Raw genomic sequence first — 55631 nt, forward strand, 5'->3', positions numbered from 1 at the left:
TGGAAGCGGTACAGGGTGGTGTGCATAGCGCTCACATCATCGACGGTCGCGTGCCCAACGCGGTGCTGTTGGAGATCTTCACCGACATCGGCGTCGGCACCCTCATTACCAACCGCAAGTAAACGCCGACTCATAACAAAGAAGCCCGGCCTTCCGTGGGGAGAGCTGGGCTTCTTTTTGCGAGCCGCCTATTGGGACTGGCCGAGCAACTCGGCGACTCGTTCACGCTCTTTGCCGAAACTGACTTCGGCTTTGTTGCGGGCCTGCTTGTAGCGCTCGATATCGCGCCGCAGGCTGGCCTGTTCCTTATTGAGGTTGTGGATCTGCGTCAGCAGCTGTTGGGGTACCTGGCGGCCGGCACGCTCATGGCTCGCCGCCTGACTTTGCAGATTGGCTTGCTGGGTGCGCAGCGCCTGCAAATTGCCGCGCGTGATGCCGATTACGCTATCCAGCTCTGACAGCTTTCTCGCCTGGGCTCGCTCGACATCCTTGACGCTGGCATACAGACGCAGCAGCTGCGCATCCGACCCGGCGCGGGCCTTGGCTTCGAGCAAACGTTGACGCTCTTCGGGCGTCGGCGCGGGCGGCACCACTCGAGTGACCCGCCCCTGGTCGTTGAGCACTTCATAGCCTTTGCCGATATGCTGGGGCGGGACGCCGTGACGATCGAGCACGACCACGCCCTTGTCATCGACATAGCGATACAGGTCAGCATGGGCAGCCGCTGCACCCAACAAGCCACACAGCAAAAGTACCCTGCTCCCTATTTGCATCTTTAGCCTCTTCCGTATTCGACGCGCTCGGTACAGCCACTCGAAACGCCCATGTTTTTATGTTCGGACAGCGCCCAGCTTATACAACCAGCCAGACTTGAACAGCAATAAGCACACCAACAAGGGGATCAAGAAGTACAGAAACATCACGGCAGCGACCCGTGCGGCGGCACCAACTGTCAACAACGCTCAGCAAAAAAAATCATTGGGTAGCTTAAACGTCCACGCCACCCAGACTCAAAGCACTGCAGAGGGGCCACGGTTTATGCAAATGAAGGTGGTCCTTATTCGTCAGTTGCTGACACAAAACAGGACGTCCGACTCAAGGATCTCGGCTGAGAATGGACTATGCGGCGGCTCTGCCGCTGCCAACTACTCAACCGCTCAAATCCCGTATTGATCCCGGTAAGCCTCAACCGCTGGCAAGTACCGTTTGAGTTGTTCATCTTGAGCCAAGAACTCCAGCACTTGCGCGAGCGAAACAATGCTCACTACAGGCATGCCATAGTCGCGCTCCACTTCCTGAATGGCCGACAACTGGCCCTGGCCGCGCTCCTGCCGGTTGAGCGCAATGAGGACACCGGCGGCCTCAGCACCTTCCGCACGAATGATTTGCATCACTTCGCGAATCGCGGTTCCGGCGGTAATGACGTCATCGACGATCAGCACGCGCCCGGTGAGCGGCGATCCCACTAACGTACCGCCTTCACCGTGATCCTTGGCTTCCTTACGATTGAAGCACCACGGCAAGTCGCGTTGGTGGTGCTCGGCCAGCGAGATCGCTGTCGCCGCAGCCAGGGGAATTCCCTTGTAGGCAGGGCCGAAGATCACATCGAAATCGATACCGCTATCGACGACGGCGGCCGCGTAAAAGCGACCTAGTTGGGCCAGCGCCGATCCAGTATTGAACAAGCCGGCATTGAAGAAATAAGGGCTGGTGCGCCCGGATTTCAGGGTGAACTCACCGAAGCGCAGAACCCCGCGCTCGATGGCGAAGCGAATGAACTCGCGCTGGTACGCCTGCATGAAGAATATTCCCGGAAGACACTGATTTAGCTAATTGCAAAGAGCTTGGGTTATCATACACGCACGTGTTTTTAGGGGCCATTTATGCGGATCATCAGCGTCAACGTGAATGGCATTCAAGCGGCGGCACAGCGGGGTCTTCTCAGCTGGCTGCAAGCGCAGAATGCCGACGTCATCTGCCTGCAGGATACCCGCGCCTCCGTAGTAGAACTCGATGATCCGGCCTATCAGCTCGACGGCTATTTCCTCTATACAGTCGACGCTGAGATTCCGGAGCAGGGCGGTGTTGCGTTGTACTCCAGATTGCAGCCGAAGGCCGTGATCATGGGCCTCGGCTTCGAGACCGCCGACCGCTACGGCCGCTATCTGCAGGCCGATTTCGACAAGGTCAGCATTGCTACCCTGCTACTGCCTACCGGCCGCGGCAGCGACGAGGAGCTGAACCAGAAATTCAAGTTCATGGACGATTTCGCTCACTACCTCGATAAGCAGCGTCGCAAACGTCGTGAATATCTCTATTGCGGCTCGCTGTATGTCGCGCATCAGAAACTGGACGTGAAGAACTGGCGCGACTGCCAGCAAGCCACCGGCTTCCTGCCGCCGGAGCGCGCCTGGCTCGACGAAATATTCGGCAACATGGGCTATGTCGATGCACTGCGTGAAGTGAGCCGAGAAGGGGATCTTTACAGCTGGTGGCCGGATACTGAGCAGGCGCAGATGCTCAACTTGGGCTGGCGCTTCGACTATCAGATCCTCACCTCGGGCATGCGCCGCTTTGTACGCAACGCGCGCCTTCCCCGTCAGCCACGATTCTCGCAGCATGCCCCGCTGGTAGTGGACTACGACTGGACACTTAGTCTTTAAGCTGGAAGCTGGAATCCAATCAAGTAGAGGCTGAGAGCCTGCCAGGCTCCTGCTTTTACTTAAAGTTTGTAGCTTGCCGCTACCTGACAATCCGCCAACAGAATGGATAGCGATAGGGCTTGCCTTCGTTAGCGCGAATGCCGGCAATCACTACGAGCACCAGCGCTACCACACTGATCAGCGCCATCAATGGAAAGCCGATCAGAACCCACGCCAGCACCCCACAGATCATCAGCAGAATGCTGAACGTGATCTGAAAGTTGAGCGCCTCCTTGCCCTGCTCGTCGACGAAGGGATCCATATCTTTTTTCAGCTGCCAGACGATCAGCGGCCCCAGCACGTTGCCGATCATCGGCACCAGAAACCAGAAGAACGCCGAGTAGTGACAGAACATTGCCCATTGCCGCGCTTGCGGCGAAGGCTGGGGTACGAGCTCCTGGTCAGACATGGCGTTCTCCTCTGGATCAATCGGCCAGCGCGGCTTTCTGCAGCGCGAACAATTCCTGCATGCCGCTCTGCGCCAGCGCGAGCATGGCGTTGAGCTCTTCCGGCTGGAACGGTGCGCCTTCGGCGGTGCCCTGTACCTCGATGAAACCACCTGCGTCGGTCATGACCACGTTGAGGTCGGTTTCGGCTGCCGAGTCTTCCAGATAGTCCAGATCGAGCACCGGCTCACCCTGATACATACCCACTGAAACTGCGGCGACCATCTGCTTGAGCGGATCACCACCCTTCAATCCACCGCGCTTCTTGAGCAACTTCAAGGCATCGACCAGCGCCACCATCGCACCGGTAATCGAAGCAGTGCGAGTACCACCATCGGCCTGAATCACATCGCAATCGATATAGATGGTGTTTTCGCCCAGCTTGCTCATGTCCAGCGCCGCGCGTAGCGAGCGCCCGATCAACCGTTGAATCTCGAGGGTGCGCCCGCCCTGCTTGCCTCGGCTGGCTTCACGCTGGTTACGCTCGCCAGTGGCGCGCGGCAGCATGCCGTATTCGGCGGTCAGCCAACCCTGGCCCTGCCCCTTGAGAAAACGCGGTACGCCATTTTCGATGCTGGCGGTGCAGATCACTTTGGTATCACCGAACTCCACCAGCACCGAGCCCTCGGCATGCTTGGTGTAGTTGCGGGTGATGCGGATAGAACGCAGCTGATCGGCGGCGCGGCCACTGGGACGCTTCATGGGTATTTCCTACTTCATCGATTCTGGTGCCGGCATTATAGGAGGCTTTGGTGCAGAATTACGCGCCCGGCCTGCCGATCGGCAAAAGCACCAGAGGCTAACGGCTATACGACAAGCACAGGGCGGCAACCATTGCGTTGCTTCTCATCGTCCAGCCTCAAACGCCTTTTTGATTTACAATCCGTCGCCTTTCGCCATCGCACCGAGGGGTTACCCAATGATTCACAGCATGACCGCCTTCGCACGGGCCGAGCAGGCCAGCGACCACGGCACCCTCAGCTGGGAAATCCGTTCGGTGAACCACCGCTATCTGGAGCCGCATCTGCGCCTACCCGAAGCCTTCCGCGACCTTGAGGGCGCTGTCCGAGAAGCGCTACGCAAGGGCCTGTCGCGCGGCAAGGTCGAATGCACACTGCGCTTTACCGAGGACGCCGCTGGCCGCTCGATGCAGGTAGACAATCAGCGGGCCAGCCAGCTGATTGCCGCAGCGGAAAGCGTCGCCGCATTGATCAAGCAACCAGCGCCACTCAATCCATTGGAAATACTGGCCTGGCCGGGCGTACTGGTGGGTGACGCGGCCGATCCCCAGGCGCTCAACAGCGCGGCCTTACAGCTGTTTCACCGGACACTGGGGGAGCTGAAGGATGGCCGCCAGCGCGAGGGCGAAGAGCTGGCTCGCCTGATCAACGAGCGCCTCGATGCGATCACCGAGGAAACCGCCACGCTGCGTTTTCAGGTCCCGCAGATGCTCGCTGCCCAGCGGCAGAAGGTGCTGGACCGCTGCGCCGAAATGCGCGTCGACCTGGATCCGCAACGTCTCGAACAGGAGATGGTAATGCTGGCGCAGAAGAGCGACGTCGCCGAGGAGCTGGACCGCCTGACGACTCACGTCAGCGAGGTGCGCCGGGTACTGAAGTCCGGCGGCGCCGCCGGTCGGCGTCTGGATTTCCTCATGCAGGAACTCAATCGTGAAGCCAATACACTCGGATCCAAAGCATTTGACACTCGTAGCACCCAGGCGGCGGTAAGCCTCAAGGTGCTCATCGAACAGATGCGTGAACAGGTCCAGAACATCGAATAGCAACGCCGCTTGGCGCTGCACGGCGGGCCGGCCTCGGGCTGCCGTTGCCAAGCCTACATTCAGTAACCGTTCAGAGAATCACATGTCAGCCTCCACCGGTACGCTCTATATCGTTTCCGCCCCTTCCGGCGCCGGCAAGACCAGCCTGGTCAAGGCCCTGCTCGATGCGCAGCCGCAGACTCGAGTCTCTGTCTCGCATACGACCCGCCCCATGCGCCCGGGCGAGGTGGATGGGATCAACTATCACTTCGTCAGCCGCGAAGAATTCCTCGAGCGGCTGGAGCACGACGAATTCCTTGAACACGCCGAGGTATTTGGCAACCTCTACGGCACATCGCAGCGCTGGCTCGAACAGACCCTGAAAGAAGGCTATGACCTGATTCTGGAAATCGACTGGCAGGGCGCCCAGCAAGTCCGCCGGCTGATGCCGCAGGCCAAGTCCATCTTCATTCTGCCGCCCACCCAGGAAGCGCTGCGTCAGCGCCTGACCAACCGGGGCCAGGACAGCGACGAGGTGATCCAGAAGCGCATGCGCGAGGCGGTCAGCGAAATGACTCATTACATCGAATACGACTATCTGGTGATCAACGACGACTTCGCCCACGCCCTGATCGACCTGCAAGCGATTTTCCGCGCCAATCAGCTGCTGCAAACCGCTCAGCAACAGCGGTTCGATGGACTGCTCAAGCAGTTGCTGACTTAGCTGCAAGCTGATCAGTGTCGCGGCCTACTCCGAGCCCCCGAGCGTGGCTTTTTTCTTCACTCGCAGCTTGAGGCCTGAAGCTTGCCGCTGCTTTTCACTTTTTACCGCTTCCCTATTGGCTGGTGATTTTTTAGACTATTCCGTCCGCTCGCCCATTCGGGCATGCTTTACCGCTATTGATGAGGAACACCATGGCCCGCGTTACCGTTGAAGACTGTCTGGACAACGTAGATAACCGCTTCGAGCTGGTCATGCTCGCCACCAAGCGCTCGCGTCAGCTGGCCACAGGCGGCAAAGAGCCCAAGGTAGCCTGGGAAAATGACAAGCCGACCGTAGTTGCGTTGCGCGAAATCGCATCCGGTCTGGTGGATTATGACGTGATCGCACAAGACGACATCGTCGACGACGAGCCGCTATTCGTACAGTACGAGGAAGAGCCCAACGAGGCCCTTTAACTAAATGCCAGGTCGAGGTCGAACCGCAGATACAGCGCCCCGCCGGCAAGGAGCAACGCCTTGCCAGCCATAGACGCCCTTGCCGATCGCCTATCGACCTACCTCGGCGCAGACCAGGTAAACCTGGTGCGCCGTGCCTATTTCTATGCTGAGCAGGCCCATGATGGCCAGCGTCGGCGCAGCGGTGAAGCCTACGTCACCCATCCCCTCGCGGTAGCCAACATCCTCGCCGACATGCACATGGATCATCAGAGCCTGATGGCCGCGATGCTGCATGACGTCATCGAGGACACCGGCATCGCCAAGGAAGCGCTCACCGCGCAGTTCGGCGAGACCGTCGCCGAACTGGTCGACGGAGTCAGCAAGCTGACCCAGATGAAGTTCGAAACCAAGGCCGAAGCCCAGGCGGAGAACTTTCAGAAAATGGCCATGGCCATGGCACGCGACATCCGCGTGATCCTGGTCAAGCTCGCCGACCGCCTGCATAACATGCGCACACTTGAAGTGCTGGCCGGCGAAAAGCGCCGTCGCATCGCCAAAGAAACCCTGGAAATTTACGCGCCCATCGCCAATCGCCTGGGCATGCATGCGATGCGCGTGGAGTTCGAGGATCTCGGCTTCAAGGCCATGCACCCGATGCGTTCGGAACGCATCCGCGCTGCGGTCCGTCGCGCCCGCGGCAACCGTAACGAAATCGTCGAAAAAATCGAACAGTCACTGATTCACTGCCTTGAGCGCGAAAGCCTCGAAGGCGAGGTGGTGGGCCGCGAGAAACATCTGTTCAGCATCTACAAAAAGATGCGCGGCAAGCGCAAGGCGTTCAACGAGATCATGGACGTCTACGCTTTCCGCATCGTGGTCGACAAGGTTGACACCTGCTACCGCGTGCTCGGCGCGGTGCACAGCCTTTACAAGCCACTCCCCGGTCGCTTCAAGGACTACATCGCGATTCCCAAGGCGAATGGCTATCAGTCCCTGCACACCACCCTGTTCGGCATGCACGGCGTGCCCATCGAGATCCAGATTCGCACCCGCGAAATGGAAGAGATGGCCAATAACGGCATCGCAGCCCACTGGCTGTATAAATCCGATGACGAAGAAGCCTCCAAAGGCACCCATGCCCGCGCGCGGCAGTGGGTCAAAGGCGTGCTGGAACTACAAGAGCGCGCCGGTAATTCGCTGGAATTCATCGAGAGCGTCAAAATCGACCTGTTTCCGGACGAGGTCTACGTCTTTACGCCCAAGGGCAGCATCATGGAGCTGCCCAAAGGCTCGACCGCGGTGGACTTCGCTTATGCGGTGCATACCGACGTCGGCAATACCTGCATTGCCTGCCGCGTCAACCGGCGTCTGGCGCCGCTGTCGCAGGCACTGGAAAGCGGCAGCACTGTTGAAATCGTCACGGCGCCTGGAGCGCGACCGAATCCCGCCTGGCTTAATTTCGTGGTCACCGGCAAGGCGCGAACGCATATTCGCCACGCGCTGAAACTGCAACGCCGCTCGGAGTCGATCAACCTTGGCGAGCGCCTGTTGAATAAGGTGCTCACCGGCTTCGAAACCAGCCTGGAAAAGGTCTCCCAGGAACGCATCAGGGCGGTGCTCAACGAATACCACATGGAGGTCGTCGAAGACCTGCTTGAAGACATCGGCCTGGGCAACCGCATGGCTTACGTGATCGCGCGACGCCTGCTAGCCAGCGAAGGCGAACAGGCGCCAAGCGCCGAGGGGCCGCTAGCCATTCGTGGCACCGAGGGCCTGGTGCTCAACTACGCTAAATGTTGCACGCCGATTCCGGGCGATCCGATCGTTGGCCATCTTTCCGCCGGCAAGGGCGTGGTGGTGCATCTGGACACCTGCCGGAACATCAGCGAAGTCCGCCAAAACCCGGATAAATGCATCCAGCTGTCCTGGTCCAAAGACGTTACCGGGGAGTTCAACGTCGAGCTGCGAGTCGAATTGGAGCATCAGCGCGGCCTGATTGCCCTGCTCGCTGGCAGCGTCAACGCTGCCGATGGCAACATCGAGAAGATCGGCATGGACGAGCGTGACGGTCGCATCAGTGTCGTTCAACTAGTGGTCAGCGTGCATGATCGCGTGCACCTGGCTCGCGTAATCAAGAAGCTGCGCGCGATCAAGGGCGTCATGCGGATCACGCGGGTAAAAGCATAACGTCGACGGACGCGCTTGAAGGCTAGAAGCGTAACTGCAAAAAGACTCTAGGCTGTTTCGTTCGACCTCACAGCGGCCCTTCCGCCCTTTCAACCAAGGAATTCTCATGTCCAAAACCGTGATCCATAGCGACAAAGCGCCCGCAGCCATTGGCACCTATTCCCAAGCGATCAAGGCCGGAAACACCGTCTACATGTCCGGACAGATCCCCCTCGATCCTAAGACTATGGAGCTGGTAGAAGGCTTCGAAGCGCAGACCGTACAGGTGTTCGAGAACCTCAAGGCCGTTGCCGAAGCCGCTGGTGGTTCGCTGAAAGACATCGTCAAACTGAACATCTTTCTCACTGACCTGGGCAACTTCGCTACGGTCAACGAAGTCATGAGCCGCTATTTCCAGCAGCCCTACCCCGCCCGCGCCGCCATCGGTATCGCCGCGCTGCCAAAGGCGGCACAGGTGGAAATGGACGCCATCATGGTGCTCGACTAAGCCGCGACAGCCCAGCCTGACCGCCACCCGACCGGTTGCAGGGAGCGCGACTGATGACCGTATCCGGCCACCTAGCATCGCGACTGCTGCTGGTTTGCGCGGGCTTGCTGGCGGCCTGCGCACTCTATCTCGCCGAACCGACACTGCTACAGACGCTGCGCAACAGCCTCTTCGACCAGTATCAACGCTGGCAGCCACGCGCCGAGCCGGCCGAGACCAAAGTGTTGCTGGTGGATATCGACGAGAGCAGCCTCGCACGCCTTGGCCAGTGGCCCTGGCCACGAAACCTCATGGCGCAGCTGCTGGACCGACTGCGTGAGGCCGGCGCCGCCGTTGTGGTTTTCGATGTACTGTTCGCCGAACCGGACCGCAGCTCCCCAGCGCAGCTGCGCAACCGACTTCCCTCGGAACTGGCGGCCCAACTGAAAGGGCTACCCGACCATGACCAGCTGTTCGCCGATGCCCTCGAGCGCCAGCCCAGCGTCCTCGGTTTCGCCGCCACACGTGCGGCCAGCCAAACCGCACCGCTGAGCCGCTTCGCCGTGCGCATGAGGGCCGATGCCGGCACGCCCAGGTTTCCCGCCTATGCCGGCACCGCGAGCGCATTACCTGAGCTGGAAAACGCCGCCAAGGGCAGTGGCGCGATGACCTTTCAACCTGACAGCGATGGCGTGGTGCGACGCGTACCCCTGATGATACGAAGCGACGGACAGTTGCTGCCTTCCCTGGCAGCCGAAGCCATACGGGTGTATTTGAAGCAGAATCTCTACCGCATCGACGCCAACGAGCACGGCGACATCATTCAGGTCCACATCGGGCCGGAAAGCCTGCCGACCAGCCGTAGCGGAGAGCTCTGGGTCCATTATCGCGAGGACATGAGCACGCAAAGCCTGCCCGCATGGCAAGTGCTTCAGGGCAGGCCCGATGCCAGATTGCAGGACGCTATCGTCCTGGTTGGCAGCTCGGCGCAGGGGCTGCAGGACCTTCGTTTCAGTCCGCTCGGCAGGATGATTCCCGGCGTGCAAGTCCATGCGCAGGCCATCGAGCAGGCGCTCTACGGCAAACCACTGCAGCGCCCATACTGGGCCACCCCGTTAGAAGCCCTGACGCTGCTGCTCGCCGCGCTGCTGCTCTGCGGGCTGACGCTCACCACCGGCGCCCTTACCGGCGCGCTGGCTTGCGCAGCCTTGCTGGCCGTGCTCAACCTTGGCGCCTGGTGGGCGTACTCCAGGCATGGGCTGTTGTTCGACCCACTCAGTCCATCCCTGGGCCTGGCGCTCAGCTACCTCGGCGCCAGTATTGCTCGGCATCGGGCCAGCGAGAGGCAACAGCGCTGGGTTCGTGCCGCCTTTTCCCGCTACATTTCTCCGAATCTGGTCGAACACCTGGTCCGCCATCCCGCGCAGTTGCGGTTGGGGGGCGAGCGCAGGCATTGCAGTTTCGTCTTCACCGATCTCACCGGCTCCACCGCGCTGATGGACGAGCAATCGCCGGAACGGCTAGTAAGCATGCTCAACGAATACCTGGAAGGCATCATTCAGATCGCCTTTCGTCATGAAGGAACGCTGGAGCGCATCATGGGCGATGGCCTGGCCATCCTCTTCTCCGCGCCGCTGGTGCAAACCGATCATCAGACCCGCGCCCTCGCCTGTGCGCTGGAAATTCGCCAGTTCACCCGCCAGCATGCGGCCAACCAGCAGGCCGCCGGTGTCCCGCTTGGGTGCACCCGTATCGGTGTGCACAGCGGCGAAGCCGTAGTAGGCAATTTCGGCGGCTCGACATTGTTCGACTATCGCGCGCTGGGCGACGCAGTGAATATCGCGGCGAGGCTGGAAGGGTTGAACCGCTATCTGGGTACCGATCTTTGCGTATCGGAGGCAATCCGCGCGGCCAATCCGAACGTGCCGATGCGCACGATCGGCGACGTCGTGCTCAAGGGCAAGCAGCAGCCAATCCGCCTCTACGAGCCTTGCGAAATGGATATAGATAACGCCTACGACGCCGCCTATGCCCTGCTCGCGGCCGAGCATCCAAATGCCGTCGAGGCATTCAGCGCGCTGCACGCCCAGCGGCCGGACGATGCGCTAATCAGCTATCAGCTGCAGCGTTTACTCAACGGCCAGCGCGGCGAGCGGATCGTAATGACGGAGAAGTGAAGCGGCTCAGCGCACGCTGACCTCGACCCGGCGGTTGCGCGGCTCGGATACACCGTCGGACGTCTTGATCAGCAGGTTGCGTTCGCCGTGTGAGGATACGGTCAGATCGATCATCTCGATCGCCCGACTTCTCAGCATATCGGCGATCGCCTGGGCTCTGATCAAGCCCAGTTGCTCGTTCCAACCTGGACCGCTGAGCGTATCGGTATGCCCGATGACAGAGACGGCCGACGGACCACGCAGACGGATCGCCTCGACGACCTGTTCGATGGCCCGCTGCGACTCCTCCGTCAGCTCGGCGCTGCCGAGCTTGAAATACAGCTGAAAGCGCTGAGGCAGCGATGGCTGGGCGGCCAGTGCCGCGGAGAAGTCATGGGCGATGCGCAGCTCGCCGACATGGAACGGGCCCGAGCCGAGCGCTCTGGTACCGATGGCCAGACCCTGTTGCTTGCGGTCAAGCCGCGTCTGGCCCTTGGCATCTTCAATTATCACCGCACCGGTGGTGCCGTCCGGGCTCTCCAGCAGCACCACGTAGTCACCCGTCACGCATCCTGACAGCAGCAGGGCTAAACACAACAGCGCGCATGTATTTCGCAGCATCCGCCTCACTCGCCGACCTTCACCAGGAAATGCGTACCGCGCACGCCGATGGTGCCGGTGGGGGTTTTCAGCTCGACCGCCTCGGGCTTGAGCTTGGCGATGACGCCGGAGATGAAGTTCAACGTACCGCGGCTGATGCGTGCACTCAGCCGAAGTTCTTCGCGCGCGGGTTCGAATTGATATTCGTCGAGGGTGAACTCGCTGTTAGGACCGAAGGACATCACCGTGTTATCGCTGAGGGTGACGCCCATCGAGCCTTGCGCTCCGGTTCGTAGAATCGCGCCGAGCACTACTGCCTGGCCGGCGCGGGCATCGATGGTCTGTCCACGGCTGGTGACGGTCGCCGCACCCTGCACTTTCATGATGTAGCCAACCGGCTCGGCAAGCGCTTGCGCCTGGCTCATCACAGGCAAAGCCAATACACCGGCGATAAGCAAAGGCCGGACGCGTTTAAGCGCAGCAAGGGCGTTCCCGTACATCATCGTTCCCATTCTCCGTCGCAGGTCGTTGCCGTTTCGATCGCCGTCCGAAGCTAGCGCTCAGGTCGACAGGCCGACTACTTCCTGTCGTGCCCCGTCAGGCTTCGCCGCAGAATGCAGGATGACCTTCGGCAAATACAAGTTCGGCTACGAGACCTGCGCCTCAGAGCGGCCACTTGGTCGCGGCCGTCCCGCTGACGGACCGGTTGATGTCGACCATCTAGAAGCGAACGATTCAGTTGACTGCGCGTACGCCGCGGTCCCAGAGCGCCTGATCGTTGAGCTGGCGAGTATCGACATAGCGCGGCACACCGCTGATCTCTTCGAGTTCGGTCATGCCAGCGAGCTGGTTGACGATGCGATAACGCTTGCCAGCGGCCTTGTCTTGCAAAGGGTAAAGCGCCGCGATCTGCTGCGCCAATTCGGTAAGGGTGGACATGGTGCGGGTGCTGCTCTGGATGCGAAGGGCAGGCTATTTACTACGGATCAAGAATAATTTCGCGCGATGGCCGACGCCTAGCAGGCCATTCATCGGAACGCCCTGTTTTCACCTCAATTTATGGCACAGGCGGGCTTTTATCGCCGCTGCGCAACGGCCGGAGCTGCCGGCCGTCCCTCGCCAAAACCGTGCGTGACGATCCCGCCTTCCGAGTTGTTCCACTTGTTCTAAGCGCGCCATCAACTGCTGCGCCGCCTTGGGACGGTCGCGGCGAGCACGCACCATCGGCGAGCGTACAACGTGTACACGCGACGATAATCAAACCATTTATATCCTAGAAAAAACTTATTAAATAACAGATAGATACGATAAATCCGGCACGTTCTGGCACACCCAGTGCAACTTCAAACACAGGCGTTATGCCCTGTTAGTACAAGTTGCTCAACCGCCAAGGTGAAGACAATGGACAACCGGAACAGCCTGCTTGCAACCTCGTTTCTCGGATCGCTCATGGTGTTGAGCGGCCCTGCGGCAGCGGAGACCATCCGCGTCGGCATTGGCCACCAGAGCATGGTTACCAACACCGTCTCCGGCGGCGTCGTGCTGGAAAAGCTCGGCCTGCTGGACCAGCACTTGCCCAAGACTGGCAAATACAAGGATACGGACTACCAGATCGAATTTCGCGACTACGATTCCGGCCCGCCGATCACCAATCAGATGCTTGCCGGCAAGCTCGACTTCGGCGTCATGGGTGACTATCCGCTGATCGTCAACGGTGCCAAATTTCAGCAAACCGGCAAACAGCAGACCCGCTTCATCGCCGTGACCGGCTACAACCTCAAGGGCACCGGCAACGGCATCGTGGTGCCGGCGGCATCCTCCGTGCAGAGCCTTCAGGACCTAGCCGGCAAAAGCCTGTCCACACCCGTTGGCAGTGCGGCCTGGGGCATGACGCTCAAGGTACTTCGCGACGCCGGCCTGTCGGACAAGGTTACTCTGGTCAATCAGTCGCCACCCGTAGGTGCAGCCAACATCGCGGCCGGCAAGATCGACGCGCATGCCGATTTCTGCCCTTGGTCGGAAATCATGGAGTTCCGCGGTACTGGCCGGAAAATCTATGACGGCAGCGAGGCCGGGATTCCCACCTTCCACGGCATCGTGGTGCGCGAGGAATTCGCCAAGCAATACCCCGAAGTCGTCGAAGGCGTGCTCAAGGCCACTATCGCCGCGCAGAAATGGATCAGCGAAGACCCGATGCGCGCCGCCACCCAGGTGGCCGAGTGGACCGGTGTCGACAAGGAAGTGCTCTACCTCTACTTCAGCGACGGCGGCATCTCGACCATGGAAGCGAGCATCAAGCCGCAATGGGTCGATGCCATGAAGTACGACCATGGCCTGCTGCAAAAGGAAATGCAGATTCCCGACCTCGATTTCGCCGCGTGGATCGATGACTCCTACCTGAAGAAAGCCTACGCCGCGTCGAACCTCGACTACGACTCGATGGTGCAAAGCGTGGTCAGTCCCGCTCCGCGGGCGCCTGGTCGCAAGCCCGCGGAAATCTGGTTCGCTGAGAAAGGCATCGTTGCCTACGACGACACCGCCGCGATGCTCGCCGCCGAAGAAGCGGCCAAGGCCGACGGCGCGGCCATCAACGCCACCTACGTCTACGACAACCTCACCGGCCTGAAGCTGTTCGGCAAGTCCGCCTACCTGATCAAGGACCCGAGCGGTGAGGTGCTCGCCTTCATGAAGAAAAGCGACTCCGAGCGACATATCGCCGAAAGCAGCGGCGTGCCGCTGACCGCCGCGCAACCGGTCGCGATGTTGCCCTGATCCGCTCGTATGCGCCGCAGAGCGCACATCAAACCTGAGCCGAGGAGCGTAGCCATGAGTGTCAAACCGAACCCCGTGTTCGATTCAGCCACGGCGGTATCCGCAGCGATCGCGGCGCCTGCGCTGGAAGTTGCAGCAGCGCCCAGCCCGTCCGCTGCACCGAGCGCATCCGCCGCTGGCGTGCCGCGCCGGCGCCTGCCGAATATGACCGGGCGCTATCTGGTGCGCATCGCCGCGCTGCTGATGGCGCTGGTGGTCTGGCATTTCGCCGCCAGCAATGGCTTCAACTTCTTCATCAACTTCGAGAACGTGCCGACCCCGCTGCTGGTAGGCGAGGCGCTGGTCGCTCAGCTATCCAGCTCGGAGTTCTACCTGCACATTGCCCATAGCATGGAGCGAATCGCCATTGCCTACGCCTACGCCGTGGTGCTGGGCGTGCTGACCGGCGTGATGATGGGCCGCTCGCGTTGGGCCGAAGACATCATCCTGCCGTACATCGAGCTGTTCCGGCCGATTCCGGCAGTGGCGTGGATTCCGCTGGCGATCCTGATGCTGCCCACCGAGCAGTCGAGCATCGTCTTCATCACCTTTCTCGGCGCCTTCTTCCCCATCGTGCTGAATACCGTGCACGGCGTGGAGCAGACGCCGGACGTATTGGTCCGCGCCGCCCGCAGCCTGGGCGCCAGCAAGAAGGCCATCCTCTGGCACGTGGTGATTCCCGGTGCGATGCCAAGCATCGTCGCCGGGTTGGCGATCGGCATGGGCGTGGCCTGGTTCTCGCTGCTGGCCGGCGAAATCATCAGCGGCCAGTACGGCATCGGCTACTTCACCTGGACCAGCTACACCCTGGTCAAGTACCCGGAAATCATCATCGGCATGTTGACCATCGGTGGCCTCGGCACCCTGTGCACCCTGCTCGTGCGCAAGGCCTGCAACCCGCTGCTGCACTGGCAGGCCAAAGGAGGCCGGCCATGAACAGCGCCGTACAGGACAACCGCCTCGCCGTGCTCGACCACAGCCGCCTGCGGGCCAAAACCAACGCCAAGGGCGACGGGCGCGGCCACATCAGCGTGCGCAACCTGCACATCGAGTTCGACCACAACGGCGGCAAGCGCGCCGCTGTTCAAGATGCTCAGCTGGAGATCCGCCCCGGCGAGTTCGTCTGCCTGCTCGGGCCGTCCGGCTGCGGCAAGTCGACCCTGCTCAACGCCATGGCCGGTTTCGTCCATCCGACTCGCGGCGAGCTGAGCATCGACGGCAAAAGCGTCGATGCTCCGAGTCCGGATCGCGGCATGGTGTTCCAGCAGCACTCGCTGTTTCCCTGGAAGACCGTGCGCGACAACGTCGCCTTCGGCCCGCTGATGGCCGGCGCGTCGCGCAACGAGGCGTGCAGCGTGGCGCGTACCTTTCTCTCGCTGGTCGGTCTTGCCGCCTTCGATGATGCCTACCCCGGCACGCTGTCCGGCGGCATGCAGCAGCGCGTCGGCATCGCCCGCGCGCTGGCCAACTACCCAAGCGTGCTGCTGATGGACGAGCCCTTCGGCGCGCTGGATGCGCAGACGCGAATCATGATGCAGGAGAACCTGCTGGAGATCTGGCGCGAGTTCAAGAACACCGTTGTGTTCGTCACTCACGATATAGATGAGGCCGTGTTTCTCTCCGATCGCATCGTGGTGATGAGCGCCAGCCCCGGCCGGATCATCGCCGACATCAAGGTCTCGCTGCCCCGGCCGCGCGAGCAGAGTCTGCTCACCAGCGCCGAGTTCATGGACTACAAGCGCCAGTGCCTCGACCTGATCCGGCAGGAAACCCTGCGCGCCTTCCAGCAGCAGAACGGGGGCTGAGCCATGCGTGAAATCCGCCGCTTCTCGCCCCCGCTCGACATGACCTGTCATGACAGGCTGGAGCTCACCCAATGAAAGGCACCCAATCACTCGCCCCCGGCCAGTCGCCACTGCCGCTGTACGTGCAGATTCGCGACGACCTGCGGCGCAAGATTCTCGAAGGCAGCTACGTCGTGCATGAACGCCTGCCCTCGGAAAACGAGCTGATGAACGCCTTTGGCGTCAGCCGCATCACCATTCGTCAGGCGCTGCGCGACCTGCACAACGAAGGGCTAGTGTTCAGCGCACAAGGCAAGGGCACCTACGTCAGCAAGCCCAAGGCCGTGCAAAACGTTCAGCGTTTGCAGGGGTTCGGCGAGGCCATGGCCGCACAGGGCTACGAAGCCACGGCGCGGCTGTTGTCGATTCAAGAGCGCAAACCGCCCAAGGCCGTCATCGCCGCGCTGCATCTGCTGGCGGGCGAAGAGGTGGTCGAGGTCAAGCGCGTGCGCTACCTCAACCGCGACGCCGTCTGCGTCGAGAACAGCTATTTCCCCCTCGACATCGGCCGGCGGCTGTTCGGCCTGGACCTGTCCGGCGACATCTTTCCGCTGCTGGAAAACGCCTTCGGCATCGCCCTCGGGCGCGCCGACATCAGCCTCGACGCCACCCTGGCCGACGAGGAACACCAGCACTACCTGGCCCTCAAGCCGGGCGAACCCATCCTGCGCGTCGAGCGGCTGACCCACGACCGCACCGGCCGCCCCATCGACTTCGAATACCTCTGCTACCGCGGCGACGCATTCAAATACCAGTTCCGAGTGGATCGGAAATAGGAGGCAACATGACCACTATCAACGGCATCCCAGTCATCGACACCGACGTGCTGGTCATCGGCGGCGGCACCGCCGGCCCGATGGCCGCCGTGACCGTCAAGGAGCAGGACCCGAACCTCAAGGTGATCCTGCTGGAGAAGGCCAACGTGAAGCGCTCCGGCGCGATTTCGATGGGCATGGACGGCCTCAACAATGCCGTGGTCCCCGGCCACGCCACGCCCGAGCAGTACGTCAAGGAAATCACCATCGCCAATGACGGCATCGTCCACCAGCCGGCCTTGATGGCCTACGCGACTCGCTCGTTTTCGATGATCGAAAAGCTCGACTCCTGGGGCGTGCATTTCCAGAAGGACGAAACCGGCGATTACGACATGAAGAAGGTGCACCACCTGGGCACTTACGTGCTGCCGATGCCCGAAGGCCATAACGTCAAGAAGATCCTCTACCGCCGCCTGCGCCGCGTGCGCGTGGAGATCGAGAACCGCTTCCAGGCCACCCGCCTGCTGAAGGATCCGGACGGCAACATCGCCGGCATGATCGGGGTGAACACCCGCACCGCCGAGCCGATCATCATCCGCGCCAAGGCGGTGATCATGGCCACCGGCGCCGCCGGGCGTATCGGCCTGCCGAACTCCGGCTACCTGTTCGGCACCTACGAAAATCCGGCCAACTGCGGCGACGGCCATGCCATGGCTTACCACGTCGGCGCCGACCTGGTGAATCTGGAGTGCTTCCAGGTCAATCCGTTGCTCAAGGACTACAACGGCCCGGCCTGCGCCTACGTCACCGGTCCGCTCGGCGGCTTCACTGCCAACGCCTACGGCGAGCGCTTCATCGAGTGCGATTACTGGTCCGGACAGATGATGCTGGAGTTCTTCAAGGAGCTGGAATCCGGCACGGGACCTGTGTTCCTCAAGCTCGATCACCTGGCCGAGGAAACCATCCAGGAAATCGAAACCGTCCTGCACACCAACGAGCGTCCGACCCGCGGCCGTTTCCACGAAGGTCGCCACATCGACTATCGCCAGCGCATGGTGGAAATGCACATCTCCGAGATCGGCTTCTGCTCCGGTCATTCCGCTTCCGGCGTGTGGACCGACGAAACCGGTGCCACCACCGTGCCCGGTCTCTACGGCGCCGGCGACATGGCCTCGGTGGCGCACAACTACATGCTCGGCGCCTTCGTTTATGGACAGATCTGCGGCGAAAGCGCGGCGACGTTCGTCAAGGAGCGCAGCGAGCCCGTGCTCGACGAAGCCTTCATCGCCGCCGAGCTGGCGCGCATCCAGGCGCCGCTCCTGGTCAAGGACGGCATTCCACCCGAGCAGATGGAATACAAAGTGCGCCGCCTGGTGAACGACTACCTGCAGCCGCCGAAAGTGACCAAGAAGATGGAGATTGGCCTGGAGCGCATCCTCGCCGTGCGCGAAGACGTGCCGAAGCTCGCCGCCGCCGATCCCCATGAACTGCTCCGGGCGCTGGAAGTGCAATCGATCATCGACTGCGCCGAGATGGCCGCCCGCGCCTCGCTGTACCGCACCGAATCGCGCTGGGGCCTGTACCACTACCGCGTCGACTTCCCCGAGCAGGACAACGCCGAGTGGTTCTACCACAGCCGCCTGTTCAAGGACGCCAACGGCCAGATGGCCCACGGTAAGCGCCCGGTCGCCGACTACGTCGTCCCGCTGGGCGAAGAGAAGGACGCCTACAGCAAGCTGCGGGTGAAAAAGGCCGCCAATGCCTGATACCCGTAAGGCCGTATTCACTCGGCCGCAACCTGATGCCAAACGGGCGAATGAATTCGCCCCTACAGCGAAGCGGGTCGCCCCGAACCCGCTCGACTGGAACCGAGGAGATACACCATGCCCGTAGCCAACCACCGCTCTGCCGTCCCGGTCGTCGTGGATGAAGAGAAATGCATCGCCGAGAAGGGCTGCCGCGTCTGCATCGACGTCTGCCCGCTGGACGTCCTGTGGATCAACCCGGACACCGGCAAGGCGCACATGAAATACGACGAGTGCTGGTACTGCATGCCCTGCGAGACCGACTGCCCGACCGATGCGGTCAAGGTGAACATTCCCTACCTGCTGCGCTGAGGAGCCGCTGATGAAGACCTATGACGATCCGATGCTGCAGGAAATTGCTGAAAACCTGGCGTCTGAAGACCCCGGCATCCGTCGCGTTGCCGTACTTGAGCTGGTCGATTGCGGCGAGCCGGAAGCCGCCGAATTGCTGATCCTCGCACTCAATGACCCCGACCCCGCGGTGCGTCAGGAAGCGGCCAAGGTGGTCGATGAGTTCGACGCGGTGGACATCGCCGACGCGCTGATCGCTGCCCTGCAGGACAGCAACGAGGTGGTGCGCAACGCTGCTGCCCACGCGTTGGCTGATCTGAAAGACCCGGCCGCCGCCATGCCGCTGCTCGAAGCGCTGGAGGGCACGGACGACCCCTTCGTCGTCGCCGGCATCCTGCGGGCAGTGAAACCGCTGCGCAATCCGGCCGCGCAGGCGCCGGCACTACGGCGCATACAGGCAACCGATGCCGGCGTACGTCGCGAGGCAGTAGCGGTGCTCGGTTGGCTCAAGCAGACCGAAAACCTACCCGCGTTGATGGAGCGCGCCGGGCACGACGAGGACGCCGAAGTCCGCCGCGCCGCCACCGGCGCCCTGGTATACGCCACGCCCGAACAGGTCGGCCCGACACTGGTCGGCCTGCTACATGACGAGCACTGGCAGGTGCGCGTCGAAGCGGCGGTCAGCATCGGCAAGCTCAATTACCAGGCGGCGCTGCAGCCGCTGGTCGATGCCACACACGACAGCTTCTGGCAGGTCCGTGAAAAAGCGGTGGACGCCCTCGGCAAGCTCGGCTCCGTCGGCGCCATCCCGGCGCTCGGCATCTGTGCCCGCGACCCGATGAGCAACCTGCGCAAGGCCGCCATCGGTGCCCTCGGCGCGATCGGCCACAGCGACGGCCGCCCGTTCGTCGAAGCCGCCATGGACGACCCGGACCCGGACGTACGCAAGCTGGCGCGCTGGGCCATGTCGAAACTCGACGCCGCCGCCTGAGATCAGCGCTGTGCTTCCGCCCCCTCTCCCCTCTGGGAGAGGGGCTGGGGTGAGGGGCAAGACGCACCAGAGGAGCCAAGAACAAGACGTAGGGCGACGAGCAATTCGCCGATCGGTATTGCCGCCAAGCACATTCGGCGGGCTGAAGCCCGCCCTACAGATTTGGCGCGTTAAGCGATTTACAGACTCGACGCGACGGTGCGGGGCTCCGCAAAAAGGCCGCCCCTGCACCGCCGTCGAGATCCGCGCCGCTCCTGCCCCCTCTCCCCTCCGGGGAGAGGGCTGGGGTGAGGGGCCGGCCGCAACAGAGGAGTGTATGAGATGACCTATGTCGTTACTGAAAACTGCATCCGCTGCAAGTACACCGACTGCGTCGAAGTCTGCCCGGCGGACTGCTTCCACGAGGGGCCGAACTTTCTGGTGATCAACCCCGAGACCTGCATCGACTGCAGCCTCTGCGCACCGGAATGCCCAGCCGACGCGATCTTCGCCGACAACGCGCTGCCGGCCGATCAGAGCCATTTCATCGAGCTCAACGCCGAGCTGGCCGAAGTCTGGCCGGTGATCACCCAGACCAACAGCCCGCTCGCCGAAGCCGACACCTGGGTCGATCAGGGCGACAAGCTGCAGTTTCTGGAGCGCTGAGCTGTGCCCGAACTTGTCATGACGAGTTGGTTTCGCTGTGTCCTGCTGGCGTTGGTAATCGGCAGCGCCGCGCTGATCGGCAGCGCCCGGCCGGTGGAAGACCAGAGCCGCTCTGTCAGAGCCCCGGAAACCCCTGCCCTGATGATGCCGGACGGGTATCCGCCGCGCCTGTTACGCACTTTTTCCAAGATTGCTTGAGGAATTGCCCATGACCACCCAGACCCTGATCGCCCCACCCACGGAAATCCGCCTGCGCAAGGCGCAAAAGATGCTCGAAGTGCTCTGGTCCGACGGCGTGCGCAGCCAGCTCAGCTGCCTGGCGCTGCGCAAGTCCTGCGCCTGCTCGATGTGCGCCCAGGCGCAGCAACGCGGCATGCTGACACTCATCGATGCCGACGTCGGCGTCGATCGGCTGGAGGTGTCCGGCGTCAGCGGCGTGCAATTTCACTTCAGCGACGGCCATTACCGTGGCCTGTATCCTTGGGCCTATCTGCGTGAACTGGGCGAGCGCCTGCAATGAACACGCGCGCCCAGCAACTGCTCGCGCCGCCCTTCGCCGTCGTCTGTCGGCTGTATCCCGGCGCGGCGCTGTGCATGGTGCTGGCCCTGGCCGGCAGCTTTCTGGCCGAACACTACGGCGCGCCCGCGCTCATGCTGGTGCTGCTGCTGGGGTTCGGTTTCGCCAATCAGGCCGCCGATGCGCGCATGCAGGCTGGCGTGACGTTCTGTAGCCGGCAGATCCTGCGCATCGGCGTGGCCTTGCTCGGCGCACGGATCGGAGTCGAGCAACTGCTGACCGTTGGCAGTCTGCCGCTGCTGATGGTGGCGACCAGCGTGCCGCTGACCATCGGCGCCGCGTTACTGCTTGGCCGCTGGCTGGGCCTGCCGACCCTGCACAGCCTGGTCGCCGGCGTGGCGGTGGCGATCTGCGGTGTATCGGCGGCAATCGCGGTGGCGGCGGTGATTCCCGCTGGCCGGCTGGAGGATCGACGGCTGCTCGGTGTGGTGGTCGGCGTCACCGCGCTGGGCACCTTGTCGATGCTCGTCTACCCGCCTTTGCTCGCCACCCTGGGCTATGGCGACGTCGAAAGCGGCCTGCTGCTCGGCGCCAGCATCCACGACGTCGCCCAGGCCGCCGGCGCTGGCTACCTGGTGTCGGAGACAGCCGGCGATGTCGCCACCCTGACCAAGCTGTTGCGCGTCGCCCTGCTGGCTCCGCTGGTGCTGCTGCTTGGCTGGCTACTACGCCGCGGCGATTCCGGCCGCGCCGAATTCCCTCTGTTTCTGCTCGGTTTTCTCGCCCTGTTCGGACTTAACAGCCTCGGCTGGTTGCCGACCGGTTTGCGCGAAGGGCTCGTCGCTGCATCCAATGCGTGCCTGCTGGTTACCATGGCGGCGCTCGGCATGCGCACCACTTTGAGCGAGCTTTTCGCCCAAGGCTGGCGACCGATGCTGCTGCTCGTGGTGCTCAGCGTCGGCCTGCTGTTGAGTGCGATGACGATGATGGCGCTGGCTTCGCCCTGACGATTTTTCCTGCCTCGTTTCCCATTGACTGTTGGAGGTTTTGCCATGGCTGCAATCGGTACCGAAAGCGTTCTCAGCGTTCGTCACTGGAACGACACCCTGTTCAGCTTCACCACCACCCGCGATCCGGGCCTGCGCTTCGAGAACGGTCACTTCGTGATGATCGGCCTCGGCGTCGAGGGCAAGCCGCTGATGCGTGCCTATAGCATCGTCAGCGCGAACCACGACGAGCACCTGGAATTTCTCAGCATCAAGGTGCCGGACGGCCCGCTCACCTCGCGCCTGCAGCATCTCAAGGAAGGTGACCCGATCCTGGTCAGCCGCAAGCCGGTCGGCACGCTGGTCATGCACGACCTGCGGCCCGGCAAACACCTCTATCTGTTCGGCACCGGCACCGGCCTCGCGCCGTTCATGAGCATCGTTCGCGACCCGGAAGCCTACGAGCGCTTCGACAAAATCGTACTGGTGCATTGCGTGCGTGAGGTCAGTGAACTGGCCTACCACGACTACTTGACTCACGAGCTGCCAGAGCACGAATTCCTCGGTGAAGAGGTGCGCGACAAGCTCATTTACTACCCCACCGTCACCCGCGAGCCGTTCCGCAATCAGGGCCGCATCACCACGCTGGTGGAAACCGGCCAGCTCGCCGCCGACATCGGCCTGCCGCCGCTGAACAAGCACAGCGACCGCGTGATGCTCTGCGGCAGCCCGGCGATGCTCGACGCGCTGACCGGCATGCTCGACGAGATGGGTTTCGAAGCGTCGGCGCAGCAGGGCGAACCCGGCGACTACGTGATCGAACGTGCTTTCGTCGAGAAATGAAACTGAGACGGGCCTGTAGGAGCGAGCTTGCTCGCGAAGCTTTTGCGTGGCCTGGGGTCCGCGAGCAAAGCCTCGGCGTTCCCCTCGCTCCTACAAAAGCCATTCAATTTAGCCCTGGAGCACGCCATGACCCTTCACCGCTTTGCGACACCCAGCATCGGTCTGACACAGCAGGCCGAACAAGCCCTGTCACAGTGGGTCGAACCCTGCCTCAGTTGTGACCTTATCAGTGCCGGAGCCGTACGCGAGCTGCGCAGCGACGGTACGCACCTGCATCTGCGTCTTGAGCTGAGCTTTCCAGCAGAAGGCTACCGCGAGTCACTGAGCCGGGCGCTGAAGGCCCTGCTTCTGGCCCATACCAATGCGGCTTCGGTGAAGATCGAGATCGACTGGACCGTCACTGCCGCGCCGGTCACGGCCCAGGCAGTGCCTGGCGTGAAACATTTGATCGCGGTCGCCTCGGGCAAAGGCGGCGTGGGCAAGTCCACCACCGCGACGAATATCGCACTAGCCCTGGCCGCCGATGGCGCGAGGGTCGGCATGCTCGATGCTGATCTCTACGGTCCCAGCCAGCCGCGCCTATTGGGCCTTTCCGGTATGCCGGAAAGCCGCGACGGCAAGCTGGAACCGATGCTCGGCCACGGACTGCAATGCATGTCCATCGGCTTTCTCGTGGATGAAGAAGCACCGGTGATCTGGCGCGGCCCGATGATCACCCAGGCGCTGACCCGGCTGCTGCAAGAAACCCACTGGCAGGAGCTCGACTACCTGATCGTCGATCTGCCGCCTGGCACTGGGGATATCCATCTGACCCTGGCGCAGAAGATGCCGGTCTCCGCCGCGCTGATCGTCACCACACCGCAAGATCTCGCCCTGCTCGATGCGCGTAAGGGCCTGCGCATGTTCGAGAAGGTCAACGTGCCAGTGCTCGGCATCATCGAGAACATGAGCCTGCACGTCTGCAGTCAGTGCGGGCATGAGGAGCACATCTTCGGCAGCGGCGGCGCGCGACGTATGGCTGAGCAGTACGGCAGCGAGTTGCTTGGCGAGCTGCCACTGGACATGCGCATTCGCATCGGCGCCGATGACGGCCTTCCCGTTCTTGTCAGCGACCCCCACGGTAGCCTGGCGCAGGCCTACCTGAACATCGCCCGACGGGCCGCTGCTAGGCTGTCCCTGCGCAGCAGAGAAACACAGGCATCGCTGCCAAATGTGATCGAGGCCTGACCAACCGGCGGGCCAGCTAAGCGCACCCCGCCGGGTGATTTGTCGTATCCGGATAAGCTGCCAGTCAGAGAGGTAAATGCTCGCAAGACGTCACTTTCGAGCAGATTAGCGAGGCCGATGAGGGTGGTGCAGTGCGGCTATTATCAGCGCGGGCAGATCATGTTCACCGTGGCGCTGCTGAAGAGACCCCGCAACCCGACGGCAGGGCCATTGTTCAGGGATTGGCTGGCAATCACTGTCGCCAGTGCACCGCCGACGCGGTGCCAATCAAGCTAGCTGTGCGCGGCGTAATGCTGACGAGCCGCTTGCGTCTATCTAACTCAGTTATCCATGTAGCGCTGCGTAGCCTTTTGCAGCAGTCCCTCTTGCTTCATCTGATCCAAGGTGCGCTGGAGTTTCTGCACTACTTCGTCGGGTGTCTCTTTATTCAGCGCCAGGTAAAGATCGACCCTGTTCAGGGTCAACGCAACCTCCAGAGAACCGATCCCAGCTTGTATCGCTTCGTAATCGCCGGACGGATTGGTTGTCGCCCATAAGTCGAATTTGCCAGCCTTGAGTTTTTCCGGCGTATTGATCAAGGACTTGTGAAGCTCAAATCCGCGATTGATCAAGTATCGACTGCCTACGCTGCCGTCCTTCGAGCCGATGCGGTACTGCTTCGCGTCGTCAAGACTGGCAAGCTGAATAGGGCTTCCAGGCATCTTCAACAGCACGATCTGAATCTCGCTCAACGGGCCAACCCATTTGTATTTGGGTTCGCGCTCCGGCGTGCGGCTAAGGGAAAACACGGCGAAACCAGGCTTTTGCTCGGCTAATTTCTGCAAGCGGTTCCATGGAAAACGAAGCGTCATTTCATAGTCGATACCTGCCCGTTTGAAGAGTTCGGCCACGACATCTGCATCGATGCCGTCAATCGACTCCTCTCGCGCGAAGTTTTTACCGTCAATGGCCATGCTGAACGGTGGAAAGTTCTGCGTTAGCAGGTTGATTTTTACGTCGTCGCTGTTGGCGAAAGCGGAAGGTAAAAACGCGAACAATAAAGTCACGAAAGCGAAGCTAAGTTTTTTATTTTTTATATGCATTTCTAATCCCTAGTTTTCGATTCGAAGCCCCTTTGAATCCAAGCCGTCACCCTTTGGCGCAGCAATCCAGACAAATCCGGCGCGATTAAATGGGCTCCTGCATCACCAATGCGTGTTAGCTGAACCAGCGGGCCGACTTTAGGCTGGAATGGCCCGAGCCTGCACTTGATAAATAAGAGCGCTTGAACTTAGGTCCCATAAAAAGCTTCATCGCACCTCATCCAAACATTGCCTTGAACGATAAGCAGCCAGGTATCGTCGCGTTGGGGATAGAAACGGTTTTTTATTTCGATCCCATTTCCTCATTCGGTATCAATGGACTCGTTTCGGCCTCCGCAGCGCCAAATCGACCGTTTCCCCTAAAGCCAGCGCATCAATCGGCGACCCGACTGATACGCTCCGGCTTTCTCAAAGAGTGCCGTGAACATTTAGTTCTACGAGCAAACGGTCATTCGTCGTAAATCCAGGCGCCATTCGTCGCGTTGCCCCGCGCATGGTGGCACTTGCCGTATGCTCGCCGGCTATCGGAACCGAACAATCCGAACCGCAGTCCGGCATATAAATCGCATCCAACTAGCCCGTACTGCCCAACGCCATGCGATTGGCGTCGCGGGTCTCCCGCGTACAACAGTGGTCCGCCCTTGGGCGGTTGTTTGTCGAAACATCGGGCTTCCCGATTGGATTGTGAAATGAAAAAACCACGTCTGCTACAAGGCCGCCGCGGCCCTGTGCTCTCCGTTTTCATGTCGTTGCTGATCGCCGCTTGTGTGGCCTTCTGGCACTTTCAACCCGCCGCTCCGGCCACCCCTGCGACAGGTGCGGCTGCCAGCATGCTCGAAGCCCTGCAGGATTCAACCGATCCCTGGCAAGCCAACCGCCGCGATCTGTCCGTGCTGATGGGCGATTTGCGTGTCGCGGCTATCGCCAGCGCCGCGCTAGGCAAGGACGCGGTCTATATCAGCCGGCACGATGGCCTGCGCTATTGGGTGCCGGACCAGTCTGGGCGTGTCGCCCAGCTGCTGCTCGATCAATACGCCAGTAGCGAAGGCCAGCTGTTCCCGCTGACGTTGTTCGATACCGACGGCGAGGCGCCCTGGTACAAAGTTCTGGTGCCCTATGCACCTTTCATTCTTCTATTGGTCGGCGCACTCGGCTATCTGGCGATCAAAAGCCAGGCCTTCCGCGTACAGCGCAAGGGCAGCGGCATCAGCTTTGCCGACGTCATCGGCGCCAGCGAAGCCAAGCAGGCGCTCAGCGACGTCACCGATTATCTGCGCGACCCCGCTGCCTACGCTGCGCTGGGCGCGCGTCCGCCAAAAGGCGTTTTGCTGACCGGCGAGCCTGGTACCGGCAAGACCCAACTGGCAAAGGCACTGGCGACCGAGTCCAACGCCAGCTTCATTCAGGTGACCGGCAGCGACTTCTCGTCGATGTACTTCGGTGTTGGCATTCAGAAGGTCAAGGCGCTGTTCCGCACTGCGCGCAAGCAGGCGCCATGCATCATCTTCATCGACGAGATCGACGGCATCGGCAAGCGCGCCGAGCAGCAGCGCTCCAGCGACGCCGAGAGCAACCGCATCATCAACCAGTTCCTCGCCGAGATGGACGGCTTCGATGGCGCCAGCGGCGTGCTGGTGCTGGGCGCGACCAACTTCCCCAACTCGCTGGACCCAGCGTTGGTGCGCGAGGGGCGCTTCGACCGCTCCATCGCGGTCGGCCTGCCGGGCCTGAACGACCGCGAGGCGCTGTTCCGTCTCTACGCAGACAAGATCCGCGCCGAGCAGGAACTGGATTTCGCTCAATTGGCACGCAACACCGTCGGCCTGACGCCGGCCGCCATCGCCTATATCGTCAACCATGCCGCCCTGCTCGCCGCACGTGGCGCGGCGACGGCGGTGACCATGGCGCACTTCGTCGACGCCGTGGAAACCTGCCGCATAGGCGAACAGCCATCGGGCGTGACGCCGATGTCGCCGAGCGATCGCAAACGCATCGCCGTGCACGAAGCCGGCCACGCGCTGGTCGCCGCAGCGCTGAAGGTGGGTCGGGTGGAAAAGGTCACCATCCTGCCGCGCGGCCAGGCACTAGGCGTGACGCTGGTGACACCAGTGGAAGACAAGCGCCTGCATATGGAATCCGAACTGCGCAACCGTATCCAGATGCTGTTGGCCGGGCGTGGTGCCGAGCAGCTGTATTTCCACGAGGTGTCGTCCGGAGCCGGCCAGGATCTGCAAGAAGCTTCGAAGATCGCCCTGTCGATGGTCGGTGCACTTGGGATGGGCCCAACCGGCTCGTTACTGAGCCTGCAGGCCGTGCGCGACGCGCATATCGAGTTCGATTCCGGCGAATCGATTCGCGCGGCGGATAACCTGCTCAAGCAACTGGACCGTGAATGCATGGCGTTGCTGCAGCGGCTCAAACCAGCGCTGGACGAGGTCGCCGACAAGCTACTGGCCGAGGAAACCGTGCCGGGTGAAGAAGTACTGGCAGCTATCGATCGCCTGCCCGAGCATCATCACGACGCCAGCGTCAGCTCGATCATCGGCCATGCCATGAGCAGCATCGACCGCGTCGCGGCCAGTGCCATGGAACACGCCGAGCACTTCGAGCTGGCGCCGATAGAGCAACCCGAGGATGACGGTCCGGGAATGCTTTGAACCAGAAGCTCACCACCCAAACCGAGGGCTTTTACTAACGCGGGTAACACTGCGCATGGTTGCCGTGGATGCACATCACGTCGGGGCTGGCAGATTCGTGGCTGACGCCGGGCGTCGAGCCGCTCAATGCGAGCCCACCACGGCGGCCTCCAGCGCCGCCACACCCGCCAAGCGCCGCGCCAGCACGCCGAAGCGCCGGCGGTACTGCGCCGGCGTCAGGCCCACTTTGCGCCGGAACAGCCGCCCGAAGAATCCGGCATCCTGATAGCCGACCTCCCAGGCGATGGCTTCGACCGGAAGGTCGCCACTTTCCAATAGTTGCTTGGCCTCCTCCAGCCGCAGGGTATGTACGTAATCCAAGGGCGACAGGCCGGTGGCCTGGCCAAAGCGGCGCTGAAAGGTCCGTTCCGGCAAGCCGCTGATCCGTACCATTGCCGCCACCGGCGCTTCGGCCTCGTAGTGCTGCGCAGCCCACTCCTGGCAGCGGGCGATGACCGGATCGGCAAGCTGGCCGGTGCGCATCATCGCGGCATAGGCGAGAGGGCTGGTTGCATCCCAGTCGAACAGGTTCAGCCGCGCCACCTCCATGGCCTCTCTCGCGCCGATGAAACGCGCGATGAGAAAGAGCGCCAGCGCGTGCCAGCTGCTGCCGCTGCCCGACATCACCAGCCGCTGGCCGACCCCCGTAGTAACCAATGCCTTGTCCGGCTGCCAGTGAACCTCGGGATATTCGCGTCGCAGGCAGTCGCAATAGCCCCAGTGCGAAGTGCCTTCGCAGCCTTTCAGCAAGCCGGTGCGGGCCAGCAATATCGCCCCCGAACAGGCCGACGCCAGCGTCGCGCCGGCCTCATAACGCTCACGCAACCACTGAGCCTCCTGGTCATAGCGGTCGTCCAGCGGCTCGAAGGGGCTGATCGCCAGGTTACTGACGATCACCACATCCACCGGCGGCGCGCTGCTCAGACTGGCGTGAGGCTGAATCGGAATACTGTTATATGCCCGCAGCGGTTGCCCGTCGCGGCTGACGATCAGCGGGAAAAAGGGTGATTCGACATCGGTCTGGTTGATCAACTGCTGCCAGTCGCGGCGGGTGCCTAACAGCAGATCGTAGAGACCGAACAGCGTTGAGGCCGTGCTGTCCGGTGTCGCCAGGAGGGCGACGGTCAGGGGTGACAGGCTTTCAGCATGATCCGAGCGTGTCATGGCGGAAATGGCCGTTTTGTTTCCAGGATGGCTTTAGTCCGACTTGCCCGCTACCTCGACTATAGGCTCCGTTGGCACCGGCCAACGAACTGGACTCATGGAGCATAGAACAATGAAAGACGCACATGGCTGCCAACTGACCGGCTGCAATGGCCAGGCGCAGGCCCTGCTTGACCAGGCCCTCGCGCAGTTCCGCTGCCTGCGCACCGATTCGCTGGCGAGCACCGAAGCCGCTCTTGAGGCCTCCCCCGAACTGGTGATGGGCTATGTCCTGCATGCTTGGCTTTACATGCTAGGCACCGAAGCGGCCGCAATACCGGTTGCGCAGGCCTCCTTGAAGCACGCACTGGCGCTGCCGCGTAACGACCGCGAGGCGCGCCATATCCATTCGTTGCAGTTACTGATCGATGGTCGCTGGCATGCTGCGGGACGCGCACTGGAAGACCTCAGCCTCGACTATCCGCATGATCTGCTGGCGCTACAGGCGGGCCATCAACTGGACTTTTTTACCGGCGACGCACGCATGCTGCGTGATCGCATCGCCCGAGTACTGCCGGATTGGTCCATGGCCGTTCCTGGCTATCACGCGTTACTCGGCATGTATGCCTTCGGCCTGGAAGAAACAGGCGACTACTCTCTTGGCGAGCGTTTTGGCCGTGAAGCGATATCGCTGCAGCCCGACGACGCCTGGGCCCAGCATGCGGTCGCGCATGTGCTGGAGATGCAGGGCCGGCGCGAGGAAGGCATCGCTTGGATGCGCGGCAATTCGGCGTGGCAGCAGGACAGCATGCTCGCCGTGCACAACTGGTGGCACCTGGCGCTGCACTATGTGGAACAGGACGACTTCGACACGGCATTGGCTCTATACGACGGACCGATCGACGGCCATAAAGGCACGCTGGCTCTGGAGCTGATCGATGCCAGTTCCATTCTCTGGCGCCTGCAACTGCGCGGAGCGGATGTCGGCAATCGCTGGGTAGACGTGGCCGAGCGCTGGGCGGCGATGGCAATGGACGGCCGTTACGCCTTTAACGACTTCCATGCGGCAATGGCCTTTGCATGCAGTGGTCGCAACGACCTGCTGGCTCAGCTGCGCGAGGCGCAGCAACGCGCCTGCCAGCAGGATGATGACAATGCGCGCTTCACTCATGCGGTCGGGGCGCCGGGTGTGGAGGCAATAGTGGCGTTCGTCGATGGTCAATATGCGCGTTGTGTAGAGGTGCTGCGGCCGGTACGCAATCAGGCCCAGCTGTTCGGCGGCAGTCACGCGCAACGTGACCTGATCGACCAGACGCTGATCGCCGCGGCACGCTGCAGCGGTCAGGACAACCTGAACCGCGCCCTGCTGCGTGAACGTGAGATTTTTGCTCGGCAGCGCAGCGTGCACTGAAACGAGGGGGATGTCGGCGACCCTGGCATCCCCTGATTTAGGACAACACAACCAACCGATTCGGCAGCTCGTTACGCTCATGAGTGGCCGGCACGTGCTGCTTGAGCAGCGATCCGCAGGCTTCGATACAACCGAGAAATCCTTCCAGCACCTGGCCGTTGCGCACGTCCGCGGTGAAGCTCGTGACAATCGACTGCCAGGCGCTGTCATCGATACGGCTGGAGATGCCGCGATCAACCAGAATCTCCACGTAACGCTCGGCTTCGGATACGAAGATCAGCATGCCGGTGCCGCCAACCGTGTGGTGCAGGTTGAGTTCGATGAATTGCCGCCGCGCCAGATTGCAGGCTCGCCAATGACGAACCGGGCGCGGAATCAGCCGAGTAGTCACCGCGTCCAGACGGAACACCAGCGCCAGCACGACGAACGTCAGCCATTGCACCAGCAAGAGTTGCCAGGCCGCCAGCCAGCCGGTGAAAAACAACAGCGCGCCGGGCAACAGCAACGCCAGCAGGCTGGACCAGAGCAGCGGTATGTAGCGGTAGTCATCAGCCTGCGCGGCCAGCACCGTTACCAACTCGGCGTCGGTATCACGTTCGATACGCTCGATTGCTTCGGCTACCTGTTGCAGCTCGCTTTCTGTCAGTAGGGTCATTGCTTGTTCATCATGAAGAAGTTTTCGCTGTTTTGATCGAAGGGACATTGGGCTGATCGGTTGAACTCCAAGAGGAGCCAGCGATGGGTTTCACCCATCCTATGGTGGTCAACGGTTCGCAGCCTCTGGTCACCAGCCACCGGAGGCGCCTCCACCACCGAAACCGCCACCACCTCCACCGAAGCCGCCACCGCCAAAACCGCCACCGCCGCCGCCGCGCCCCATACCGCCCAGCAGGGCACCGAGCAGCAGCGCACGTCCCGCCCCACGGCCACCACGACCACGACCACGACGACCACCACCACCGATGACGAAGATGGCTACCAGCATTAAAAAGAAGCCGAGGATGCCGAGACCGCCCGGTTCCTGCGCGCCCATGGGCATTGCCGGCCGCATGCCAGCCGTTTGCAACGGATCGCCGCCCAGCACCCGGATAATCGCTTCGGTACCTTCGGTGATACCGCGGGTGAAGTCGCCCTGCTGGAACGCGGGGGCAATGATGCTGTTGATGATCACCGACGACTGGGCGTCGGTCAGGCGGCCCTCGAGTCCATATCCCACCTCGATGCGAATTTGGCGGTCGTCTCGGGCAATAATCAGTAGCGCGCCGTTGTCTTCGCCCTTCTGACCGATACCCCACTCGCGACCCAGCTGCAGCCCTGTCTCTTCGATGCTGCGACCCTGCAGATCCGGCAGCGTCACCACCACGACCTGCTCGCTGGTAGCCTGTTCGTGGGCAGCAAGCATGCTGGTCAGCCGCGCTTCGGCCTGCGTATCGAGCAACTCGGCCCGATCCACTACTCGGCCGGTCAGCGAGGGTACTTCGGCTTCCTGGGCCAACAGGTCGCTGGCAAAAAACAGCAGCGCCAGCAACAGGGGTAGCGTGCGCGTCATTGAAACTGCACTTTTGGCGCCTGCTCGGCGTTTTCGGCCGTCGCCTCGAAGTTTTCGCGGATCGGCATGTCGCTATACATCAGGCTGTGCCAGATGCGGCCGGGGAAGGTGCGAATCTCAGTGTTGTAGCGCTCGACAGCGGCGATGAAGTCGCGACGTGCTACAGCGATGCGATTCTCGGTGCCTTCGAGCTGCGATTGCAGGGCGAGGAAGTTCTGGTTGGATTTCAGGTCAGGGTAGCGTTCGGACACCGCCATCAGCCGACTCAGCGCACCGCTCAGCTGATTCTGCGCCTGCTGGAAGCGTTGCAGTTGCTGGGGGTCGTTCAATGTGTCGACATCGACCTGAATCGAAGTGGCCTGGGCCCGCGCTTCGACCACAGCGGTCAAGGTGTCCTGCTCCTGGCGGGCAAAGCCCTTGACCGTCTCGACCAGGTTGGGGATCAGATCGGCGCGGCGCTGATACTGGTTCTCCACCTGCGACCAGGCGGATTTCACTTGTTCGTCGTACTGGGGAATATTGTTGATGCCGCAGCCGGCCAGCAGCCAGGACATGAACAGAACCGTCGCCGCTTGCCAGGTGAATCGATAACGCTGCATCTGCATGATTCGCTCATCCATCCAAAATTCGGGGTACTGAATAAGGATGGCCGGACGGCTTGAGAGTTCAGGAACAACCCCGCCGCGATACGACGAGGCGCATCCTCCCTCAGATGACTTTGGCACTGCGTAGCGCCGCCACCTGCTCCGCATCGAACCCGAGCAGCCGCTTCAGCAACGCCTCGCTGTGTTCACCCAGCAGCGGCGGCGCCTTGCGATATTCCACGGGAGACTCGGAAAGGCGGATCGGGCTCGCCACCTGCGGCACGCTTCCGGCCAGCGGATGCGGCATCTCGACGTGCAGGCCACGGGCTTGTACATGCGGGTCGGCAAAAACCTGTGCAACGTCATTGATCGGCCCACAAGGCACCCCCGCCTGCTCCAGTGCCGCAACCCATTCGGCGGTGGTGCGGAACACCGTGACCTGACGAATCATCGGCACCAGCTCCTGGCGATGGGCAACGCGCGCCTTGTTGCTGGCGAAACGTGGGTCATCGGCCCATTCGGGATGACCGGCGACTTCGGCGAACTTGCGGAACTGACCGTCGTTGCCGATGGTGAGAATGATGTCGCCGTCCGCTGTCGGGAAATCCTGGTACGGCACGATGTTCGGATGGGCGTTACCCATGCGCTTGGGCGCAACGCCGGTGGTCAGGTAATTCATCGCCTGGTTGGCCAGGCAGGCGACCTGCACATCCAGCAGGGCCAGTTCGACATGCTGGCCGACGCCGTTCTGCTCGCGATGATTGAGCGCCGCCAGCACGCCGACCGTGGCATAGAGCCCGGTGAGGATATCGGTGAGCGCCACGCCAACCTTGACCGGGCCGGCACCGGCTTCATCCTCGGCACGCCCGGTCAGGCTCATCAACCCGCCGAGGCCCTGAATCATGAAGTCGTACCCGGCACGCTGGGCATAGGGGCCGTCGCTGCCGAAGCCGGTAATCGAGCAGTAAATCAGCCGTGGGTTGATCGCCTTGAGGCTTTCATAATCCAGCCCATAGGCGGCCAATCCGCCGACCTTGAAGTTCTCCAACAGCACGTCGCACTCCGCGACCAGCTCGCGAATGATCCGCTGGCCTTCGGGCTGGGTGAAATCCAGCGTCAGCGACTGCTTGTTGCGGTTAGCCGACAGGTAATAAGCGGCCTCCGAGGTGTTCTCGCCCTGCTGATCCTTCAGATACGGCGGGCCCCAGTGACGGGTATCGTCGCCAGTGGCGGGACGCTCGACCTTGATCACCTCGGCGCCAAGATCGCCAAGAATCTGCCCACACCACGGGCCGGCAAGCACGCGAGACAGATCGAGGACACGGATATGGGATAGAGCACCGGGCATGGAGGTCTCTCGGTAGGCAGTTAAGGTGAGCAATAGGCTTTCAAGCGGAAAACGCGGAAACGGTTTCCGCCTACAGGTATTGGCGTTTCGTGTAAGAGCGAGCTTGCTCGCGAATGGCTGAACGCTCGTTCGCGAAGCTCACTCCCACAGATCGGTCAGATACGTAGGGTGGATGGCGCTTCACCCATCCACCGGGGAACGGCGGTGGATGAGAAGAGCGTCATCCACCCTACGAGCTCCTACGGGGTCACCGCTTAGAAAAAAGCCTGGATACCCGTCTGCGCGCGACCGAGGATCAGCGCATGCACGTCGTGCGTGCCCTCGTAAGTGTTGACCACCTCGAGATTGACCAAATGCCGGGCCACGCCGAACTCGTCGCTGATACCGTTGCCGCCGAGCATGTCGCGAGCCAGGCGCGCCACGTCCAGCGCCTTGCCGCAGCTGTTGCGCTTCATGATCGAGGTGATCTCCACCGCGGCGGTGCCCTCGTCCTTCATCCGGCCGAGGCGCAGGCAGCCTTGCAGCGCCAGGGTGATTTCGGTCTGCATGTCGGCGAGCTTCTTCTGGATCAGCTGGTTGGCGGCCAGCGGACGGCCGAACTGCTGGCGGTCCAGGGTGTACTGGCGCGCGGTGTGCCAGCAGAACTCGGCGGCGCCCAGCGCGCCCCAGCTAATGCCGTAACGGGCCGAATCCAGGCAGGTGAAGGGGCCACGCAGGCCACGGACGTCGGGGAAGGCGTTCTCTTCCGGGCAGAACACGTTGTCCATGACGATCTCGCCGGTGATCGAGGCGCGCAGGCCGACCTTGCCGTGGATCGCCGGAGCGCTCAGGCCTTCCCAGCCTTTCTCCAGCACGAAGCCGCGAATGGCGCCCTCGTCGTCCTTGGCCCAGACCACGAAGACGTCAGCGATCGGGCTGTTGGTGATCCACATTTTCGCGCCGGAGAGGCGATAGCCGCCGTCGACCTTCTTGGCACGAGTGACCATGGAGCCCGGGTCGGAGCCGTGGTTCGGTTCGGTCAGGCCGAAGCAGCCGATGTATTCACCACTGGCGAGCTTGGGCAGGTACTTCTGCTTGGTTTCTTCGTTGCCGAACTCGTTGATCGGCACCATCACCAGCGAAGACTGCACGCTCATCATCGAGCGGTAGCCCGAGTCGATGCGCTCGACTTCACGAGCGATCAGGCCGTAGCAGACGTAGTTCAGCCCGCTGCCGCCGTACGCTTCGGGAATGGTTGCGCCGAGCAGGCCGGTGTCGCCCATCTCACGGAAGATCGCCGCGTCGGTGCGCTCGTGACGGAAGGCTTCGAGCACGCGCGGCGCCAGTTTGTCATCGGCGAACTGCTGCGCACTGTCGCGCACCATGCGCTCTTCGTCGGTGAGCTGCTGATCGAGCAGCAGCGGGTCGATCCAGTTGAAGCTTGCTTTGCCGGCCATGAGTGGTCCTCTTGTCGTAGACGGTGAACCGGGCGCGACGCCCGGTGCAACATTCGGATGGATTGATCCTAGAAGCTGAAGCCATCGTTCGCAAACGAGTAATTCGCATCGACCTGTGCGCTTTTCTCACTCCAGCGTATGCTAAATGGCTTTGACACCAGCTTATTAGTGAGGCAGCCGCATAATGCGTCGTAAGATCCCCAGCACCGCCGCGCTTATTGCCTTCGAAGCGGCAGCACGTCACCAGAGCTTCACCCGCGCCGCCGAAGAGCTGGCACTGACCCAAAGCGCCATCTGCCGACAGATCGGCGGCCTCGAAGAGTTTCTCGGGCTGGAGCTGTTTCGCCGCTCGCGCCGCGGCGTCAAGCTGACCGAAGCCGGCCAGTCCTATGCGCGACGAGTCGCCACTCAGCTCGATGCGGTGGAACGGGATACGTTGTCGGTAATGGGCCAGCAGGGCGCCCAGACTATCGAGCTGGCGCTGGTGCCGACATTTGGCACGCAGTGGCTGCTGCCGCGACTGCAGCAGTTCCAGGCGCTGCACCCCGAAATAACGGTCAATCTGACTAACCGCACCCGACCGTTCCTCTTCGCCGATACCGATTTCGATGCAGCGATCTATTTCGGCGACGGCGACTGGTCCGGCACCGTGGCGCACTACCTGATGCCTGAAGATTCACTCCCGGTCTGTAGCCCAGCGCTGCTAGAGAACGCCGGATCGCTCGATGCCAAGACCATCGCCGAGATGCCGTTGCTGCAACAGACTACTCGCCCCTACGCCTGGCGCCAGTGGTTCGATTCGCTGGGGATGAAGGTGGCGAGAGACATGACTGGCCCACGGCTGGAACTGTTTTCGATGCTGGCACAGGCCGCCGAACACAGGATGGGCGTGGCGTTGATTCCACCGTTTCTCATTCAACGCGAACTGGCCGAAGGGCGCCTGGTAATTGCGCATCCGCACTCATACCGCCGCGAGGACCAGGCCTACCACCTGATGATCCCCGAACGGCGGGTAGAGTCGGCGGCCATGAATGCCTTTCGCGACTGGCTGCTGGAAGAAGCACGCGCCTGGATGGCGCAGCAGGTGTAAATCACGCTACGGCGGGTGCGCCAATCAAAAACGTCACCTCCGGCTCGGAATCGCGTCTTTCCCCCGCAGGGTCAGGCCCGCCGCGTGCCGATCAAGCCGCTTCAGGCTTTTTCTTGCGCGGCTTGAGGTATTTGGCCAGGCCCTGAAACCACATCACCAGCGCCGGGTTGCCTTGGATTTGAATGTCCTTGTTCTGGATGCCCTGCATAAAGGCGAGCTGCTTGTTCTTCGCGTTCATGGTGGCGAAGCCGTAGGCGCTGTCCTTGAAGCCAATGGCGAAAGCAGGCTCGGTAGCAGGGCCGCCCTTGGCGGTGACGCGTTGATCCTTGACCACGTAATGCCGAGCGACCTTGCCGTCGAGCGTGTGCAACTGGAAGGTGAGGTCTTTGTCGCCGAGTTGTTTTTGAAAGTCAGGGTTGTTGCGGCTGGCCTTGGTCATCAAGCGACCAAGCATCCAGAGAAGGAAGCGAAATTTCATGCATGTTCTCGGCAGATGGCGAAATTTCGCGGATTGTAGCGACTTGTTGAGGTAACTCAACTGTAAATTAGAACTTCAGGGCACCCGGAGCCGAGCGGGCCCCGGGAGACGCAAACTCAGTTGATCGCGTCTTTCAGCATCTTTCCCGGCTTGAATGCTACGGTGTTGCTGGCCTTGATGGTAACGGGTTCGCCCGTCTGCGGGTTCTTTCCAGTGCGAGCGCCACGGTGTCGCTGCAGGAAGGTGCCGAAACCAACCAGAGTCACGCTGTCCTTACGGTTGAGCGCGTTGGTGATTTCATCGAGAACGGCATTGAGTACACGGTTGGCCTGATCCTTGGTGAGATCGGCCTTGTCGGCGATGGCGGCTGCGAGTTCCGGTTTGCGCATGGGTAGCCTCTAAGACTTTATTGTTTTTGTTCGCTGTTCTCCGAACAGCGTTCCGAGGCGCTGCAACTGCTCTAGGCTGCGGCAGCGCCTCGATGGAGCATGGCACGCTGATGGCACTCGCGCCAGCCCTCGCCGACGCTTTACCTAATCATTCCGACGACTTTAGCGACAGACCTTGAGGCAGTTCAGCCAGCACTGGCGGCAGCTGCTTGTTCAACCCCAACCGCTCTTGCACAGCCGCCCCCGTCAGCGCATAGCCCAACAGATTTCCGTCGAGGCTGCGGAATAGAGCCTTGATGTCATTACCATCACCTTCCACGCTCCAATGCCCCTCGCTGCCAGCCGCTGGTGGCGATACCACCAAAGGGCACACAGGGGTTTTCACCGTGATCGGCATCGGTCCGTACGTTACGAAAGTCGATTTACCGGCAAGCGTTTGCGCCAGCGCGCGCACGCCACTCATCAGCGGCATCACATAAAGCAGATTGAGCCCACCCACCTCGGCACAGTCGCCTAGCGCGTAGACGTGCTCAGCCGAGGTTTGCAGGAGGCGATCAACGACGATTCCCCGATTGACCGCCAGTCCTGCCGCTGCGGCCAGCTCGGTGCGCGGGCGCAGGCCCACCGCACTGACCACCAGATCGCAGTTCAACCGCTGGCCGTCCGATAACCGGGCTTCGAGACTCTCGCCGTGCCGATCCAGACGTTCCAGCACCGGCCCCAGATGAAAGCGCGCACCCAGTGATTCGAGCCCGCGTCGCACCGCCGCCGCGGCCTCCGTCGGCAACAATGACGGCATAATCTGCTCGCAGGGCGCCACCAGTTCGACCTCGTAGCCGCCCTGCAGCAAGTCATTGGCGAATTCGCAGCCGATCAGCCCGGCACCAACGATCAGCACCCGCCGCTTACCTTTGGCCGCCTCGCGGAAACGACCGTAATCGAGCAGGTCGTTGATCGGGAAAACCGCGTCCTGGGCATCGCCAGCGACTGGCACCTGAATGGTCTGCGCACCCCAGGCGATAACCAGGTCGCGATAGGGCACCGGCTCGTTGCCGATCCATACGCGGCGGTTGGCCGGATCGAGGCGAGTCACCCAGGTATGGGTCCGAATCTCGGCGTTGAGCTGAACTGCCATGGCTCCGGCCGTTGCCATGCCCAGGCCATCGGCTTCCTTGTTCATGGCGAAGCCGGTCGACAGCATCGGCTTCGAATAGGAGCGGCCATCGTCGGCGGTAATCAGCAACAGCGGCGTTTCGCTGTCGTGTTTGCGGAATTCCCGCGCCAGGTTGTAACCCGCCAGGCCCGTACCGATGATGACCAACGGCGTCGCCGGCGCGCCTTTCTGGTTCAATTCGCTCATATCAGCCGATCGCGATCATTTCGAAATCCATTTTACCTACGCCGCAATCGGGACAGAGCCAGTCCTCGGGTACATCCTCCCAGGGGGTACCCGCCGCAATTCCATCGTCGGGCCAGCCTTCGGCTTCGTCATAGATAAACCCGCACACCACGCATTGCCACTTCTTCATTTGCTTACCTCGATCGTTATCCATTGCGCTGACGCTATACCAGAACGCAGCGGTCCGCCAAACATCAGCGTCCAGCGATCACCATGCGCCAGCGATTGGTTCGGGAAAACAAAACGGGCGGCCTAAGCCGCCCGTCCGGGGTCACTCACGCCATCAATTGGCGGTAGCGATTCCCACCAGCGGATCGCTGATGCCCATCACGTAGAAGCCGATCAGGCCGATGCTACCGGCCAGCACGAGGTAGTACAGCGTAGGCAGCATGGTCTTGCGCAGGGTGATGCCTTCACGACCCAGCAGGCCGACCGTGGCCGAGGCCGCCACCACGTTGTGAATGGCGATCATGTTCCCCGCGGCGGCACCCACCGACTGCAACGCCACCATCAGCGCACCGGAAATACCCAGCAGACCAGCAGTATTGAACTGGAACTGCGACAGCATCAGGTTAGACACGGTGTTGGAGCCGGCAATGAACGCGCCCAGTGCGCCCACCGCCGGTGCGAAGAACGGATAGATGCCGCCGACGCTGTCGGCTACCAGCTGCGCCATGGCCACTGGCATCGATACCAAATCGGAGCCGTTGACGCCGGAGTTGATCAGGATCCGCACCATAGGGATGGTGAAGATCAGCACGAAGCCGGCACCCAATAGGGTTTTGCTCGATTCGGAGATGGCCGCGACCAGCTCGCCAGCACGCATGCGGTGCAGGAAGAAGGTGATCAGCACCACAATGCAGAGAATTCCGCCCGGTAGATACAGTGGCTCCAGCGCACCAGACACGCCGGTCTCGCCGAGAATGTCCTTCCAGCCGAAGCTCACCGACAACATTGCCGACTTGACGCCTGGGAAGACCCGCGAAATCACCAGGAAGGCTGCCAGCAGCAGATAAGGTGCCCAAGCCATCGGCACGGAAATCGGTGTCCGACCGGCGACATCGTCGATCTTCATCTCGATCTTGCCCATCCACTCCACCGGCCACTCGCTGGCCGGGGCGAAATCCCAGCTGGTCTTGGGCAGCAGGAAGCCCGCCTTGGCGGCAGGTACGACGATGGCCAGACCGACCAGCGCACCGATCATCGACGGGAATTCCGGGCCGAGGAATACGCCAGCCGCGGCATAGGGAATGACGAACGCCAAGCCGGTGAAGATGGCGAACGGCGCCATCGCCAAGCCTTCGCTCCAGGAGCGATTGCGCCCAAAGAAGCGCGTCATGACGCAGATCATGATCAGCGGCATGAGAATGCCGCACAGCGCATGGATGATCGCCACGCGGGAGAAGATCAGATGGAAGAACACTTCCCAGCTGCTACCCGCTGCAGTCAGCTGCCCACCGAGCGTGGCCTGATCCAGACCGCCGGCCACACCGACCAGAATCGGCGTGCCCACGGCACCGAAGGAAACCGGTGTCGATTGCACCATCATGCCCAGCACCACCGCCGTCAGCGCCGGGAAGCCCAGAGCAACCAGCAAGGGTGCGGCCACCGCGGCCGGCGTACCGAAGCCCGAAGCACCTTCGATGAAGCAGCCGAACAGCCAAGCGACGATCAGTACCTGAACGCGCTTGTCGGGACTGACGTTAGCGAAGCCACGACGAATCGAAGCGATGCCGCCCGAGTGCTTGAGGGTGTTGAGTAGAAGGATGGCGCCGAAGATGATCCAGAGGATCGCGGCGGTGAGAATCAAGCCTTGCAGCGTAGAAGCCAGGACCCGGTTGAAGGTCATGTCCCAGGCCAATAGCCCGATCAGCGCGGTAAGCACGAAAACCAGTGGCATCGCGTACTTGGCCGGCCAGCGAAAGCCGATCAGCAGTACGCCCGCCAACACCAGTGGCACGAAGGCCAGTATGGACAGCAGTGTCTGACTCATTGTTGGGTTCCTTGTTTTTTGTTGTGAACCACTTCTTTCTCCGGGAAGCCCCGGCGCCCCGCATGGATGTCATAGCCTCATGCCATCCAAAGGTGCTGATCGACCGGCACGTCGACCCGCCCCCCATGCTCGAAAGCCCCGGACGCCATTAGGCGTCCGGGGCTTGCAAATTACGCTAATGACCGACCTGCGCCAGCCATCAGCAATCTCCTGAATACCTTCAAACTCCGTTCTGCTGCTTGAAGCGCTGACGCCAGGCATGCAGCAGCGGCTCGGTGTAGCCGCTTGGTTGCTCGCGGCCCTTGAACACCAAATCGCAAGCGGCTTGAAAAGCGGCAGACTGTGCATAATCGGTGGCCATCGGGCGATAGAGCGGGTCACCGGCGTTCTGCTGGTCGACCACTTTGGCCATGCGCTCCAGCGTCTCGCGAACCTGAGCTTCGCCAACTACACCATGCCGCAACCAGTTGGCCAGGTGCTGGCTGGAGATACGCAGCGTTGCACGGTCTTCCATCAGGCCGACGTCATGAATGTCCGGCACCTTGGAGCAACCCACGCCCTGCTCGACCCAGCGCACCACGTAACCGAGGATGCCCTGGCAGTTGTTGTCCAGCTCCTGCTGGATCGCCTCGGCGGACCAGTTGCGCTCAGGCGCGACCGGAATGGTCAGCAGATCATTGGTCAGCTGCTCACGTTCAGTGGCCAGGTCGATCTTTTCCAGCTCGGCCTGAACGGCCTGAACGTCGACCTGGTGGTAGTGCAGCGCGTGCAGCGTGGCGCCGGTCGGCGACGGTACCCAAGCGGTGTTGGCGCCGGCTTTCGGGTGAGCGATCTTTTGCTCGAGCATGGCCGCCATTAGATCGGGCATGGCCCACATGCCTTTGCCGATCTGCGCCTTGCCGCGCAGGCCGCAATTCAAGCCGACCAGTACGTTGTTGCGCTCGTAGGCCTGGATCCAGGCGGTGCCCTTCATGTCGCCCTTACGCAGTACGGCGCCGGCTTCCATGATGGTGTGCATCTCGTCACCGGTGCGGTCGAGGAAGCCGGTATTGATGAAGGCCACACGGTTCTTCGCGGCGCCGATGCAGGCCTTGAGGTTGACGCTGGTGCGGCGCTCCTCGTCCATGATGCCGACCTTGAGCGTGTGGCGCGGCAGACCGATGAGGTCCTCGACGCGGCCGAACAGTTCGTCGGCGAATGCCACTTCGGCCGGGCCGTGCATCTTCGGCTTGACGATGTACATCGAGCCGGTGCGCGAGTTGCCCTTGCGCTGCTGGTCGTGTTTGGCGATCAGGCTGGTGACCACGCCGTCCATGATGCCTTCGGGGATTTCATGGCCTTCGCCATCGATGATCGCCGGGTTGGTCATCAGGTGACCGACGTTGCGGATGAACAGCAGCGAGCGGCCGTGCAGCTTCAGGTTCGAGCCGTCAGCGGCGGTGTATTCGCGGTCGGCGTTGAGGCGCCGGGTGATGCGCTTGCCGCCCTTCTCCAAGTCTTCAACCAGGTCGCCCTTCATCAGGCCCAGCCAGTTGCGATAGACCAGTACCTTGTCGTCGGCATCGACCGCGGCAGTGGAGTCTTCGCAGTCCATGATGGTGGTGACGGCGGCTTCTACCAGCAGATCCTTCACGCCAGCCGCATCGGTCTGGCCGATGGGGCTGTTCGGGTCGATCTGGATTTCAACGTGCAGGCCGTTGTTCTTCAGCAGAATCGCCGTCGGCTCGACCGCCTCGCCCTGATAGCCAACAAATTTCCCGGGCTGCTTCAGGCCGGTGACATTGCCGTTCTCCAGGGTGACCTTGAGCTGGCCGTCCTGGACGCGGTAGCTGACCGAATCGGCATGACTGCCTTCGGCCAGCGGCGCGGCCTGATCAAGGAAATTGCGCGCGAAAGCGATGACCTTGGCGCCACGCACTTCGTTGTAACCCGGGCCCTTCTGCGCGCCGTTCTCTTCGCTGATGGCGTCGGTGCCGTAGAGCGCGTCATACAGCGAGCCCCAACGAGCGTTAGCGGCGTTCAGCGCGTAGCGGGCGTTGCCGATCGGCACCACCAGCTGCGGGCCGGCCTGGGTGGCGATTTCACTGTCGACATTGCTGGTGCTGATCTTCACCTCGCCCGGCTCTGGCTGCAGGTAGCCGATGGATTCGAGGAAGGCACGGTAAGCCGGCATGTCGGCAATCGGGCCGGGGTTGCTGCGGTGCCAGTTGTCCAGCTCCACCTGCAGGCGGTCGCGCTCGGCGAGCAGTGCGCGGTTTTTCGGCGCCAGGTCATGGACCAGCTGATCGAAGCCACTCCAGAAGGCGGCGGCTTCTACGCCGGTACCGGGCAGCACTTCGTCTTCGATGAAACGCTGCAGGTTGGCTGCCACTTGCAGGCGGCCCAGAGTTACACGCTCGGTCATGTTCTTCTCCTGAATTTCGTCGATCAGTTGGCGACTGCCGCGACGCCGGCCTTGGCGACTTGTGCATCCTGCGTGGCGGTGACGCCGGAGACGCCGACCGAACCGATCACCTGACCATCGACGATCACCGGCACGCCGCCTTCCAGCGAGCAGACTACCGGCGCGGACAGGAAGGCGTTGCGGCCGCCGTTGACCATGTCTTCGTAGCCTTTGGTTTCGCGACGACCAACCGCGGCGCTACGGGCCTTCTCAGTGGCGATGTAGGAGGCGATCGGCGCACAGCCGTCCAGACGCTCAAGGCCCAGCGGGTGGCCGCCGTCATCGGCAACGACGATGGTCACGGCCCAGCCATTGTTCTGCGCTTCGGTGCGCGCGGCGGCGAGGATGGCGGTTACTTCGGTCTGGGTCAGCATCGCTTTGGTTTTCATCTCGATTCTCCTGTCTTCGTAATTCGTTTATTCACTGCGCTATCCGGAAACCGGTCGGCGTAGGGTGGGCCGGGCAGCGCTCCGCTTCAGTTCGTAGGGTGGGCTGAAGCGGAACGCCGCCCGGCCCACCCTACCGGCTCGTCCTGCTTTAGCTCATCGCCTCCTCGACAATCTCGATCCAATGCCGCACTGGTGTGCGACCGGCACCGTCGAGGTGCGTCTGACAACCGATATTGGCGGTGACGATCACTTCCGGTTTGCCGCTTTCCAACGCGGTTAGCTTGTTGTCGCGCAGTTGCTTGGATAGCTCCGGCTGGGTGATCGAATAGCTGCCCGCCGAGCCGCAGCACAGATGTGCATCCGGCACTGCGGTGAGCTGGAAGCCTAGACGCGTGAGCACGTCTTCGACCGCACCATTGAGCTTCTGTGCGTGCTGCAGCGTGCAAGGGCAATGGAACGCCATGCGCTTGTCGGCCTTGACGTTCAGCCGCTCGAGCTCGGCACTGCGCATGACTTCCACCAAATCCTTGGCCAGCGCACTGACTCGGGCAGCCTTGACCGCGTAAGCCGGGTCATCCCGCAGCAGATGACCGTAATCCTTGATGAAGGCACCGCAACCGCTGGCGGTCTGCACGATGGCTTCGGCGCCACCTTCGATGGCGGGCCACCAGGCGTCGATGTTGCGCCGGGCACGGTCCAGTCCAGCCTGCTGGGCGTTCAAGTGGTAATCCACGGCGCCGCAGCAACCGGCTTCGCGCGCCGTGCTGACGCTGATGCCGAGTCGATCGAGCACCCGTGCGGTAGCGGCATTGGTGTTCGGCGACAGGCTTGGCTGTACGCAGCCTTCGAGCATCAGCACGCGACGCGCATGCATAACCTGCGGGCGCGGCTTGGCCGGGGTGACCTGGCGCGGCATGTGCGAACGCAACGTGGCCGGCATCAGCGGCCGCAGCGCATTGCCGGTACTGAGCAATGCCTTGAACAGGCCCGGACGCGGAATCACGTTGCGCAGACCGGTGCGCAGCAGGCGTTCGCCCGCCGAGCGCTGGACCTGCTGTTCCATGAAGTCACGGCCGATATCCAGCAGGTTGTGGTATTGCACACCGGACGGGCAGGTGGTCTCGCAGTTGCGGCAGGTCAGGCAACGGTCCAGGTGGGTCTGGGTGCTTTCGGTGACTTCGCCACCTTCGAACATCTGCTTCATCAGGTAGATGCGCCCGCGCGGGCCATCGAGCTCATCACCCAGCAGCTGGTAGGTTGGGCAAGTGGCGTTGCAGAAACCACAGTGCACGCATGAACGCAGAATGCTCTCGGCTTCCTCGGCACGCGGCAGCTTCTTCGCGGCTTCGCTGAGATTGGTTTGCATATCAGACCTCGGAATACATACGGCCGGGGTTGAAGATCCCCTGCGGGTCGAGTTGCGTCTTGAGCTGGCGGTGGTAACGCAGCAACGGCTCGCCCAATGGTTGGAACGGGCTGGCAGTGGCACCGGCCGTGAAGCAGATGGCGTGACCGCCAACTTCGCTCGCAATTGCACGGATGGTCTGCGCATCGGCATCGGATTTCAGCCAACGCTGAGCACCGGCCCAGTCGATCAGCTGTTCGCCAGGCAGCGCCAATACAGGCGTGTTGGTTGGCAGCGACAGGCGCCACAGCGGTCGCGCATCGGCGAAAAAGCTCAGCCGTTGTTCGCGCAGATCGTTCCAGTAACGGGAATCCAAGGCTTCGCCACCAATACGGTCGCAGGCGGCATTCACCGACCCTTCACCACCTTCAAGGCGTAGGTGCAGCGCCTGGCCGTCATGGCTCGCGGCGGTAATGGGCACCGGTTGCTGCCCCCATTCGGCAAGCTTGAGGAGCGCGTGGTCGGCCGACATCTCGACCCGCAGGTTGCGGCACAGACGTGGCTTGGGCAGCACTTTCAGCGACACCTCGGTAAGCACGCCGAGGCAGCCGAAGCTGCCGGCCATCAGGCGCGACAGGTCGTAGCCGGCGACGTTCTTCATCACCTCGCCGCCGAAGCGCAAATGCTTGCCGTGACCGGTAATCACCCGCGAACCCAGCACGAAATCGCGCACCGAGCCGGACCACGGCCGACGCGGACCGGACAGACCTGCGGCGATCATGCCGCCGACCGTGGCGCCGTCAGTGAAATGCGGCGGCTCGCAAGGCAGCATCTGCCCAGCTTCGTCGAGAGCCGCTTCCAGCTCCGCCAGCGGCGTGCCGGCACGAGCCGTGATCACCAGTTCGGTCGGGTCATAGCTGACAATGCCGCGGTGCGTGCGGGTATCAAGCAACTCGCCCTCGACGGGACGTCCGAGGAACGCTTTGCTGCCGCCGCCTTGAATACGCAGCGGGGTATTGTTGGCCAGTGCCTGGTTGACCTGTTCGAGCAAGTGCTCGCTGGCGTCGTAGGAAATGGCCATCAGAAGCGCTCCAATTCGGGGAAGGGCAACTGCCCGCCGTGCACATGCATGCCGCCGAATTCGGCGCAACGGTGCAGGGTCGGAATGTTCTTGCCGGGGTTGAGTAGACCACTGGGATCGAATGCAGCTTTTACCGCGTGGAACAGGGTCAGCTCGTCGGCGTTGAACTGCGCGCACATCTGATTGATTTTCTCGCGGCCGACACCGTGCTCGCCGGTGATCGAGCCGCCGACCTTCACGCAGAGTTCGAGGATTTTGCCGCCCAGTGCTTCAGCGCGCTCCAGCTCGCCTTCGGTGTTGGCATCGAAGAGGATCAGCGGGTGCATATTGCCGTCGCCAGCATGGAAGACGTTGGCGACGCGCAGGCCGTATTCGTCCGACAGGTCGGAAATGCCCTTGAGGACGCCCGGCAGCTCGCGTCGTGGAATGGTGCCGTCCATACAGTAATAGTCCGGCGAGATTCGCCCTACTGCCGGGAAAGCATTCTTGCGCCCGGCCCAGAACTTGACTCGCTCGGCCTCGTCGCGCGCCTGACGCACTTCGGTGGCCCCGGCGAGCTTGAGGACTTCGCTGACACGCGCGCAGTCGTCAACTACGTCAGCCTCGACACCGTCCAGTTCGCAGAGCAGGATCGCCTCGGCATCCACCGGGTAACCGGCGCGAATGAAGTCCTCGGCGGCGCGGATCGAGAGGTTGTCCATCATTTCCAGGCCACCGGGAATGATGCCCGCGGCGATGATGTCGCCCACCGCACGCCCGGCTTTTTCCACCGAGTCGAACGCGGCCAGCAGCACCTTGGCCACCTGCGGCTTGGGCAGGAGCTTGACGGTCACCTCGGTAACGATCCCGAGCATGCCCTCGGAGCCGGTGAACAGCGCCAGCAGGTCGAAGCCGGGCGAGTCCAGCGCATCGGAGCCAAGCACCATGCGCTCGCCCTCGACGGTGAGAATTTCCACCTTGAGCAGGTTGTGCACAGTCAGGCCATATTTCAGGCAGTGCACGCCACCCGCGTTCTCAGCGACGTTGCCGCCGATGGAGCAGGCGATCTGCGAGGACGGATCGGGCGCGTAATAAAGGTCGAAGGGCGCCGCGGCCTGGGAGATCGCCAGGTTGCGCACGCCAGGTTGAACACGGGCGAAGCGACCGGCCGGGTCGACTTCAAGAATCTTGTTGAAACGCGCCATCACCAGCAGGATGCCCTGCTCCAACGGCAGCGCGCCGCCGGACAGACCAGTACCGGCACCCCGAGCGACCACCGGCACGCCACGCTTGTGGGCGATCTTCAGCAGTGTTTCGACCTCCTCGATGCGTTCGGGCAACACCACCAGCATCGGCGTGGTGCGGTAGGCGGACAGGCCATCGCACTCGTAGGGCTTGAGATCTTCGCCGCGATGGAGGATGTCCATGCCGGGCAGTTGCGCCTGCAACTCGGCGAGCAGTGCCGCCTTGTCGACCTTGGGCAGTTCACCGTCGACGCGTTCGTCGTAGAGGATATTCATGGCAATCGGTGCTCTTCATTGTTCACCGTCAGCCCGACCAGCTGCGGTGGTTTGACGCATCATTAGCCCGGCGCTGCCATTTCGTCCATTGGCAAAACCACTGGTCCTACCAGTTTCTTTCAGCAGACTTTCAGCCCCAATGCTTAAAACGTCCAGATATCGGGGCCCTAAGCACCTCTACCCCATAATGCGGTAAGCTTCGGCAAAACTGGTCCTACCAGTTAGGAGACTCTAATGTTGATCGAGACTACCCAGGATCGCCGCCAGCTAGCCGACGTCGTCGCCGAGCGTATCGAACGCCTGATCGTCGATGGCGTGCTAAAGGTCGGCCAGGCTTTACCGTCGGAACGACGTCTGTGTGAAAAACTGGGCATCTCCCGCTCAGCCTTGCGCGAAGGTCTGCGCGTGCTGCGCGGCCGCGGCATCATCGAAACCGCGCAAGGTCGCGGCTCTCACGTCGCCAAGCTATCCGGCGAACAAGACGCTAGCCCCTTGATGCATCTATTCAACTCGCAGCCGCGCACGTTATTCGATCTACTCGAAGTCCGCGCGCTGCTGGAAGGCGAATCGGCACGCCTGGCGGCGCTACGCGGTACCGATGCCGATTTCATCCTGCTGCGCCGCCGCTACGAGGAGATGCTTGCCGCGCACACCGAGGAAGCCGGCGACCCACGCGAGCACGCGCGTCTCGATCACGCCTTTCATTTGGCCGTCAGCGAGGCCTCGCACAACCCGGTGCTGGTGCATACGCTGCAGTCGTTGACTGACCTGATGCTCTCCACCGTATTCGCCTCGGTGAACAACCTCTACCACCGACCCACACAGAAGCGGCAGATCGACCGGCAGCACTCGCGGCTGTTCCACGCCGTCACCGAGCGCCTGCCGGACCAGGCCCAGCGCGCCGCCCGCGACCACATTCACAGCATTCGCGACAATCTCAAGGAGATCGAGCAGGAAGAACAGCGCCTGGTTCGCGCGACGATGCGGTTGGAGGGATGGACGTAAAAGCAGCGGCAGCCTGCAATTCTCCAAGAAAAAGCACGCAGACCGCTTGTAGCTTGGATTTGGCTGAAGCCCTAAGCCTGCGGCTTGGGGCTTGCGGCTGCCCTTCGGTCCCCATGCTAGACTCGCCGCTTCTTTTCGTTGCCCGCTATCGCTCGTGTCCAACTCACAAGACTGGCTGACCGCCGACCACTTTCCCACTGCCCTCGATCCCGCCTTGCATGATTGGCTATTCGTCGACAAAGGTTCACTGACCCGCCGCCTCACCGAGCTGGCTGCAGGTGCTTTCAGCGTGACGCCGCTGGCCGAAAGCTGGCAGGTCTTGCGCGATGATGAATGCGCTGCGCTGGGCGTCGCCGACGGCAGCCAGGGCTGGGTTCGCGAAGTCTATCTACGCGGGCATCAGGAGCCCTGGGTATTCGCCCGCAGCGTCGCCGCCCGTAGCGCGCTGGAACAGTCCGGGCTGGATCTGCCGCACCTGGGCAGCCGCTCGCTGGGCGAATTGCTGTTCAGCGATCCGGCGTTCGCGCGCGGCCTGCTGGAAGCCCGTCGCTACCCTGAGGCCTGGCTGCCGCGCGATATCCGGCAAGCGCAGCTCTGGGCTCGCCGCTCCTGTTTCAGCCAGGGCGATCTGCGCGTGCTGGTCGCCGAGGTGTTTCTGCCGGCCCTGTGGCGGACCGCACGGATCACGATCTGAACGCGGCACAGACTGCCCCACACCGTCCTTCACCGTTTGGAGACCCGCCGATGTATCAAAAGCTTCTGCAATCGAGCAATCGCCTGCATCCGCGCGCCTGGGACTTCATCCAGCTGATGCGCCTGGAGCGACCCATCGGCACCTACCTCTTGCTGTGGCCGACGCTCTGGGCACTGTGGATCGCCGGTGAAGGCTCGCCCAGCGTGAAGAACGTGGTGATCTTCGTGCTCGGCGTGATCCTCATGCGTGCCGCCGGCTGCGTGATCAACGACTTCGCCGATCGCAATTTCGACGGCCATGTCAGCCGCACCAAGGGCCGCCCGCTGGCAACCGGCAAGGTCACGCCAAAGGAAGCCTGGATTCTCTTCGCCGTATTGGTTGGCCTTAGCTTCGGCCTGGTATTGCTGACCAACGCCACGACCATCTGGCTATCCTTCGGCGCGCTGGGCGTCGCCGCGCTCTACCCCTTCATGAAGCGCTACACCTACTATCCACAGGTGGTGCTCGGCGCCGCGTTCTCCTGGGGCATGCCGATGGCCTTCACAGCCGAACGCGGCGAACTGCCACCCGAAGCCTGGCTGCTGTTCATTGCCAATGTGGTCTGGACCGTGGGTTACGACACCTATTACGCGATGGCCGACCGCGAGGACGATCTGAAGATCGGCATCAAGTCCACCGCCATCCTGTTCGGCGAGGCCGATCGGGTCATCATCGCCACGCTGCAGGGCCTCGCCCTGTTCTGCCTGATTCTCGCTGGCGTGCGCTTCGAACTCGGGCAGTGGTTCCACCTCGGCCTGACCATCGCCGCCGCCTGCTTCGCCTGGGAATTCTGGAAGACGCGCTCGCGCAAGCCGCAGGTCTGCTTCAAGGCGTTCCTGCACAACCATTGGGCAGGGTTGGCGATCCTCCTCGGCATCATCCTCGACTACGCAACGCGCGCATGAGAAAGCCCGTCGCGGCGCTGCCGGGACGGGCTTTTCACCTCGCAGCACTCAGCCGTTCAGCACACGGGCACCGGCTTCGGCGACCTGACCGTCCTGGCTGGGGTGCATGCCGGAGACGCCGATGGCGCCAACCACCCGGCCGTCTTCGATCAACGGAATGCCGCCATCCATGAGGATGGCGTTATGCATCGACAGCAGCCGCAACGTCGCCCCGCCGCTGGCGAGCGTTTCCTCGAAGCCCTTGGTGGCGCGTTTGAAGGCCGCCGCGGTGGCCGCCTTGCGCTGGGCCACCTCGACGCTGCCGTGCGTGGCGTGGTCCATCCGCTGCAGCAGAACCAGATGACCGCCGGCGTCGGTCACGGCGATGACCATCGCCCAGCCGTTGGCCTGCGCATGTGCACGTGCGGCGTCGACGACGCGGCTCGCCGTTTCCAGACTGATGGGCGGTCCGTAAGCCAGCGGAGGTGCAGCAACCTGAGTATTCATCGCGCGCTCCTCAGGGCATCGCCTGGCCGCCGTTCACGTCCAGCGTCTGGCCCGTGATATAGCCGCTGCAGGCGTGCGAGGCGAGGAACAGGTAAGCCGGGGCCATTTCCTCAGACGTACCGAATCGTCCGAGCGGGATGGTGGTATTTACCTGGGCGCGAGCGGAGTCATCCTTGTCGGCATGGAAAGCGGTATCCACCGTGCCCGGCGCAACCACGTTGAAGCGAATGTTGTCACCGGCGAACTCGCGCACCCAGTTGCGCTGCACGTTGTGCAGCCAGGCCTTGGAGGCAGCGTAGAGGCTCGCGCCTGGGCCGCCGCCGTTATAGGCGGCGATCGAGCCGGTGGTGATCACCGATGTGCTCTGTCCGCTGGACTTGGCCGATTTACGCAGGTGCGGGATGGCTTCGCGAGTGATCAACAGTGCCGAGCGTAGATTCACGTCCACCATGGCATCGAAGAACGCATCGTCGATTTTCTCCAGCCCGCGCCGCTCCAACAGCGCGCCGGCGTTGTTGATCAGCACATCCAAACCACCGAAGCGCTCTACGAAGGCCGCGACGGTATCGACGCAGTCCTGACTGCGACTCAGGTCACCGACGAAGAATGCCGCCTCCCCGCCTTGCGCGCAGAGTTCGGTCAGCAGCGCATCGAGATTTTCCGGCCGATTGCGAGCAGTGATACCGACCTTGGCGCCCAGTTGGGCAAATGCCTTGGCGGTGGCCAGACCAATACCCATGGTGGCGCCGGTGATGAGGACGCGCTTGCCCTTGAGGTCGTTGAAATACATGGTTGCTCCTTAGTCAGAGAAGGCGGGACGGGATGTACGGTGCTCACGCCAAAGGCGCAAAAGCGGCGGCAGTAGCCAGACCGCGAGCGTAATCAGGGCCAAGGCAAGGGATACGGGGCGCTCGAAAAAGGCCAGGAAGCTGCCGTTCGAACGCATCATCGACGTGACGAAGGTTTCCTCCAGCAGCGGACCGAGGACGATGCCGAGAATCATCGGCGCCAGCGGAAAGTCGTTTTCCTCGAGCAGAAAGCCGAGCACACCGAACACCAGGACGGTCACCACTGCGAACAGGCTGTTCTCCACCGCGTAGGCGCCGACCATGGCGAACAGCAGGATCGACGGCATCAGGATGCCCTGCGGAATCCGCAGTACCTGTTTGAACAGCCGCACCGACAGGAAGCCGAATGGAATCAACATCAGGTTGGCCAGCAGAAAGGCAAGGAACACCGCGTTGATCATGCTGGCGTTGTCGGTGAAGATCGTCGGCCCCGGATTGAGTCCCTTCATCAGCAGCACACCGATGACGATGGCAGTCAGCGAATCGCCCGGAATACCGAACACCGTGGCCGGGATGAAGCTGCCGCCGACCGCCGCGTTGTTCGCCGCCGTGGCCGGTGCGATTTGCGCCACTGCGCCTTCATCGGGATGGTCAGCGGCACCGCGCTGGCGGCGCCCCATCGCATAAGCGATATAGGCGGCGATGTCGGCCCCGGCGCCGGGCAACGCGCCGATCAGCGTGCCAGTCACCGAGCCGCGGAGAATGCCGAGCTTGTGCCGCAGCGCATCGCGCAGGGCTTGCAAGTAAAGCGGTTGCTGCGGCACGTGCGGTAATTCGCGCTCACTGGCACTGCGGGTGCAAAAGCGCAGAATCTCGGCGACCGCGAACAGGCCGATGATCACCGGGATGAAGCCGAAGCCGCCAAGCAGCGCGTCGCTACCGAAGGTAAAACGCGTTTCGCCGGACACCGGGTCGATGCCGACGCTCGCCACCAGCAGGCCGAGCAGTAGGGACACCGCGCTGCGGCTCACCTGCGTACCGCCGACCATGATCGCTGCGGTGAGTCCGAGCGTCGCCAGCCAGAAGTATTCGAACGAACTGAAGTTAAGCGCGAAGCGCGCCAGCAATGGCGCGCCGAACATCAGCGCGAGCACGCCGATGCTACCGCCGATAGCCGAGGTACAGGCGCTGATGCCGAGGATGTACTCGCCCCGCCCGGCCTGTGTGAAGCGATAGGCCTGATCGGTGTAGGCCGCCGAGGCCGGCGTGCCGGGCATGCGCAGCAGCACCGCAGGCAGGTCGCCCGCGAAAATCGCCATCGCGGCCATCGTCACGATTGCAGCGATGGCGGGTACCGGGTCCATGAAAAAGGTGATCGGCACCATCAGCGCCACCGCTAGCGTGGCGGTTAGCCCCGGAATGGCGCCGACCATCAGCCCGTAGAGCGCAGCGACGGCCATGATCGCAAGCACCTTGAAGGTAAAGACCTGGCCGAACGCGTCGAGGATGACGTCCATCTCAAAGCACTCCGAGGTTGGCCAGCAGACCCTGGGGCAAGGGCACACCCATCACCTGCTGAAAGAAAAGATAGAGAAAGCCGACCACGCCAACCGCGCAGACCATCGCGCGCAGCGGCCGTCCAGTGAAACGGGCACCGAGCCCGGCGACAAGCAGCCAACCTGTGAGCAAAAAGCCGAGCGACTCGACCAGCAGCAGGAATGCGATCAGTCCGCCAATCACCAGCCCAAGGCTGAGCCAATGACCCGGCACGCGGCACCAGTCACACAGACCCAGCCACATCGGTGCGCGGCCGGCACGCGCGGCCGCAACGCCCTTGCTACTAAGCACGAGGCCCACCAGCATCAGCATCGTCCCAATGATCGACGGGTAGAAACCGGCGCCGTACTGGAAGTACGGCGACGCTTCCATACCGCTGGCCACGACGAGCACGCCGAGACCCAGCGCCAGGCTGAGAACTCCCCAGGTCAGGTCGGATAGTTTCATGGCTATGACTCCGTGCCGGCTGCGATCACATGTCCATCTTGGCGAACAGCGCCTTGACGTCACCGGTGTGCTGCTCGAGGTAACGGGCAAAGGCCTCCGAATCGCGCCACTGCGGGTTGAAGCCGCGCGACTTCATCTCTGCCTGCCATTCGGGGTTGGCATAGATCTCCTTCATCGCGGCTTCGAGCTTGGCTCGGATGTCCGTCGGCAACCCCGTGGGCGCGACCAGACCGCGGAACGAGCCGAGCTCCAGTTCGAGGCCGGTAGCCTCTTTCAGCGAGGGCACTTCCGGGAAGTTTTCCTGCCGCTCGGGACCGAACACCGCCAGGCTGCGTACCGTGCCGGTCCTGAGCATGGCATCGGCCTCGGGCAGCGAACTCGGTACGAAGTCAACGCCACCGGCGGCCAGATCCTGCATGGCGGCAGCCGCGCCCTGGCCCGGAATCATGCGCACCTTGCTCATCTCGACACCCCAGCGGTCGAGCAGGGTTGCCACTGCGACCGGCCAGGACCCGCCGCAGCCGCCGGCGCAAGCAATGGTGTATTTCGCTGGCTCCGCCTTGATCGCGTCCAACGCCTGGTTGACGGTCTTGAACGGCGAGTCGGTGCGAACCTGGAAGCCTGCCGGGTCGAAGTTGTACTGCGCGATGGGCGTGAAGTCGCTCAGCTCGAAATCGGCCTGCCCCATCTCCTTGTAGTGCGCATAGTTGAACAGCACACCAAGGGTATAACCGTCCGGCTTGGCACTGACGATGCGGTTGATGCCGACCACACCGCCGCCCTGGCCGAGGTTGAGCACGTTGAATTGCTCGCCGAACTCTTCCTTGAGGTACTTGGCGAGAATACGTGCGGTGCCATCGGAACCACCGCCGGCGCCTGCCGGGACGACGATCGTGACCGGTCGGGTCGGCCACTCCGCGGCCATTGCTGGCAAAGCGCTCAGCCCAAATAGCAGGGCCAGCGCGTGGCAGCCTTTGCGGACCCAGCGAGGGGTTGAAGTCATGGACATATCAGCTCTCCTTTTATTGTTTTTGAGTACAGCTGCAGGCCCGTAAACGGGCGTTGGGGTTACCTCATTGGTGTTTTCAGTCGTTCCCAGGCGGCAACGAAAGCAGTGGCGTTACGCGTCACATCCGCGGAATTCTGGCCCGGCCTGTATAGGGCGGAACCCAGGCCGAAACCAGCCGCGCCTGCATCGACGAAAGCGGCCATGTTTTCAGGCGTGATGCCACCGACCGGAAGTAACGGGCAATCCTGGGGGAATACCGCCCGCCAGGCTTTCACCACGGCGGGACCACACTGTTCGGCGGGGAACAGCTTGAGCACCTGGGCGCCAGCCTCCAGCGCAGCGAAGCCTTCGCTCGGCGTTGCCACGCCCGGTGCGCTGATCAGTCCGGCAGCACGCGTGGCACGGATGACGTCCGGATTCATGTTCGGGGAGACGATAAGCCGACCGCCGGCTGCAGCAACGGCCTGTACCTGGGCCACATCGAGCACCGTACCGGCACCGACCAGACAGTCCGCTCCCAAATCCGCGGCGAGCATTTCGATACTCACCAGTGCCTGCGGTGAATTCATCGGAATTTCGATCAGGCGGAAGCCACTCCCATAGAGCGCCCGGCCCACTGAAAGAATCGACTCCGGCGTAATGCCACGCAGGATCGCTACCAGCGGAAGCTGGGCCATGAATGGGTCAAGCACGTTGCACCTCCTCTTTGGCGATCAACCCGGCAGTCTGTGCGACTTGCCAGAGACCGGCGACGCCGGGGTTGTCCAGGCTCCGCACGCGGTCGAGGCCGAACAGCGCCAGCGCTTCGCGATAACGGGCGCACAGCGCCGGTTCGCCGAGTAGCACCGGGGTCGGTAAAGGTGACGATGGGAGGCCACACAGCGCGCTGCGCAGTTCCTCGCCGATCAACAGGCCGGAGAGATAATCGAGGCTATGGGCCGCCGGCAGCTCACCGCAAAGCACCAGGCTGCGGACGCTGAACAGTCGATCGGCAATGCCACTCGAGCCGCTGTCGCGCGTCGCCTGAAGCCCGCGCCGGTAGGCCTCGGCACTGGAAACCGGACCCGCTTCCAGTGCCGGCCGGCCGAGAATCGAATGCTCCCGCAGCACGGCGAATAGTTCGCCAGTCATATAGGTGGAGAAGGTGTGCA

The 55631-nt window shown here is 62.4% G+C and carries 58 protein-coding genes (2 of these 58 cut by a window edge); 27 read left to right on the forward strand and 31 right to left on the reverse strand.

What is annotated here, in order from left to right; translation table 11 throughout:
* Positions 1-122 carry the 3' end of an acetylglutamate kinase gene (gene argB / locus D7241_RS09610; RefSeq protein ID WP_408101333.1) on the forward strand. The gene continues 778 nt to the left of window position 1, outside the view, so 122 of the gene's 900 nt are visible here — the last part of the coding sequence; its start codon lies off the left edge, out of view; it ends in the stop codon at positions 120-122.
* 66 nt (positions 123-188) lie between these two features.
* Here the strand turns inward: argB and D7241_RS09615 are convergent, their stop codons facing one another.
* Both D7241_RS09615 and pyrE read right to left on the reverse strand, forming a co-directional pair.
* Positions 189-773, reverse strand: coding sequence for a DUF4124 domain-containing protein (locus D7241_RS09615; protein WP_408101334.1), 585 nt, complete (start codon positions 771-773; stop codon positions 189-191).
* A 384-nt stretch (positions 774-1157) separates the two neighbouring features.
* Complete coding sequence (gene pyrE, locus D7241_RS09620) at positions 1158-1799, reverse strand: orotate phosphoribosyltransferase (protein WP_408101335.1); 642 nt, start codon at positions 1797-1799, stop codon at positions 1158-1160.
* An 84-nt stretch (positions 1800-1883) separates the two neighbouring features.
* Here pyrE and D7241_RS09625 point away from each other — a divergent pair, with 84 nt between their 5' ends.
* Entirely contained in the window at positions 1884-2663 is a 780-nt protein-coding gene (locus D7241_RS09625) for a catabolite repression control protein Crc (RefSeq protein WP_408101336.1), read from the forward strand.
* 79 nt (positions 2664-2742) lie between these two features.
* Here the strand turns inward: D7241_RS09625 and D7241_RS09630 are convergent, their stop codons facing one another.
* Together D7241_RS09630 and rph are read right to left on the reverse strand one after the other, a co-directional pair.
* Positions 2743-3111 carry a DUF4870 domain-containing protein gene (locus D7241_RS09630; RefSeq protein ID WP_255979906.1) on the reverse strand — a complete coding sequence of 123 codons (369 nt, stop codon included), beginning with the start codon at positions 3109-3111 and terminating at the stop codon, positions 2743-2745.
* Between the two features lie 16 nt (positions 3112-3127).
* A complete protein-coding gene (gene rph / locus D7241_RS09635) occupies positions 3128-3850 on the reverse strand; it encodes a ribonuclease PH (RefSeq protein ID WP_408101337.1) in 723 nt (240 codons plus the stop codon).
* 217 nt (positions 3851-4067) lie between these two features.
* Between rph and D7241_RS09640 the strand changes: the two genes are divergently transcribed.
* The 6 genes from D7241_RS09640 (at position 4068) to D7241_RS09665 (ending at position 10901) form a co-directional block, all read left to right on the forward strand.
* A complete protein-coding gene (locus D7241_RS09640; RefSeq protein ID WP_408101338.1) occupies positions 4068-4931 on the forward strand; it encodes a YicC/YloC family endoribonuclease in 864 nt (287 codons plus the stop codon).
* An 82-nt stretch (positions 4932-5013) separates the two neighbouring features.
* Positions 5014-5634 carry a guanylate kinase gene (gene gmk, locus D7241_RS09645; protein WP_408101339.1) on the forward strand — a complete coding sequence of 207 codons (621 nt, stop codon included), beginning with the start codon at positions 5014-5016 and terminating at the stop codon, positions 5632-5634.
* 191 nt (positions 5635-5825) lie between these two features.
* Entirely contained in the window at positions 5826-6089 is a 264-nt protein-coding gene (gene rpoZ, locus D7241_RS09650) for a DNA-directed RNA polymerase subunit omega (protein ID WP_021207191.1), read from the forward strand.
* 60 nt (positions 6090-6149) lie between these two features.
* Positions 6150-8258: a bifunctional GTP diphosphokinase/guanosine-3',5'-bis pyrophosphate 3'-pyrophosphohydrolase gene (gene spoT / locus D7241_RS09655; RefSeq protein ID WP_408101340.1), complete on the forward strand. Its 2109-nt coding sequence runs from the start codon at positions 6150-6152 to the stop codon at positions 8256-8258.
* Positions 8259-8364: 106 nt separating this feature from the next.
* Complete coding sequence (locus D7241_RS09660; RefSeq protein WP_408101341.1) at positions 8365-8745, forward strand: RidA family protein; 381 nt, start codon at positions 8365-8367, stop codon at positions 8743-8745.
* Positions 8746-8798: 53 nt separating this feature from the next.
* Positions 8799-10901, forward strand: a complete 2103-nt coding sequence (locus D7241_RS09665; RefSeq protein WP_408101342.1) for a CHASE2 domain-containing protein — start codon at positions 8799-8801, stop codon at positions 10899-10901.
* A 6-nt stretch (positions 10902-10907) separates the two neighbouring features.
* Here D7241_RS09665 and D7241_RS09670 read toward each other — a convergent pair whose 3' ends face one another.
* The 3 genes from D7241_RS09670 to D7241_RS09680 form a co-directional block, all read right to left on the reverse strand.
* Positions 10908-11501, reverse strand: a complete 594-nt coding sequence (locus D7241_RS09670) for an OmpA family protein (protein ID WP_408101343.1) — start codon at positions 11499-11501, stop codon at positions 10908-10910.
* 5 nt (positions 11502-11506) lie between these two features.
* Positions 11507-11983 carry a FecR domain-containing protein gene (locus D7241_RS09675; protein WP_408101344.1) on the reverse strand — a complete coding sequence of 159 codons (477 nt, stop codon included), beginning with the start codon at positions 11981-11983 and terminating at the stop codon, positions 11507-11509.
* 232 nt (positions 11984-12215) lie between these two features.
* A complete protein-coding gene (locus D7241_RS09680) occupies positions 12216-12419 on the reverse strand; it encodes a hypothetical protein (RefSeq protein WP_255979888.1) in 204 nt (67 codons plus the stop codon).
* A 462-nt stretch (positions 12420-12881) separates the two neighbouring features.
* On the opposite strand from D7241_RS09680, the gene D7241_RS09685 reads away from it, so the two are divergent.
* The 13 genes from D7241_RS09685 to apbC all read left to right on the forward strand — a co-directional run bounded on the left by D7241_RS09685 (position 12882) and on the right by apbC (position 24195).
* Positions 12882-14252 carry an ABC transporter substrate-binding protein gene (locus D7241_RS09685; protein WP_408101345.1) on the forward strand — a complete coding sequence of 457 codons (1371 nt, stop codon included), beginning with the start codon at positions 12882-12884 and terminating at the stop codon, positions 14250-14252.
* 54 nt (positions 14253-14306) lie between these two features.
* Complete coding sequence (locus D7241_RS09690) at positions 14307-15227, forward strand: ABC transporter permease (protein ID WP_408101346.1); 921 nt, start codon at positions 14307-14309, stop codon at positions 15225-15227.
* Positions 15224-16096, forward strand: coding sequence for an ABC transporter ATP-binding protein (locus D7241_RS09695; protein ID WP_408101347.1), 873 nt, complete (start codon positions 15224-15226; stop codon positions 16094-16096). The genes D7241_RS09690 and D7241_RS09695 overlap by 4 nt, the downstream gene beginning before the upstream one ends.
* A gap of 71 nt (positions 16097-16167) precedes the next feature.
* Complete coding sequence (locus D7241_RS09700; RefSeq protein ID WP_408101348.1) at positions 16168-16911, forward strand: GntR family transcriptional regulator; 744 nt, start codon at positions 16168-16170, stop codon at positions 16909-16911.
* A gap of 8 nt (positions 16912-16919) precedes the next feature.
* Positions 16920-18656, forward strand: a complete 1737-nt coding sequence (locus tag D7241_RS09705) for a fumarate reductase/succinate dehydrogenase flavoprotein subunit (RefSeq protein ID WP_408101349.1) — start codon at positions 16920-16922, stop codon at positions 18654-18656.
* Between the two features lie 117 nt (positions 18657-18773).
* Positions 18774-19007: a ferredoxin family protein gene (locus D7241_RS09710; protein ID WP_025240110.1), complete on the forward strand. Its 234-nt coding sequence runs from the start codon at positions 18774-18776 to the stop codon at positions 19005-19007.
* 10 nt (positions 19008-19017) lie between these two features.
* A complete protein-coding gene (locus tag D7241_RS09715) occupies positions 19018-19977 on the forward strand; it encodes a HEAT repeat domain-containing protein (RefSeq protein WP_408101350.1) in 960 nt (319 codons plus the stop codon).
* Between the two features lie 321 nt (positions 19978-20298).
* The gene (gene fdxA, locus D7241_RS09720) at positions 20299-20622 is read left to right on the forward strand and encodes a ferredoxin FdxA (RefSeq protein WP_131651429.1); all 324 of its coding nucleotides are present in this window, start codon (positions 20299-20301) and stop codon (positions 20620-20622) included.
* Between the two features lie 18 nt (positions 20623-20640).
* The gene (locus D7241_RS09725; RefSeq protein WP_408101351.1) at positions 20641-20820 is read left to right on the forward strand and encodes a hypothetical protein; all 180 of its coding nucleotides are present in this window, start codon (positions 20641-20643) and stop codon (positions 20818-20820) included.
* A gap of 10 nt (positions 20821-20830) precedes the next feature.
* Positions 20831-21142, forward strand: a complete 312-nt coding sequence (locus D7241_RS09730; RefSeq protein ID WP_408101352.1) for a gamma-butyrobetaine hydroxylase-like domain-containing protein — start codon at positions 20831-20833, stop codon at positions 21140-21142.
* Complete coding sequence (locus D7241_RS09735) at positions 21139-22146, forward strand: YeiH family protein (protein ID WP_408101353.1); 1008 nt, start codon at positions 21139-21141, stop codon at positions 22144-22146. Before D7241_RS09730 ends, D7241_RS09735 begins: the two co-directional genes overlap by 4 nt.
* A 45-nt stretch (positions 22147-22191) precedes the next feature.
* Entirely contained in the window at positions 22192-22968 is a 777-nt protein-coding gene (locus D7241_RS09740; protein ID WP_408101354.1) for a ferredoxin--NADP reductase, read from the forward strand.
* A 126-nt stretch (positions 22969-23094) separates the two neighbouring features.
* Positions 23095-24195, forward strand: coding sequence for an iron-sulfur cluster carrier protein ApbC (gene apbC / locus D7241_RS09745; RefSeq protein WP_408101355.1), 1101 nt, complete (start codon positions 23095-23097; stop codon positions 24193-24195).
* A 320-nt stretch (positions 24196-24515) separates the two neighbouring features.
* Here apbC and D7241_RS09750 read toward each other — a convergent pair whose 3' ends face one another.
* Positions 24516-25277 (reverse strand): substrate-binding periplasmic protein, encoded by a 762-nt coding sequence (locus D7241_RS09750; protein WP_408101356.1) that lies wholly within the window; start codon positions 25275-25277, stop codon positions 24516-24518.
* 689 nt (positions 25278-25966) lie between these two features.
* Between D7241_RS09750 and D7241_RS09755 the strand changes: the two genes are divergently transcribed.
* Positions 25967-27934, forward strand: a complete 1968-nt coding sequence (locus tag D7241_RS09755; protein WP_408101357.1) for an AAA family ATPase — start codon at positions 25967-25969, stop codon at positions 27932-27934.
* Positions 27935-28057: 123 nt separating this feature from the next.
* On the opposite strand, the gene D7241_RS09760 is transcribed toward D7241_RS09755, so the two are convergent.
* Entirely contained in the window at positions 28058-29137 is a 1080-nt protein-coding gene (locus D7241_RS09760) for a GlxA family transcriptional regulator (RefSeq protein WP_408101358.1), read from the reverse strand.
* A gap of 112 nt (positions 29138-29249) precedes the next feature.
* On the opposite strand from D7241_RS09760, the gene D7241_RS09765 reads away from it, so the two are divergent.
* Positions 29250-30527 carry a tetratricopeptide repeat protein gene (locus D7241_RS09765; protein ID WP_408101359.1) on the forward strand — a complete coding sequence of 426 codons (1278 nt, stop codon included), beginning with the start codon at positions 29250-29252 and terminating at the stop codon, positions 30525-30527.
* A 37-nt stretch (positions 30528-30564) separates the two neighbouring features.
* Here the strand turns inward: D7241_RS09765 and D7241_RS09770 are convergent, their stop codons facing one another.
* From D7241_RS09770 to D7241_RS09790, 5 genes are all read right to left on the reverse strand, one after another.
* Positions 30565-31182, reverse strand: coding sequence for a TPM domain-containing protein (locus tag D7241_RS09770; protein ID WP_408101360.1), 618 nt, complete (start codon positions 31180-31182; stop codon positions 30565-30567).
* Between the two features lie 129 nt (positions 31183-31311).
* Positions 31312-32076: a TPM domain-containing protein gene (locus tag D7241_RS09775; RefSeq protein WP_408101361.1), complete on the reverse strand. Its 765-nt coding sequence runs from the start codon at positions 32074-32076 to the stop codon at positions 31312-31314.
* Entirely contained in the window at positions 32073-32696 is a 624-nt protein-coding gene (locus D7241_RS09780; protein ID WP_408101362.1) for a LemA family protein, read from the reverse strand. The genes D7241_RS09775 and D7241_RS09780 overlap by 4 nt, the downstream gene beginning before the upstream one ends.
* 88 nt (positions 32697-32784) lie before the next feature.
* Positions 32785-34008 (reverse strand): CaiB/BaiF CoA transferase family protein, encoded by a 1224-nt coding sequence (locus tag D7241_RS09785; protein WP_408101363.1) that lies wholly within the window; start codon positions 34006-34008, stop codon positions 32785-32787.
* Between the two features lie 254 nt (positions 34009-34262).
* Positions 34263-35444 (reverse strand): acyl-CoA dehydrogenase, encoded by a 1182-nt coding sequence (locus D7241_RS09790; RefSeq protein WP_025240097.1) that lies wholly within the window; start codon positions 35442-35444, stop codon positions 34263-34265.
* Positions 35445-35628: 184 nt separating this feature from the next.
* On the opposite strand from D7241_RS09790, the gene D7241_RS09795 reads away from it, so the two are divergent.
* On the forward strand, positions 35629-36534 hold the full coding sequence (locus tag D7241_RS09795; protein WP_408101364.1) for a LysR substrate-binding domain-containing protein: 906 nt from the start codon (positions 35629-35631) through the stop codon (positions 36532-36534).
* A 91-nt stretch (positions 36535-36625) separates the two neighbouring features.
* Here D7241_RS09795 and D7241_RS09800 read toward each other — a convergent pair whose 3' ends face one another.
* The 10 genes from D7241_RS09800 to glcD all read right to left on the reverse strand — a co-directional run bounded on the left by D7241_RS09800 (position 36626) and on the right by glcD (position 47550).
* The gene (locus D7241_RS09800; RefSeq protein WP_408101365.1) at positions 36626-37012 is read right to left on the reverse strand and encodes an SCP2 sterol-binding domain-containing protein; all 387 of its coding nucleotides are present in this window, start codon (positions 37010-37012) and stop codon (positions 36626-36628) included.
* Positions 37013-37128: 116 nt separating this feature from the next.
* Positions 37129-37401: an HU family DNA-binding protein gene (locus tag D7241_RS09805; RefSeq protein ID WP_158187095.1), complete on the reverse strand. Its 273-nt coding sequence runs from the start codon at positions 37399-37401 to the stop codon at positions 37129-37131.
* A 148-nt stretch (positions 37402-37549) separates the two neighbouring features.
* A complete protein-coding gene (locus tag D7241_RS09810; protein ID WP_408101366.1) occupies positions 37550-38761 on the reverse strand; it encodes an NAD(P)/FAD-dependent oxidoreductase in 1212 nt (403 codons plus the stop codon).
* A gap of 1 nt (position 38762) precedes the next feature.
* On the reverse strand, positions 38763-38930 hold the full coding sequence (locus tag D7241_RS09815; RefSeq protein WP_255979843.1) for a rubredoxin: 168 nt from the start codon (positions 38928-38930) through the stop codon (positions 38763-38765).
* 153 nt (positions 38931-39083) lie between these two features.
* Positions 39084-40793, reverse strand: coding sequence for an L-lactate permease (locus D7241_RS09820; protein ID WP_408101367.1), 1710 nt, complete (start codon positions 40791-40793; stop codon positions 39084-39086).
* A 220-nt stretch (positions 40794-41013) separates the two neighbouring features.
* The gene (locus D7241_RS09825) at positions 41014-43197 is read right to left on the reverse strand and encodes a malate synthase G (RefSeq protein ID WP_408101368.1); all 2184 of its coding nucleotides are present in this window, start codon (positions 43195-43197) and stop codon (positions 41014-41016) included.
* A gap of 23 nt (positions 43198-43220) precedes the next feature.
* Positions 43221-43625, reverse strand: coding sequence for a heme-binding protein (locus D7241_RS09830; protein WP_408101369.1), 405 nt, complete (start codon positions 43623-43625; stop codon positions 43221-43223).
* Positions 43626-43773: 148 nt separating this feature from the next.
* Complete coding sequence (glcF, locus tag D7241_RS09835; protein ID WP_255979835.1) at positions 43774-44991, reverse strand: glycolate oxidase subunit GlcF; 1218 nt, start codon at positions 44989-44991, stop codon at positions 43774-43776.
* A 1-nt stretch (position 44992) separates the two neighbouring features.
* The gene (gene glcE / locus D7241_RS09840) at positions 44993-46051 is read right to left on the reverse strand and encodes a glycolate oxidase subunit GlcE (protein ID WP_408101370.1); all 1059 of its coding nucleotides are present in this window, start codon (positions 46049-46051) and stop codon (positions 44993-44995) included.
* A complete protein-coding gene (glcD, locus tag D7241_RS09845; protein WP_408101371.1) occupies positions 46051-47550 on the reverse strand; it encodes a glycolate oxidase subunit GlcD in 1500 nt (499 codons plus the stop codon). Before glcD ends, glcE begins: the two co-directional genes overlap by 1 nt.
* A 234-nt stretch (positions 47551-47784) precedes the next feature.
* Here glcD and glcC point away from each other — a divergent pair, with 234 nt between their 5' ends.
* The 3 genes from glcC (at position 47785) to ubiA (ending at position 50193) form a co-directional block, all read left to right on the forward strand.
* Positions 47785-48555, forward strand: a complete 771-nt coding sequence (glcC, locus tag D7241_RS09850) for a transcriptional regulator GlcC (protein ID WP_255979829.1) — start codon at positions 47785-47787, stop codon at positions 48553-48555.
* Positions 48556-48709: 154 nt separating this feature from the next.
* On the forward strand, positions 48710-49249 hold the full coding sequence (locus tag D7241_RS09855; protein WP_408101372.1) for a chorismate--pyruvate lyase family protein: 540 nt from the start codon (positions 48710-48712) through the stop codon (positions 49247-49249).
* Between the two features lie 50 nt (positions 49250-49299).
* Positions 49300-50193 (forward strand): 4-hydroxybenzoate octaprenyltransferase, encoded by an 894-nt coding sequence (gene ubiA / locus D7241_RS09860; protein ID WP_408101373.1) that lies wholly within the window; start codon positions 49300-49302, stop codon positions 50191-50193.
* A 48-nt stretch (positions 50194-50241) separates the two neighbouring features.
* Here the strand turns inward: ubiA and D7241_RS09865 are convergent, their stop codons facing one another.
* The 7 genes in view from D7241_RS09865 to D7241_RS09895 are tightly spaced (at most 59 nt apart) and all read right to left on the reverse strand, a layout consistent with a single transcriptional unit that may run on beyond the window.
* A complete protein-coding gene (locus tag D7241_RS09865; RefSeq protein WP_408101374.1) occupies positions 50242-50679 on the reverse strand; it encodes a GlcG/HbpS family heme-binding protein in 438 nt (145 codons plus the stop codon).
* 10 nt (positions 50680-50689) lie between these two features.
* Positions 50690-51469, reverse strand: a complete 780-nt coding sequence (locus D7241_RS09870; RefSeq protein ID WP_408101375.1) for an SDR family NAD(P)-dependent oxidoreductase — start codon at positions 51467-51469, stop codon at positions 50690-50692.
* Positions 51470-51478: 9 nt separating this feature from the next.
* The gene (locus D7241_RS09875) at positions 51479-52984 is read right to left on the reverse strand and encodes a tripartite tricarboxylate transporter permease (RefSeq protein ID WP_408101376.1); all 1506 of its coding nucleotides are present in this window, start codon (positions 52982-52984) and stop codon (positions 51479-51481) included.
* A gap of 1 nt (position 52985) precedes the next feature.
* Positions 52986-53471, reverse strand: coding sequence for a tripartite tricarboxylate transporter TctB family protein (locus D7241_RS09880; RefSeq protein WP_408101377.1), 486 nt, complete (start codon positions 53469-53471; stop codon positions 52986-52988).
* Positions 53472-53496: 25 nt separating this feature from the next.
* Complete coding sequence (locus tag D7241_RS09885; RefSeq protein ID WP_408101378.1) at positions 53497-54480, reverse strand: Bug family tripartite tricarboxylate transporter substrate binding protein; 984 nt, start codon at positions 54478-54480, stop codon at positions 53497-53499.
* A 59-nt stretch (positions 54481-54539) separates the two neighbouring features.
* Positions 54540-55172 carry a 2-dehydro-3-deoxy-6-phosphogalactonate aldolase gene (locus D7241_RS09890; RefSeq protein ID WP_408101379.1) on the reverse strand — a complete coding sequence of 211 codons (633 nt, stop codon included), beginning with the start codon at positions 55170-55172 and terminating at the stop codon, positions 54540-54542.
* Positions 55165-55631, reverse strand: partial view of a 2-dehydro-3-deoxygalactonokinase gene (locus D7241_RS09895; protein ID WP_408101380.1) — the 3' end only. 484 nt of this gene lie beyond the right edge of the window; the window shows 467 of its 951 coding nt (coding positions 485-951); its start codon lies off the right edge, out of view; its stop codon occupies positions 55165-55167. The genes D7241_RS09890 and D7241_RS09895 overlap by 8 nt, the downstream gene beginning before the upstream one ends.

Origin of the sequence: Stutzerimonas sp. VN223-3 (assembly GCF_045999685.1) — a bacterium.
GTDB classification, from domain to species: domain Bacteria; phylum Pseudomonadota; class Gammaproteobacteria; order Pseudomonadales; family Pseudomonadaceae; genus Stutzerimonas; species Stutzerimonas stutzeri_AR.

Bases quoted from the DNA above. Each gene is read 5' to 3' on its own strand.
- glcE (WP_408101370.1), bottom strand. From the start codon at position 46,051: ATGGCCATTTCCTACGACGCCAGCGAGCACTTGCTCGAACAGGTCAAC.
- gmk (WP_408101339.1), top strand. From the start codon at position 5,014: ATGTCAGCCTCCACCGGTACGCTCTATATCGTTTCCGCCCCTTCCGGC.
- D7241_RS09815 (WP_255979843.1), bottom strand. From the start codon at position 38,930: ATGAAGAAGTGGCAATGCGTGGTGTGCGGGTTTATCTATGACGAAGCC.
- ubiA (WP_408101373.1), top strand. From the start codon at position 49,300: ATGTATCAAAAGCTTCTGCAATCGAGCAATCGCCTGCATCCGCGCGCC.
- D7241_RS09805 (WP_158187095.1), bottom strand. From the start codon at position 37,401: ATGCGCAAACCGGAACTCGCAGCCGCCATCGCCGACAAGGCCGATCTC.
- glcD (WP_408101371.1), bottom strand. From the start codon at position 47,550: ATGAATATCCTCTACGACGAACGCGTCGACGGTGAACTGCCCAAGGTC.
- D7241_RS09670 (WP_408101343.1), bottom strand. From the start codon at position 11,501: ATGCTGCGAAATACATGCGCGCTGTTGTGTTTAGCCCTGCTGCTGTCA.
- D7241_RS09830 (WP_408101369.1), bottom strand. From the start codon at position 43,625: ATGAAAACCAAAGCGATGCTGACCCAGACCGAAGTAACCGCCATCCTC.
- D7241_RS09625 (WP_408101336.1), top strand. From the start codon at position 1,884: ATGCGGATCATCAGCGTCAACGTGAATGGCATTCAAGCGGCGGCACAG.
- D7241_RS09790 (WP_025240097.1), bottom strand. From the start codon at position 35,444: ATGGCCGGCAAAGCAAGCTTCAACTGGATCGACCCGCTGCTGCTCGAT.
- D7241_RS09675 (WP_408101344.1), bottom strand. From the start codon at position 11,983: ATGATGTACGGGAACGCCCTTGCTGCGCTTAAACGCGTCCGGCCTTTG.
- D7241_RS09735 (WP_408101353.1), top strand. From the start codon at position 21,139: ATGAACACGCGCGCCCAGCAACTGCTCGCGCCGCCCTTCGCCGTCGTC.
- fdxA (WP_131651429.1), top strand. From the start codon at position 20,299: ATGACCTATGTCGTTACTGAAAACTGCATCCGCTGCAAGTACACCGAC.
- D7241_RS09795 (WP_408101364.1), top strand. From the start codon at position 35,629: ATGCGTCGTAAGATCCCCAGCACCGCCGCGCTTATTGCCTTCGAAGCG.
- D7241_RS09750 (WP_408101356.1), bottom strand. From the start codon at position 25,277: ATGCATATAAAAAATAAAAAACTTAGCTTCGCTTTCGTGACTTTATTG.
- D7241_RS09695 (WP_408101347.1), top strand. From the start codon at position 15,224: ATGAACAGCGCCGTACAGGACAACCGCCTCGCCGTGCTCGACCACAGC.
- D7241_RS09880 (WP_408101377.1), bottom strand. From the start codon at position 53,471: ATGAAACTATCCGACCTGACCTGGGGAGTTCTCAGCCTGGCGCTGGGT.
- pyrE (WP_408101335.1), bottom strand. From the start codon at position 1,799: ATGCAGGCGTACCAGCGCGAGTTCATTCGCTTCGCCATCGAGCGCGGG.
- D7241_RS09660 (WP_408101341.1), top strand. From the start codon at position 8,365: ATGTCCAAAACCGTGATCCATAGCGACAAAGCGCCCGCAGCCATTGGC.
- D7241_RS09865 (WP_408101374.1), bottom strand. From the start codon at position 50,679: ATGAATACTCAGGTTGCTGCACCTCCGCTGGCTTACGGACCGCCCATC.
- D7241_RS09785 (WP_408101363.1), bottom strand. From the start codon at position 34,008: ATGCCCGGTGCTCTATCCCATATCCGTGTCCTCGATCTGTCTCGCGTG.
- D7241_RS09640 (WP_408101338.1), top strand. From the start codon at position 4,068: ATGATTCACAGCATGACCGCCTTCGCACGGGCCGAGCAGGCCAGCGAC.
- D7241_RS09705 (WP_408101349.1), top strand. From the start codon at position 16,920: ATGACCACTATCAACGGCATCCCAGTCATCGACACCGACGTGCTGGTC.
- D7241_RS09885 (WP_408101378.1), bottom strand. From the start codon at position 54,480: ATGTCCATGACTTCAACCCCTCGCTGGGTCCGCAAAGGCTGCCACGCG.
- D7241_RS09690 (WP_408101346.1), top strand. From the start codon at position 14,307: ATGAGTGTCAAACCGAACCCCGTGTTCGATTCAGCCACGGCGGTATCC.
- apbC (WP_408101355.1), top strand. From the start codon at position 23,095: ATGACCCTTCACCGCTTTGCGACACCCAGCATCGGTCTGACACAGCAG.
- D7241_RS09730 (WP_408101352.1), top strand. From the start codon at position 20,831: ATGACCACCCAGACCCTGATCGCCCCACCCACGGAAATCCGCCTGCGC.
- D7241_RS09800 (WP_408101365.1), bottom strand. From the start codon at position 37,012: ATGAAATTTCGCTTCCTTCTCTGGATGCTTGGTCGCTTGATGACCAAG.
- D7241_RS09875 (WP_408101376.1), bottom strand. From the start codon at position 52,984: ATGGACGTCATCCTCGACGCGTTCGGCCAGGTCTTTACCTTCAAGGTG.
- D7241_RS09740 (WP_408101354.1), top strand. From the start codon at position 22,192: ATGGCTGCAATCGGTACCGAAAGCGTTCTCAGCGTTCGTCACTGGAAC.
- rpoZ (WP_021207191.1), top strand. From the start codon at position 5,826: ATGGCCCGCGTTACCGTTGAAGACTGTCTGGACAACGTAGATAACCGC.
- D7241_RS09615 (WP_408101334.1), bottom strand. From the start codon at position 773: ATGCAAATAGGGAGCAGGGTACTTTTGCTGTGTGGCTTGTTGGGTGCA.
- D7241_RS09765 (WP_408101359.1), top strand. From the start codon at position 29,250: ATGAAAGACGCACATGGCTGCCAACTGACCGGCTGCAATGGCCAGGCG.
- D7241_RS09820 (WP_408101367.1), bottom strand. From the start codon at position 40,793: ATGAGTCAGACACTGCTGTCCATACTGGCCTTCGTGCCACTGGTGTTG.
- D7241_RS09700 (WP_408101348.1), top strand. From the start codon at position 16,168: ATGAAAGGCACCCAATCACTCGCCCCCGGCCAGTCGCCACTGCCGCTG.
- glcC (WP_255979829.1), top strand. From the start codon at position 47,785: ATGTTGATCGAGACTACCCAGGATCGCCGCCAGCTAGCCGACGTCGTC.
- D7241_RS09770 (WP_408101360.1), bottom strand. From the start codon at position 31,182: ATGACCCTACTGACAGAAAGCGAGCTGCAACAGGTAGCCGAAGCAATC.
- D7241_RS09780 (WP_408101362.1), bottom strand. From the start codon at position 32,696: ATGGATGAGCGAATCATGCAGATGCAGCGTTATCGATTCACCTGGCAA.
- D7241_RS09825 (WP_408101368.1), bottom strand. From the start codon at position 43,197: ATGACCGAGCGTGTAACTCTGGGCCGCCTGCAAGTGGCAGCCAACCTG.
- D7241_RS09685 (WP_408101345.1), top strand. From the start codon at position 12,882: ATGGACAACCGGAACAGCCTGCTTGCAACCTCGTTTCTCGGATCGCTC.
- glcF (WP_255979835.1), bottom strand. From the start codon at position 44,991: ATGCAAACCAATCTCAGCGAAGCCGCGAAGAAGCTGCCGCGTGCCGAG.
- D7241_RS09760 (WP_408101358.1), bottom strand. From the start codon at position 29,137: ATGACACGCTCGGATCATGCTGAAAGCCTGTCACCCCTGACCGTCGCC.
- D7241_RS09870 (WP_408101375.1), bottom strand. From the start codon at position 51,469: ATGTATTTCAACGACCTCAAGGGCAAGCGCGTCCTCATCACCGGCGCC.
- D7241_RS09775 (WP_408101361.1), bottom strand. From the start codon at position 32,076: ATGACGCGCACGCTACCCCTGTTGCTGGCGCTGCTGTTTTTTGCCAGC.
- D7241_RS09630 (WP_255979906.1), bottom strand. From the start codon at position 3,111: ATGTCTGACCAGGAGCTCGTACCCCAGCCTTCGCCGCAAGCGCGGCAA.
- D7241_RS09680 (WP_255979888.1), bottom strand. From the start codon at position 12,419: ATGTCCACCCTTACCGAATTGGCGCAGCAGATCGCGGCGCTTTACCCT.
- D7241_RS09725 (WP_408101351.1), top strand. From the start codon at position 20,641: ATGACGAGTTGGTTTCGCTGTGTCCTGCTGGCGTTGGTAATCGGCAGC.
- D7241_RS09810 (WP_408101366.1), bottom strand. From the start codon at position 38,761: ATGAGCGAATTGAACCAGAAAGGCGCGCCGGCGACGCCGTTGGTCATC.
- D7241_RS09755 (WP_408101357.1), top strand. From the start codon at position 25,967: ATGAAAAAACCACGTCTGCTACAAGGCCGCCGCGGCCCTGTGCTCTCC.
- rph (WP_408101337.1), bottom strand. From the start codon at position 3,850: ATGAAGCGTCCCAGTGGCCGCGCCGCCGATCAGCTGCGTTCTATCCGC.
- D7241_RS09710 (WP_025240110.1), top strand. From the start codon at position 18,774: ATGCCCGTAGCCAACCACCGCTCTGCCGTCCCGGTCGTCGTGGATGAA.
- D7241_RS09665 (WP_408101342.1), top strand. From the start codon at position 8,799: ATGACCGTATCCGGCCACCTAGCATCGCGACTGCTGCTGGTTTGCGCG.
- D7241_RS09715 (WP_408101350.1), top strand. From the start codon at position 19,018: ATGAAGACCTATGACGATCCGATGCTGCAGGAAATTGCTGAAAACCTG.